This is a genomic window from Actinacidiphila rubida (assembly GCF_900110255.1).
In the GTDB taxonomy this organism is placed as follows: domain Bacteria; phylum Actinomycetota; class Actinomycetes; order Streptomycetales; family Streptomycetaceae; genus Actinacidiphila; species Actinacidiphila rubida.
In genome coordinates, this window is sequence record NZ_FODD01000001.1 from 1 (window position 1) to 56,791 (window position 56,791).

Annotated in this window: 48 protein-coding genes and 1 pseudogene (1 of these 49 cut by a window edge); 27 read left to right on the plus strand and 22 right to left on the minus strand. The window is 74.8% G+C overall.

Going from position 1 to position 56,791, the window contains the following annotated elements; translation table 11 throughout:
• Positions 1-760: 760 nt before the first annotated feature.
• The 4 genes from BMW99_RS00005 to BMW99_RS00020 all read left to right on the plus strand — a co-directional run bounded on the left by BMW99_RS00005 (position 761) and on the right by BMW99_RS00020 (position 4,952).
• Positions 761-1,423, plus strand: a complete 663-nt coding sequence (locus BMW99_RS00005; protein WP_069466963.1) for a GAP family protein — start codon at positions 761-763, stop codon at positions 1,421-1,423.
• Positions 1,424-1,429: 6 nt separating this feature from the next.
• The gene (locus tag BMW99_RS00010) at positions 1,430-2,041 is read left to right on the plus strand and encodes a GOLPH3/VPS74 family protein (protein ID WP_069466964.1); all 612 of its coding nucleotides are present in this window, start codon (positions 1,430-1,432) and stop codon (positions 2,039-2,041) included.
• A 99-nt stretch (positions 2,042-2,140) separates the two neighbouring features.
• Positions 2,141-2,869: an SDR family oxidoreductase gene (locus BMW99_RS00015; protein ID WP_069466965.1), complete on the plus strand. Its 729-nt coding sequence runs from the start codon at positions 2,141-2,143 to the stop codon at positions 2,867-2,869.
• A 130-nt stretch (positions 2,870-2,999) separates the two neighbouring features.
• Positions 3,000-4,952, plus strand: coding sequence for an ATP-binding SpoIIE family protein phosphatase (locus BMW99_RS00020; RefSeq protein WP_069466356.1), 1,953 nt, complete (start codon positions 3,000-3,002; stop codon positions 4,950-4,952).
• A gap of 714 nt (positions 4,953-5,666) precedes the next feature.
• Here BMW99_RS00020 and BMW99_RS00025 read toward each other — a convergent pair.
• Entirely contained in the window at positions 5,667-7,262 is a 1,596-nt protein-coding gene (locus tag BMW99_RS00025; protein WP_177226042.1) for a N,N-dimethylformamidase beta subunit family domain-containing protein, read from the minus strand.
• A 191-nt stretch (positions 7,263-7,453) separates the two neighbouring features.
• Here BMW99_RS00025 and BMW99_RS00030 point away from each other — a divergent pair, with 191 nt between their 5' ends.
• Entirely contained in the window at positions 7,454-8,266 is an 813-nt protein-coding gene (locus BMW99_RS00030) for a GOLPH3/VPS74 family protein (protein WP_069467382.1), read from the plus strand.
• A 271-nt stretch (positions 8,267-8,537) separates the two neighbouring features.
• Here the strand turns inward: BMW99_RS00030 and BMW99_RS00035 are convergent, their stop codons facing one another.
• On the minus strand, positions 8,538-9,428 hold the full coding sequence (locus tag BMW99_RS00035; RefSeq protein ID WP_075016005.1) for a helix-turn-helix domain-containing protein: 891 nt from the start codon (positions 9,426-9,428) through the stop codon (positions 8,538-8,540).
• A 256-nt stretch (positions 9,429-9,684) separates the two neighbouring features.
• Here BMW99_RS00035 and BMW99_RS00040 point away from each other — a divergent pair, with 256 nt between their 5' ends.
• Entirely contained in the window at positions 9,685-11,457 is a 1,773-nt protein-coding gene (locus tag BMW99_RS00040) for a RecQ family ATP-dependent DNA helicase (RefSeq protein ID WP_075016006.1), read from the plus strand.
• Positions 11,458-11,772: 315 nt separating this feature from the next.
• Here the strand turns inward: BMW99_RS00040 and BMW99_RS00045 are convergent, their stop codons facing one another.
• Positions 11,773-14,406 carry an alpha-L-rhamnosidase-related protein gene (locus BMW99_RS00045; RefSeq protein ID WP_075016007.1) on the minus strand — a complete coding sequence of 878 codons (2,634 nt, stop codon included), beginning with the start codon at positions 14,404-14,406 and terminating at the stop codon, positions 11,773-11,775.
• Between the two features lie 343 nt (positions 14,407-14,749).
• On the opposite strand from BMW99_RS00045, the gene BMW99_RS00050 reads away from it, so the two are divergent.
• A complete protein-coding gene (locus BMW99_RS00050) occupies positions 14,750-14,929 on the plus strand; it encodes a DUF4236 domain-containing protein (protein ID WP_075016008.1) in 180 nt (59 codons plus the stop codon).
• Between the two features lie 673 nt (positions 14,930-15,602).
• Here the strand turns inward: BMW99_RS00050 and BMW99_RS00055 are convergent.
• On the minus strand, positions 15,603-17,273 hold the full coding sequence (locus BMW99_RS00055; RefSeq protein WP_069466298.1) for an alkaline phosphatase family protein: 1,671 nt from the start codon (positions 17,271-17,273) through the stop codon (positions 15,603-15,605).
• A 484-nt stretch (positions 17,274-17,757) separates the two neighbouring features.
• On the opposite strand from BMW99_RS00055, the gene BMW99_RS00060 reads away from it, so the two are divergent.
• Entirely contained in the window at positions 17,758-19,026 is a 1,269-nt protein-coding gene (locus tag BMW99_RS00060) for a chloride channel protein (protein WP_245791108.1), read from the plus strand.
• A 189-nt stretch (positions 19,027-19,215) separates the two neighbouring features.
• The gene (locus BMW99_RS00065; protein ID WP_107485310.1) at positions 19,216-20,619 is read left to right on the plus strand and encodes a serine hydrolase domain-containing protein; all 1,404 of its coding nucleotides are present in this window, start codon (positions 19,216-19,218) and stop codon (positions 20,617-20,619) included.
• Between the two features lie 81 nt (positions 20,620-20,700).
• On the opposite strand, the gene BMW99_RS00070 is transcribed toward BMW99_RS00065, so the two are convergent.
• The 3 genes from BMW99_RS00070 to ligD all read right to left on the minus strand — a co-directional run bounded on the left by BMW99_RS00070 (position 20,701) and on the right by ligD (position 22,642).
• Complete coding sequence (locus tag BMW99_RS00070) at positions 20,701-20,958, minus strand: hypothetical protein (protein WP_143080506.1); 258 nt, start codon at positions 20,956-20,958, stop codon at positions 20,701-20,703.
• A 139-nt stretch (positions 20,959-21,097) separates the two neighbouring features.
• On the minus strand, positions 21,098-21,550 hold the full coding sequence (locus tag BMW99_RS00080; RefSeq protein WP_075016010.1) for a GNAT family N-acetyltransferase: 453 nt from the start codon (positions 21,548-21,550) through the stop codon (positions 21,098-21,100).
• Positions 21,551-21,619: 69 nt separating this feature from the next.
• Complete coding sequence (ligD, locus tag BMW99_RS00085; RefSeq protein WP_075016090.1) at positions 21,620-22,642, minus strand: non-homologous end-joining DNA ligase; 1,023 nt, start codon at positions 22,640-22,642, stop codon at positions 21,620-21,622.
• A 405-nt stretch (positions 22,643-23,047) separates the two neighbouring features.
• Here ligD and BMW99_RS00090 point away from each other — a divergent pair, with 405 nt between their 5' ends.
• The 3 genes from BMW99_RS00090 (at position 23,048) to BMW99_RS00100 (ending at position 25,724) form a co-directional block, all read left to right on the plus strand.
• Complete coding sequence (locus BMW99_RS00090) at positions 23,048-24,346, plus strand: MFS transporter (RefSeq protein WP_245791109.1); 1,299 nt, start codon at positions 23,048-23,050, stop codon at positions 24,344-24,346.
• A gap of 58 nt (positions 24,347-24,404) precedes the next feature.
• Positions 24,405-25,052, plus strand: a complete 648-nt coding sequence (locus BMW99_RS00095) for a TetR/AcrR family transcriptional regulator (RefSeq protein ID WP_079138204.1) — start codon at positions 24,405-24,407, stop codon at positions 25,050-25,052.
• Between the two features lie 162 nt (positions 25,053-25,214).
• The gene (locus BMW99_RS00100; RefSeq protein ID WP_069462206.1) at positions 25,215-25,724 is read left to right on the plus strand and encodes an SPW repeat protein; all 510 of its coding nucleotides are present in this window, start codon (positions 25,215-25,217) and stop codon (positions 25,722-25,724) included.
• 95 nt (positions 25,725-25,819) lie between these two features.
• On the opposite strand, the gene BMW99_RS00105 is transcribed toward BMW99_RS00100, so the two are convergent.
• The 3 genes from BMW99_RS00105 to BMW99_RS00115 form a co-directional block, all read right to left on the minus strand.
• A complete protein-coding gene (locus BMW99_RS00105; protein WP_075016091.1) occupies positions 25,820-26,533 on the minus strand; it encodes a response regulator in 714 nt (237 codons plus the stop codon).
• Positions 26,530-27,744 (minus strand): sensor histidine kinase, encoded by a 1,215-nt coding sequence (locus BMW99_RS00110; RefSeq protein ID WP_075016011.1) that lies wholly within the window; start codon positions 27,742-27,744, stop codon positions 26,530-26,532. The genes BMW99_RS00105 and BMW99_RS00110 overlap by 4 nt, the downstream gene beginning before the upstream one ends.
• 374 nt (positions 27,745-28,118) lie before the next feature.
• On the minus strand, positions 28,119-28,940 hold the full coding sequence (locus BMW99_RS00115) for a hypothetical protein (RefSeq protein WP_075016012.1): 822 nt from the start codon (positions 28,938-28,940) through the stop codon (positions 28,119-28,121).
• Positions 28,941-29,223: 283 nt separating this feature from the next.
• Between BMW99_RS00115 and BMW99_RS00120 the strand changes: the two genes are divergently transcribed.
• Positions 29,224-29,745, plus strand: coding sequence for a hypothetical protein (locus BMW99_RS00120; protein WP_069467426.1), 522 nt, complete (start codon positions 29,224-29,226; stop codon positions 29,743-29,745).
• 191 nt (positions 29,746-29,936) lie between these two features.
• Positions 29,937-30,821 carry a sigma-70 family RNA polymerase sigma factor gene (locus BMW99_RS00125; RefSeq protein ID WP_069467427.1) on the plus strand — a complete coding sequence of 295 codons (885 nt, stop codon included), beginning with the start codon at positions 29,937-29,939 and terminating at the stop codon, positions 30,819-30,821.
• A gap of 109 nt (positions 30,822-30,930) precedes the next feature.
• On the opposite strand, the gene BMW99_RS00130 is transcribed toward BMW99_RS00125, so the two are convergent.
• Positions 30,931-31,371 carry a MarR family winged helix-turn-helix transcriptional regulator gene (locus tag BMW99_RS00130; RefSeq protein ID WP_176735761.1) on the minus strand — a complete coding sequence of 147 codons (441 nt, stop codon included), beginning with the start codon at positions 31,369-31,371 and terminating at the stop codon, positions 30,931-30,933.
• Between the two features lie 49 nt (positions 31,372-31,420).
• On the opposite strand from BMW99_RS00130, the gene BMW99_RS00135 reads away from it, so the two are divergent.
• From BMW99_RS00135 to BMW99_RS00155, 5 genes are all read left to right on the plus strand, one after another.
• Positions 31,421-32,191, plus strand: a complete 771-nt coding sequence (locus BMW99_RS00135) for a dienelactone hydrolase family protein (protein WP_075016013.1) — start codon at positions 31,421-31,423, stop codon at positions 32,189-32,191.
• Between the two features lie 5 nt (positions 32,192-32,196).
• Positions 32,197-32,463: a DUF6295 family protein gene (locus BMW99_RS00140; protein WP_069465378.1), complete on the plus strand. Its 267-nt coding sequence runs from the start codon at positions 32,197-32,199 to the stop codon at positions 32,461-32,463.
• A gap of 166 nt (positions 32,464-32,629) precedes the next feature.
• On the plus strand, positions 32,630-33,376 hold the full coding sequence (locus tag BMW99_RS00145; RefSeq protein ID WP_069465377.1) for a hypothetical protein: 747 nt from the start codon (positions 32,630-32,632) through the stop codon (positions 33,374-33,376).
• Between the two features lie 163 nt (positions 33,377-33,539).
• Positions 33,540-33,815: a Sec-independent protein translocase subunit TatA gene (tatA, locus tag BMW99_RS00150; protein WP_069465376.1), complete on the plus strand. Its 276-nt coding sequence runs from the start codon at positions 33,540-33,542 to the stop codon at positions 33,813-33,815.
• 156 nt (positions 33,816-33,971) lie between these two features.
• Positions 33,972-35,009, plus strand: coding sequence for a PucR family transcriptional regulator (locus BMW99_RS00155; protein WP_245791125.1), 1,038 nt, complete (start codon positions 33,972-33,974; stop codon positions 35,007-35,009).
• 25 nt (positions 35,010-35,034) lie between these two features.
• Here the strand turns inward: BMW99_RS00155 and BMW99_RS00160 are convergent, their stop codons facing one another.
• Positions 35,035-35,538: a MarR family winged helix-turn-helix transcriptional regulator gene (locus BMW99_RS00160; protein ID WP_069465375.1), complete on the minus strand. Its 504-nt coding sequence runs from the start codon at positions 35,536-35,538 to the stop codon at positions 35,035-35,037.
• A 107-nt stretch (positions 35,539-35,645) separates the two neighbouring features.
• Between BMW99_RS00160 and BMW99_RS00165 the strand changes: the two genes are divergently transcribed.
• From BMW99_RS00165 to BMW99_RS00180, 4 genes are all read left to right on the plus strand, one after another.
• Complete coding sequence (locus tag BMW99_RS00165) at positions 35,646-36,197, plus strand: YceI family protein (RefSeq protein WP_069465374.1); 552 nt, start codon at positions 35,646-35,648, stop codon at positions 36,195-36,197.
• Positions 36,198-36,392: 195 nt separating this feature from the next.
• Positions 36,393-37,100, plus strand: coding sequence for a hypothetical protein (locus BMW99_RS00170; protein ID WP_069465373.1), 708 nt, complete (start codon positions 36,393-36,395; stop codon positions 37,098-37,100).
• A gap of 156 nt (positions 37,101-37,256) precedes the next feature.
• The gene (locus BMW99_RS00175; protein WP_107451653.1) at positions 37,257-39,260 is read left to right on the plus strand and encodes a flotillin family protein; all 2,004 of its coding nucleotides are present in this window, start codon (positions 37,257-37,259) and stop codon (positions 39,258-39,260) included.
• Between the two features lie 103 nt (positions 39,261-39,363).
• Positions 39,364-44,343 carry a DNA repair ATPase gene (locus BMW99_RS00180; protein ID WP_177226043.1) on the plus strand — a complete coding sequence of 1,660 codons (4,980 nt, stop codon included), beginning with the start codon at positions 39,364-39,366 and terminating at the stop codon, positions 44,341-44,343.
• A gap of 112 nt (positions 44,344-44,455) precedes the next feature.
• Here the strand turns inward: BMW99_RS00180 and BMW99_RS00185 are convergent, their stop codons facing one another.
• The 4 genes from BMW99_RS00185 to BMW99_RS00200 form a co-directional block, all read right to left on the minus strand.
• Positions 44,456-45,556, minus strand: coding sequence for a winged helix-turn-helix domain-containing protein (locus BMW99_RS00185; protein ID WP_245791110.1), 1,101 nt, complete (start codon positions 45,554-45,556; stop codon positions 44,456-44,458).
• A 174-nt stretch (positions 45,557-45,730) separates the two neighbouring features.
• Positions 45,731-46,138 (minus strand): rodlin, encoded by a 408-nt coding sequence (locus BMW99_RS00190; RefSeq protein WP_069465519.1) that lies wholly within the window; start codon positions 46,136-46,138, stop codon positions 45,731-45,733.
• Positions 46,139-46,213: 75 nt separating this feature from the next.
• Positions 46,214-46,867, minus strand: a complete 654-nt coding sequence (locus BMW99_RS00195) for a phosphatase PAP2 family protein (RefSeq protein WP_069465518.1) — start codon at positions 46,865-46,867, stop codon at positions 46,214-46,216.
• Positions 46,864-47,631 (minus strand): DedA family protein, encoded by a 768-nt coding sequence (locus BMW99_RS00200; protein ID WP_079138733.1) that lies wholly within the window; start codon positions 47,629-47,631, stop codon positions 46,864-46,866. Before BMW99_RS00200 ends, BMW99_RS00195 begins: the two co-directional genes overlap by 4 nt.
• Before the next feature lie 117 nt (positions 47,632-47,748).
• Between BMW99_RS00200 and BMW99_RS00205 the strand changes: the two are divergent.
• The 4 genes and pseudogenes from BMW99_RS00205 to BMW99_RS00220 form a co-directional block, all read left to right on the plus strand.
• Positions 47,749-48,123 (plus strand): annotated as a pseudogene (locus BMW99_RS00205) (BlaI/MecI/CopY family transcriptional regulator); the annotation flags it as partial.
• Positions 48,124-48,299: 176 nt separating this feature from the next.
• Positions 48,300-49,223: a M56 family metallopeptidase gene (locus tag BMW99_RS00210; protein WP_075016016.1), complete on the plus strand. Its 924-nt coding sequence runs from the start codon at positions 48,300-48,302 to the stop codon at positions 49,221-49,223.
• On the plus strand, positions 49,220-50,263 hold the full coding sequence (locus tag BMW99_RS00215) for a DUF2786 domain-containing protein (protein ID WP_075016017.1): 1,044 nt from the start codon (positions 49,220-49,222) through the stop codon (positions 50,261-50,263). The genes BMW99_RS00210 and BMW99_RS00215 overlap by 4 nt, the downstream gene beginning before the upstream one ends.
• 537 nt (positions 50,264-50,800) lie before the next feature.
• Positions 50,801-52,045: an NAD(P)/FAD-dependent oxidoreductase gene (locus BMW99_RS00220; RefSeq protein WP_075016018.1), complete on the plus strand. Its 1,245-nt coding sequence runs from the start codon at positions 50,801-50,803 to the stop codon at positions 52,043-52,045.
• 59 nt (positions 52,046-52,104) lie between these two features.
• On the opposite strand, the gene BMW99_RS00225 is transcribed toward BMW99_RS00220, so the two are convergent.
• From BMW99_RS00225 to BMW99_RS00250, 6 genes are all read right to left on the minus strand, one after another.
• A complete protein-coding gene (locus BMW99_RS00225) occupies positions 52,105-53,145 on the minus strand; it encodes a rod shape-determining protein (RefSeq protein WP_075016093.1) in 1,041 nt (346 codons plus the stop codon).
• 23 nt (positions 53,146-53,168) lie between these two features.
• Entirely contained in the window at positions 53,169-53,705 is a 537-nt protein-coding gene (locus tag BMW99_RS00230) for a DUF7144 family membrane protein (protein WP_075016019.1), read from the minus strand.
• 200 nt (positions 53,706-53,905) lie between these two features.
• Positions 53,906-54,121 (minus strand): dodecin, encoded by a 216-nt coding sequence (locus BMW99_RS00235; protein WP_075016020.1) that lies wholly within the window; start codon positions 54,119-54,121, stop codon positions 53,906-53,908.
• A gap of 56 nt (positions 54,122-54,177) precedes the next feature.
• The gene (locus BMW99_RS00240; RefSeq protein ID WP_069462430.1) at positions 54,178-55,578 is read right to left on the minus strand and encodes a glutamate decarboxylase; all 1,401 of its coding nucleotides are present in this window, start codon (positions 55,576-55,578) and stop codon (positions 54,178-54,180) included.
• A gap of 171 nt (positions 55,579-55,749) precedes the next feature.
• Positions 55,750-56,124, minus strand: coding sequence for a YbjQ family protein (locus BMW99_RS00245; protein ID WP_069462431.1), 375 nt, complete (start codon positions 56,122-56,124; stop codon positions 55,750-55,752).
• A 41-nt stretch (positions 56,125-56,165) separates the two neighbouring features.
• On the minus strand, positions 56,166-56,791 hold the 3' end of the coding sequence (locus tag BMW99_RS00250) for an ABC transporter ATP-binding protein (RefSeq protein WP_069462432.1). The gene runs 775 nt beyond the window's last position; 626 of the gene's 1,401 nt are visible here — the last part of the coding sequence; its start codon lies off the right edge, out of view; the stop codon is at positions 56,166-56,168.

Consider the following 56,791-nt stretch of genomic DNA (forward strand, 5'->3'; position numbering starts at 1 on the left):
TTGCTCGCGCAGTTCCTCGCGCCCCTGGCGGTGCAGGTTCGTGGGTGGGGTCAGGGGCCACTCCGGGAGTGTCTCCTCGAACTGTGCGTGCACCGTTCTTCCGTGCCCTTACCCGGGTGGATGCACAGTTCTGCGGGGACACACCCGGATCGTCCCCTTCCGGCCGGTCCCCGTCTGCGGGAGGGCGTTGGCCGTGTCCCATGTCCCCCGCCGCACGGTGGATCAGCGGGAGGGGGTGGGGAGGAAGTGCTCCCCGCAGAGAAATGTGCGCGGCCCCCGGGCAACAACACGGACGAACCCGTATGCACATTTCCGAGGAGACGCTTCCGGACCGCCCCCGACCCCCGTACCGACGGCGCGCATATCAGGGGCGCGAGGAACTGCGCGAACAACCACGACGGCGCGGCACACGGCGACGCACCGCAAGGGGCAGGACGAGCCCCGCAGGGGCGCGGGGTCCCCCAGCCTTCGGCCGGGAGGTGCCCCCAACGCGAGCAACCCACCACCGGCCGGTGGACGGCGACGCACCGCAAGGGGCAGGACGAGCCCCGCAGGGGCGCGAGGTCCCCCAGCCTTCGGCCGGGAGGTGCCCCCAACGCGAGCAACCCACCACCGGCCGGTGGACGGCGACGCACCGCAAGGGGCAGGAGGGAACCCAACCCCGCAAACCCCGGGCGCACGCCCGGATGCGCGCTGCGCGCGGACGACGGAAGGTGGCCCCATGGACCGTCACCGGACGCCCGAAGCATGAGCCCCGGCCATGCTCCTCGAGCTCTTCCTCATCGGCCTGGCGATCACCCTGGGCCCGGTGCACAACACCGCGTTCATCCTGTTGCTGTCCTCGCAGCGGGGCGTGCGCAACGGCCTGGCGTTCATCCTGGCGTGGCTGGCCACACTCGTCGCGCTGATCGCGGTGGTGGTGCTGCTGACCGGCGGGAAACCGCCCAAGCACCACACCGCGCCGTCCACCGCCGCGCTGGCGGTGAAGCTGGCCCTGGGCACCGGCATGGTCCTGTTCGCCGAGCACCGGCGGCGCCGGCGCAGGTCCGGTGCCGTCCGCACCCGCCCCCGCAAGACCCCGAAGTGGCAGGCCCGCCTCGACCGCGTCACGCCCGCGACGGCTGCCGCCCTCGGCCTGCTGCTGCTGCCCTGGGGCGCGACCGCGGCGGGCGCCGCCACCGTCGTCAACGCACACGTCTCCTCGGCCGCCTCGTATACGGCTTTGGTGGGCTACTGTCTGCTCGCCACGTCGAGCCTGCTGGCGATGGAGCTGTACGCGACGTGGAGCCCGGAGGCCGCGAAGAGGCGGCTGAACGCGCTGCGCGAGTGGATCAACGGCCACCAGGAGCAGGTGCTGGTGACGCTGGCGCTCTTCCTGGGCCTTTTCCTGATGGCCAGAAGCATCTACGGACTCGTCGGTTGAGGTGACATGACCACCCCGAGGGACCTGCTGATCGTTGCGATGGACATGCCGTCCGGCCGGACGATAGAGCGCGGCGACCTGTCGCTGGCGCTGGCCGGCGCCGAAGCCGTCGACCTGCTCGCGGCGGGCGCGATACGCCTGGCGGACGAGCGGATGGTGCCCGGGCGGGCGTGCGCGCTGGGCGATGCCCTGCTCGACGCGGCCGCCGCGTCCGTGGCCGAGAGCCCGCCCGACGAGCCGGTCGGCGAATGGCTGTGGCGCCGGGGCCGGGGGCTGGCCGGCGCCTACCTGGACGCGATGGAGGCCGCCGGGCTGCTCACCCGGGAGGCCCGGCGGCGCTGGCTGGTCAGGTCCACGAGCCTGCTGCTCGTCGACTCCGCGGCCCGTTCCCGCGCCCGCCACCGCAACGCCGCCGACGAACCGGTGCTGGCCGGGCTGGCCGCCACGATCGGCCTCACCCCGCCGCACCGCGACGGCGTGCCGCCGATCACCGACAGCGCGGCGGCGGCCGTCCTGGCGGCGGTGACCGAGGCCGTCACCGAGCTGTCCGAGGAGCGCCTGCGGCGCGACCGCCGCCTCGCGGACGCCGCCGCCGACAACGTCCGCCGCGGCTACTGACCGCGGCCCGCGGGCGTCCACCGAACGGCCCGGCCCCAGGGGCCGGGTGGGATCGGCTGTCCCTGGCAGGGCGCGCGCCCTCGCGGAACCATCGAGGACATGAACGATTCCACCGCGCATTCCACGGCTCTGGTCACCGGAGCCAACAAGGGCATCGGCAGGGAGATCGCCCGGCAGCTGGCGGCCGCCGGCCTGACCGTCCTGGTCGGCTCACGCGACCCCGGGCGGGGGCGGCAGGCCGTCGAGGAGATCGGCGGCCGGGCCCGGCTACTGGAGCTGGACGTCACCGACCCCGGCAGCGTCGCCGCCGCGGCATCGCAGGTCGAGCACCTGGACGTGCTGGTCAACAACGCGGGGATCATGGTCGACGGCCGGACGCCGCCCGAGGCCGACACCGCCTCGTTCCGGCGGACGTACGAGACGAACCTGTTCGGCGTCCTGGAGGTCACCAACGCGTTCCTGCCCGCGCTGCGCCGTTCGGCGGCACCCCGCATCGTCAACATCTCCAGCGGCACCGGCTCGCTGACCTGGAGCGCCGACCCGGGGCACCAGTTCGCCGTGGCCAACGGCTCCGGCGCCGCCTACCGCTCCTCGAAGGCCGCGCTCAACGCGCTCACCCTCTTCTACGCCCAGAGCCTGGCCGGCGACGGCTTCAAGGTGAACGCGCTGGCCCCCGGTCTGCGCCGCACCGACCTCAACGAGCGGGCCGCCGCGGCCGAGGGCGACCCCGCCGAGGCGGCGGCCGGCGCCGTCCGGCTGGCCCTGCTGCCGGACGACGGCCCCACCGGCGGGTTCTTCTCCTGGGACGGCACGGTGGCCGCCTGGTGACGGCCGTCCCGGCCGGTCCCGCGCCCCGCGAGGCCCCCACCTGGAACTCCTCGGCATGCGCCCCCGGCGGTCTCGACGGAGCATGGGTACCGAGACCGGACGGGACGACACGCGGGGCGAGAGGGCGCCGATGGGAAGCGGAGCGCAGGGAGGGGCGCGGGGCGAGCCGTCCGAGACCGCGGAACTGCGGCAGATCGACGCACTGAACCGGATCGAGCCGCCCGCGCGCGCCGGCCAGGCGAACGGCCGGGACGCGCAGCACCCCCCGAACGGCGACCTGCCCGGACGGGACGGCTCGCCAGCCAACGGCGCGGGGGCGTCCCGCTGGCGGGACGCCCTCCTGCTGGAGGCCGGGCACGCCCTCGCCGAGGCCGACTCCCTCTCCGACGCGCTCAAGGAGGTCGCCCGCCTCTACACCCCCGACCTGGCGCTGGACGGCGTCGTGGTGTTCGGGGTCACCGACAAGTTCCTCAACATCCTCGGCCAGAGCGGGTACCCCCGCAACGACGCCGAAGGCGCGTTCCGGATGCCGATGACGACCCGGTTCCCGGCCACCGAGGTCGCGCGCTCCGGGCGGCCGGTCTACCTGTCCTCGCCGCAGGAGTACCGCGAGCGCTTCCCGGCCACGTGGCCGCTGGCGGCCCGGCACGGCCGCACGTCCTGGGCGTTCCTGCCGCTGGTGGTGTCCGGCCGGATCACCGGCGTGTGCCTGCTGGCGTTCCGCACGCCCATGGCGTTCACCCCCGACGAGCGGGGCCTGCTCGTGCTCGTCGCCCGGCTCGTCGCGCAGGCCCTGGAGCGGACCCGCACCAGCACCGCCGAGCTGGCCCTGTCCCGCGGGCTGCGGCGCAGCATGGGCTCCTCGGAACCCGCCGTGCCCGGCATCAGCGTCGCGACCCGGTACGTGCCGACCGGCGGCGGCCTCGTCGTGGGCGGCGACTGGTACGACATCATCAACCTCCCCGACAATCGGCTGGCCCTCGTCATCGGCGACGTCCAGGGCCACGACGTGCACGCCGCCGGCCTCATGGCACAGCTGCGCACCGCCGTCCACGCCTACGCCGCCGAGGGCCACGGGCCCGACGCGGTGCTCGCCCGGACCTCCCGCTTCCTCGGCGCCCTCGACGACGACCGGTACGCCACCTGCCTGTACATCGAGGCGGAGCCGCAGAACGGCATGCTGCACATCGCCCGCGCCGGGCACCCGCACCCCGTGCTCCGGCTGCCCGACGGCACCTGCATGATCAAGCACGTCAGCGGCGGACTGCCGCTGGGCCTCATGCCCGACGACCACGACTACCCGGTGACCGACCTCGAACTGCAGCCCGGCGAGGTCATGATGCTGTGCACCGACGGCCTGATCGAGACCGGCGGCCACGACATGTTCACCGGCTGGGTCCGCGTCCGCGACGCGATGGAGCCGGGCCCCGGCGAGGACCTCGAAGGCATGGCCGACCGCCTCATCCACGCCGTGCACGACCCGGTGGCCCAGTACCAGGACGACGACAGCGCCGAGGACCGCGTCCAGGCCGAGGCCGCCGAGGCGGGCGAGTCGGAGCTGCACGACGGCATCGGCGGGCGGCGCGTGCACCTCGCCCCGCGCAACGAGGACGACATCGCCCTGCTCCTGCTCCGCCGTGACACCGATGTCCGGCGGCCCGTGATCCCCGAGCGGCGGCTGGTCCTGACGATCGGCCAGGACCAGGGCGAGGGCCTGTCGGAGGCCCGCGCCGAGGTCGGCGCGCTCCTGCACGACTGGGCCCAGCCGGACCAGGTCGACACCGCGATCCTGCTGGCGTCCGAACTCGTCGGCAACGTGCTGGTCCACACGGACCAGGCGGCGGTGCTGTCCGCGACGGTCACCGGCGAGCCGGGGCACCGCACCCTCAAGGTCGAGGTCTCCGACCGTGGCGACGAGTTGCCCCACCAGCGGGCGCCCGGTGAACTCGCGTCCTCCGGGCGCGGCTTGATGATGCTCGACATTCTCTGTGAGCAGTGGAGTGTGCGGCCCGAGTCCGAGGGCAAAACCGTCTGGTTCTCCCTCTCCGAGGACGCGGCCGCGGCGCAGCCGCCCCTCCCCTGAAAACGGGGTGCCCCCGGGGCTTGCGGGGTTCGGCATCCGGGGTGCCCCGCGCTGCGCGCTGCCGTCTGCGGGTCTCGTCGTGGCTTGTCGCGCTGGGGGCACCTCCCGGCCGAAGGCTGGGGGACCCCGCGCCCCTTCGGCTTCCGGGGTGCCCCCGGGCCGCCGTGCCCGTCGCACGGTTCGTCGTGGTTGCTCGCGCAGTTCCTCGCGCCCCTGATATGCGTGCCCTTTGTCCGTGGGGTCGGGGGCGCTCCGGAAGCGTCTCCTCGGAAATGTGCATACGGGTACCTCCATCGACGCACCCGGGGGCCGCGCACATTTCGCTGCGGGGAGCACTTCCTCCCCACCCCCTCCCGCTGATCCACCGTGCGGCGGGGGACATGGGGCACGGCCAAGGTCTTCCCGCAGACGGGGACGGGCCGGAAGGGGACGATCCGGGTGTGTCCCCGCAGAGCTTTGCAAGGCCCCGGCCCACCTCTTCGGAAAAAGCCGCCATGCAAAGGTCGAGGAGACACTCCCGGAGTGGCCCCTGACCCCACCCACGAACCTGCACCGCCAGGGGCGCGAGGAACTGCGCGAGCAACCGGCCACCGGCCAGGTGACGGCGACGGCGAGCAAGGGGCTGGACGGGCCCCGCAGGGGGCGCGGGGAACTGCGCGAACAACCACGACGGCGCGGCACAGGTCGAGTAAGCCCCGGGGGCACCCCGTCGGCTCAGGCCGGATAGACGTCGCGGACGTTGTCCTGGGGTGCGGGCAGCGCCCGCCCCGCGGGCCCGCGGGCGAACGCCCGCAGCACGTTCTCCGTGGCCCGCGCCACGAACGCCCCGGTGGCCGCGACCATCCCATGGTCGCGGCCGTCGTCCCCGCCGCCCGCCATCAGCGCCTCGATCCACCGCATCGTGCCGGCCGCGAAGACACCGGCCCCGCTCGGGACGGTGTAGTACGCCGCGTCGGAGTGGCTGCTGCGCCCGGCGCAGACCAGGGGCGAGTGCCCGACGATCTCGATCGGCGCGTGCGGGGGCGTGGGGTCGCCGGGGCGGACCCGGTCGTACTCGACGCCGACCAGGTGGGGGAACGCCTGGCCCTTGCGGACGCCGGTGCCGGCGAACACCCAGTGGTCGGGGCGTTCGACGACGAACGGCGCGTCCGTGGGGAAGCCCTCGTAGATGACGCCCGTCAGGGAGGACTCGGGGTCGGCGCCGGGTCCGGACCGGAAGTCCGTGGTCGCCATGGTGGGGTGCTTCTCCAGGTAGGGGTCGACGTGGAAGTCCGTCTTGTAGCAGACGACGGTGCGGGGCCGCCCGTCCCGGCCCGCGCCGGAACCCGGTTCCAGCCGCACCCGGCGGTAGCAGGTGTTGGCGCCGAGGAACGCCAGGTTCGTGCCGGCGTCGCGCGCGGTGGTGACGTGCGCGCGCTGTTCCGGCGTCCAGTACTCGTCGTGCCCGAGGACGACGGCCGCGTGCGCGCCGTGCAGCACGGACGGGTCGAGGTGGACGTCGATGCCGGTCGTGTAGGCCAACGGGATGCCGAGGCGTTCGGCGAGGACGACGAGCGCGCGCTCGTAGACGAGGAACTTCTCCGCGCCGCTGTGGTCGTAGGGCCGGTCGAAGCTGACGGTGAAGGAGCGGTGTGCGTAGCTGCCGTCCCGGCCTTCGTAGAGGCTGTAGCCGCCCCACTGGTTGTACGCCTGCCAGGTGGCGGGCGCGTGCATCAGGAGGGTGCGGCCGGCCGCGCCGGTGGAGCGGACGACGAGCGGGACGTACCGCTGGTGGCCGTTGTCGTCGTCGAGGCGCAGCAGGTACGCGCCTTCGGGCCAGCCGTGGGTGGGCACCCGCAGGCTGCGGCGCCAGCCGGAGGCGTCGACGGTCCGGGTGGGCACGATCAGGCGCGCCCGGTCCTGGCGCTGCCCCTGGACGTGGTCGGAGCGCCACACCAGCCGGGCCTGGGCGCCGCCGTACCAGCCCACGCGGAACGCGGAGACGTGGAAGCCGGGCGCGGTGGTGGAGACGTACAGCCCGAACTCGTCGCCGGGCAGGACGCTGACCTGGTCCGCGTACCCCTCGATCGCGTCGGACGGCCCGAGCGAGCGGATCCGCCAGTCCTGGTCGCCGGCCGCGACGGTCGCGGGGACGGTCGGCGTGCTCGGCGTGCTGTGCGTACCGCCCGAGCCGGTGTCGCAGCCGGCGAGCCCGGCCGCGGCCAGCGTCGCCGCGCCCGCGGCGGCCGCGCCCAGGAAGTGCCGCCGGTCCAGGCCGCGGCCGTCGTCGCCGTGCTCGCCGCCCGCGTCCGGGCCGCCGCCGTCACCCATCGCGCTCCCGCCTTCCGCTCTCCCCCAGCATCGTCGTGCGACTCGCGTCACGGCACGACCCGGGGACGCCCGAAAGGCGGGCGCGGGGCCGCCACTCGCGGTGCGCGGGGAGCCGGCTGTAGCCGAGTTGTGGCGGAATGGGGACGTACGCGGGCGGTACGGGAGGAGGGGGGCGCGCCTAACCTCGGGGTATGGGTACGGGGGACGAACTGGTGCTGGTGGCGGTGGAGCCGGGGAAGCGGCGGCTCCGCGGCGGGGAGCGGCTGCGGTTCGCGCTGCGGGCCGCGGAGCTGGTGGATCTGCTGGCGCTCGGGCGGATCGCGATGGGGGAGCGGGCGATCGAGGTGGTCGACCGCACGCGGGTGGAGGACCGCCGGCTCGGGAACGTGCTGCACAGCCTGGGGACGACGGTTCCGGCGCCGGACCTGAAGGGGTGGCTGCGGGCCACGCCGAGGTCGCTGACGTACGAGTACCTGTCGCGGCTGGAGGACCGCAAGCTGGTGCGGGTGCGCAGGTGGCGGGACCGCGGGGGGCGCAGCCATCACGACATCCTCTTCGTGGACGTGGCGCGGCGGCGGGAGGTGCTGGCCCGGCTGGACGGGGAGGACGGCGATCCGGCGCTCGCCTCGCTGGTGCAGGCGGTGGGTCTGGCGCACGTCGCCTATCCGGGGCTGCGCGGCCGGGCGGCCCGGCGGCGGCTCGCCGCCCGCGCGGACGCCGGCCCGGCCGGCAGCGCAGCCCCGGCGGTCAGGGACGCGGCGAGGGCCGTGCACGAGCAGGAGGCGGCGATCCTGGCCGCGGGCCTGGACACCTTCTCGCGCCGGGTGGTCGGCGAACTCGCGGACCTCTACAGCGACTTCCGTACCGGAGGCGTCGGCCTCGGCCACGACCTCGACTCCCGGGGCTGGTCCGGCGGCGACCTCGGCGGTCATCACGGCGGCCATCACGGCGGGCACGACGGCGGTGGGCACCACGGCGGCGGGGACGGCCACGGCGGCTGGTGACGCGCCGGAGCCGTCCCCGGCACGCCCGGACACGGAGGGGGGCGGTCCGGTCCGATCCCCTGCCCCGGGCCGGGCCGCCCCTGCGGGACTGACCCGCAACGGGGGCGGTCCGGTCCGATCCCCTGCTTCGGGCCGGGCCGTCTCCGCGGGGAGCGGCCAGCTACGGGTTGCCTCCGTGGGGACGACTCTCCCAGCACGCCGGGCGCCGCGTATTGGAGAAATGCGCTCCCGGGCGAGGAAAGGCGGCCGGCCACCGGCAGGCCAGCGCCGGTCAGCGCACGAGCGCGCTCGTCACCCGGCCCGGCATCCGGTCCACCGGACGCCCGGACGTGCTGCGGCGGGCCAGGAACTCCCTGGGGGTGCAGCCCGTCATCGCCTTGAAGTCCCGGTGCAGATGGGCCTGGTCGTAGAAGCCGCACGCCGCGGCCGCGGCGGACGGCGCCGCGCCACCGGTCAGCATCCGCAGCGCCCGCTGGATGCGCAGCACCCGCGACGCGGTCTTCGGCGACAGCCCGATCTGCTGGCGGAAGCGCAGTTCGATGTGGCGGGTGCTCCAGCCCGTCGCCTCACTGAGGCGGTCCAGCGGCACGAGCCCGTCCGAGCGGACCAACTGCGACCAGGCCCAGACCACTTGGGGAGCAGGCGCCCGGCCCTCCGCGCGCCGCCGACCCAACAGGGCGTCCACACGCGCGAACCGGTCCGCCCACCGCGGTGCCTCCGCGAGCTGTTCCGCCAACTCGCGGCTCTGCGGCCCCAGCAGGTCCGACAGCGGCAGCATCCGCCCGCGCAGCTGCGCCATGTCGTCGCCCAGCACCGAGTACGCCATCCACGGCGCCAGATGGATCTCGACACCCTCCACCCGCCCGCCGTGCTCGCCCATCGTCGCCTCGCAGCGCGGGCCGTTGACCAGCGACGTGTACGACGGGACGGACGACGGCGAACCGGGCGCGGCGCCGGTGTCCAGCGAGCCGACCCGGACCTGCCCGCGGATGTTCACCACCATGGTGATCATCCCGCTGGCGATCTCGATCCTGCGCTGCGGACGGATCAGGTCGAGCCTGAAGCCTCGGTAGCTCAGCACACCCGGTCCCAGCCGGCGGCTCGGCGCCGCCGTCACCGTCTGCCAGGAGCCGTCCTCGGTCGTTCCCTGCGAGCCACGCATCCGCTGCCCCTCGTCCACCCCCCACGGTGCCGTCCGGTCGCCTCCGACCGTACCCACCGCACCCGCTTGGTGCGAGCGCCGTCCCCACCCGGCCCGCGCCGCGGGAGGCACGCGGACGGGAGCGCCGGAGGGCTCGGCGGAGGGTTCGGTGGACGGCGGTTCGGCGGGGGCGTGGTGTTCCGGGGCGATATCCGGTGGAGTCTGGGTAGCCGCCCAGGGCGTACGTACGTTCGCAGTCCCGCTCCCGAGGAGAAGCATGTTCGCACTCACGTCCCGCCGCCTGCGCGGGACCGCCCGCCGCGTGTTCGGCTGGGAGCGGCTGCGGCCGGCCCAACTGGTCGCCATGAAGGGCGTGATGAAGGGGCGGGACGTGCTCGCCGTGATGCCGACGGGGGCGGGCAAGTCGGCGATCTACCAGGTCCCGGCCGCGCTGCTGGACGGACCGGTGGTGGTGGTCTCGCCGCTGATCGCCCTGCAGCGCGACCAGATGCAGAGCCTGCTCGGCACCGACACGCTCCGCGCCGCGGCGGTCAACTCCGCCCAGCGGCGCAGCGACACGGACGCCGCGTGGGACCGGATCAGCGCCTCCTCCGTCGACGTGGTCTTCCTCGCTCCGGAGCAGCTCGCCAAGGACGACGTCGTCGAACGGCTCGCCCTCGTGCGGCCGCGCCTGCTCGTGGTCGACGAGGCGCACTGCGTCTCCTCCTGGGGCCACGACTTCCGTCCCGACTACCTCAGGCTGGGGTACGCCCGGGAGCGCCTGGGCCGCCCGCCGGTACTGGCGCTGACCGCGAACGCCGCCGCGCCCGTGCGCCGCGACATCGCAGAACGGCTGGGCATGCGGGACCCGTTGGAGATCGTGGCCGGCTTCGACCGGCCCAACATCCACCTGGAGGTGAAGGCGTTCCAGGACGAGGCGGCCAAGGACCGCTTCGTGCTGGAACGGGCGGCCGCGGAGGAGAAGCCGGGCATCGTCTACGCGGCGACGCGGCGTGCGGCCGACGCCCTCGCCGACGAGCTCTCCGGCCTCGGGCTGTCGGTCGCGAGCTACCACGCGGGCTGCGCGGCGGCCCGGCGCAGCGACGTCCAGGACCGTTTCCTGGCAGGCGAGTTGGACGTCGTGGTGGCGACCTCCGCGTTCGGCATGGGCATCGACAAGGCGAACGTGCGGTTCGTCCTGCACGCGTCCGTCCCCGGATCCCTCGACGCGTACTACCAGGAGATCGGGCGGGCCGGGCGGGACGGGGCGCCGTCCCGGGCGATCCTGGCCTACCGCGCCAAGGACCTGGGGTTGCAGCGGTTCTTCGCCGCGGGATCGCCGGACGCCGACGCGCTGCGGCGGGTCGCCGAGCGGCTGCGGGACGCCGGGGGTGCCGTCGGCGCGACGAAGCTGCGGGCCGCGTGCGACCTGAGCGCGACCCGCCTGTCCGCCGTGCTGAACCTCCTGGAGGAGACGGGTGCGGTCCGCACCGGACGCACCGGCAGCCGCTGGACCGGCTCCGTCGAAGCCACGGGAGGCGGCCCGGGGGGCGCGGACGTCGACGCGGTGGTGGAGGAGGCGCTGGCGGTCGACGCCACGCACCGCAGCCTGGAGAAGTCCCGGGTCGAGATGATGCGCGGCTACGCCGAGACCCTGGACTGCCGGCGCCGGTACCTCCTCGGCTACTTCGGGGAGGCCGCGCCCGCCACGTGCGGGACGTGTGACGTCTGCACCGGCCGGGCGGCCGATCCGCGCGCCGCGGACACCGCCCCGCCCGCCGCCCGCCCGCGGGAGACCGCGGGCCCCCACCGGCGCGGCCTCCGCTCCCGGGCCGCCGCCCGGCCCGGCCCGAAGTCGCGTCCCGGCGGCGGCCACCCCTACCCGCCGGGCGCCCGCGTGCGCCACGAGCGCTGGGGGGAGGGCGAGGTGATGAGCGACGCCGAGGGCAGGCTCACCGTGCTCTTCGACTCCGTCGGGTACCGCACGCTGTCGCTGGCCGTCGTCACCGACAAGCAGCTCCTCGCCGCGCTCCCCGCCGCCAGGCGCTGACTTCCGCTTGCGGAACGGGAGTTGTCCCCGCCGCCCGGGACCGCGACCGGCGTCCCGCGTGGGCCAGGGATCGCGCGCGCACCGCGGCGCTCACCGGCCGCCGCGGTGCGGGCGGTTGCGGCGCGAACCGGGGCTCCGCGTCCGCGACGCCGGGAGGGTGCCTCCGGGCCCGGCCTCGGCTTTCCGCCTGCGTTCACAGCGCGTTGGGCGTCGCGGGCCGCACGCCTCGGACGCGGACGGGAGAAAGGGGCGCGGCCGGATGACCGCCGGCCGCGCCCCGTGCGGGCCCGCGCCCCCATGACGCGGGCCCGCGGTCTACTCGGCCGGGCGCACCTGCACGAGGTGCGTGCCCGGCGTGATCACGTCCAGCACGATGTAGCCGGCCTCGGAACGGGCCTGGTAGGCCTTGGCCTTGACGCCGTTCCAGGCCAGGTTCCGGTCGACGTGGACGGTCACGGCCCGGCCGCCGGTCGGGACGGCCACCGTGCCCGTCGTGCCGTGCGGCGCGCCCACGGTGAGGGTGAACGTGCCGTCCGCGCCCTGCTGCCAGTCCGCCTGGACCGGGCCGTGCGGGCTCGGGGCCTGGCCGCGGGCCCAGGCGACGGAGCCCGGGTGCGGGCGGACCGTCCAGGTGGCGAAGCCCGGCGACGTCGGCTGGATGCCGAGGAGTTCGTTGGTCAGGGCCGGCACGACACCGGTCGACCAGCCGTGGGCCATGCTGGTGTAGGACCCCTCGTAGAGCGAGCCGTCGGGGCCGATGCCCTCCCACGCCGTGATGCCCGGGTCGTGCGCGTCCATCCAGCCGTAGGTGCGGCGGATCTGGTCCAGCGCGGAGTCCGCGCGGCCGGTCTCGAAACGTGCGACGAGTTCGGGGTAGGACGTGAACGCGTAGACGCGCTGCGAGGCGTCGCCGAAGATCGTGTCGTTGTCCATGAACGCGTTGCCGTACGGCCGGACGGTCGTCGCGTCCAGGTGCGCGAGCGCGGACGCGGCGCGGGTGGCGTCGGCGACGCCCGCGGTGATGGCGATGGAGTTGCCGTCCTGCGCGTGCCGGGCGGGGCCGCTGCCGGAGTCCAGGTAGGCGCCCGCGGCGGCGTCCCACAGATACGCGTTGATCGCGTTCGCGACGGTCCGCGCGCGGGTCGTCCAGCGGTCGGCGTCGGCGCCCTTGCCCAGCGAACGGGCCATGGACGCGGCGTCGTTGAGCGCCTGCACGTAGTTGGCGTTGTAGTACGTGACACGGCCGGTGCGGCCGAGGAACGCGTAGTCGCCGTACCCGGACGTGCCGTTGAGGCCCTTGCTCAGCAGGCCGTCGGAGTCGGTCACCGACGGGTACCAGGAGTCGAGGACCTTCACCAGCTGCGGGTAGTAGTGGGCCGCGTAGTCCAGGTCGCCGGTGTAGAGGACGTAGTCCCAGCTGCACGTCACCCACCAGAGCGGGTAGTCGAAGAGCGGCAGGGTGTAGCCGTTGATGGAGGCGGGCGGGATCCAGCCGTCGCCGCGCTGGTGGTCGGCGAGGTCGGCGAGGACGTTGCGGGCGGCGGCCGCCGCGTCGTCGTGCGTCAGGTACAGGGTGCGGCCGGAGACGGCCAGGTCGCCGACGTACGGGTCGCGGTCGCGCTTGGCGCCGTCGTGCAGCACCAGCTTGCCCTCCAGGCCCGCGGTCGCGGCCCCGCGCGGGTCGATGTCGGTGGCCCGGAAGGTGTCGGTGACCAGCTCGTTGGTGTACGCCGAGCCGTACCAGTAGCGGTTGAGGTCGTCGTCGGAGCACAGGAACCAGCCGCGGTAGGTGTCGGCGGTGCCGACGTACGCGGTGAAGTCCAGCCACACCGCGTCGATGGCGACTTCGCCGTACGGCTGGGCGGCGGGCGCGTCGCCGGGCAGCGCGTCGAGGCTGATCTGCAGGTAGCGGAAGCCGTGCAGGCCGTCGGCGTACACCTTGGTGCCGCTCTGGTAGCCCTTGGTGTCCTGCCAGTCGGCGCCGCCGGCCGGCACGGCGAACTGGTCGGTGCCGCCGCCGGGCGCCCCCGACTGGTCGGAGCGCGTGAAGTCGCTGCGGTCGCTGAGGTATTGGAGCGTCTCGGAGAACGCCAGCCGCACACCGGGGTTGTTGGCGGACGCGGACGCGAACGTCACGTGCGGGTACCCGACGACGACCTTGCCGAAGTCGATGACGACCCGCGGGATGTCGTCGGCGGCGAGGACCGCGGGGTAGACCTCGTTGACGCGGGTGAAGTCGCCCTTGCCCGTGCTCTCGTCCGCGGTGACCGTGATGCGGACGCTCGTGGTGCTGACATCGTTGTCGAACGCCACGGCGCGCCGGACGGCGGTGTTGCCCGTCACCGTGGCGGCGGTGTGCCACGCGCCGCCGTCCCACGTCTCGACCGTGAACGCGGTGGGGAAGCCGTCCACGTTGGACAGCAGGGTGATACCGGGCAGCGTCACCGCGGACGGCGTGGTGATGGTGAGGACGTCCGGGTACGCGCCGATCGTGTCGTCGTTCCAGAACGTGTCGGTGCTGCCGTCGATGGCGTTGGCGGCGTCGTAGGTGCGCGGGTTGCCGTCGTTGCCGTTGTTGGGCGCGTGCGAGGACGACGCGGTCGCGGTGGTGCCGGCCGGCCAGCGCGGCGGGGTGGCGGGCTGGGGCCGCTTGAGCGTGGTGACGCCGCCGCCGGGCGCCAGCAGCGCGTCCGCCGCGGTGACGTCGCCGGTCGTGCGCTGGACGCGGACCGGCCGCACGGTGCGGCCGCTCGGGCCCTGGAGGTAGCCCTGCCAGCCGTCGGCCGGGATCGCCGCGGGAGACGCCGCCGCGGCGGACCCGGCCGAGCCCAGGGTCAGCCCGGCCGCGGCCAGGGCGGCGCTGCCCAGCCCGGCCAGCAGGACGGTCCGGCGCTGGGGGCCGCCGGCGGGCGGGGTGGACGGGTCGTGGGACGCGGGGGTGTGCGGCATCTGCGGCTCCCTGGGATGAGGTGCACGGGCGGGCCGGTCGCGGCGCTGATCGGGCGGGTGACCTGCACATCGGCGTGAAACGATTCAATTCCACGCTGCGGGGAGAGAGTACAAGGGGGCCGGGGTCGCGTCCATACCTCGCGCACACAGTGCGAACGGGAGGGTCCGGGCGGGGTTCCCGTACTGAATCGATCGCGCGACGGCGCGCGCCGGCTCGATGACAGGGCGCGCTGTCGCGCGCGCCGGCTCGATGACGGGGCGTCAACTCGTCCTCCGCGCCCGCGGGTCCGGACTGATGCGGCGGGGCGGGGGCAGACGGTCCGGCAGAGACGAGGAGGCCGCCATGCCAGTGACGTTCCGCAAGTCCTTCCGCATCTTCCCCGGGGTGCGGCTCAACGTGAACCGCAAGTCGCTGTCGCTCACGCTCGGGCGCAAGGGTGTGCATCGGACGTGGTCGACGACGGGTAGGCGGACGACGTCCGCGGATCTGCCGGGGCCGTTGGGGTATCGGCACACCGAGTGATCGCCGGCGCGGGGCTTGCGGGGTTCGGGTTCCGTCCTGCCCCTTGCGGTGCGTCGCCGTCCACCGGCCGGTGGGTGGTTGCTCGCGCAGTTCCCCGCGCCCCTGATATGCGTGCCCTTTGTCCGTGGGGTCGGGGGCGCTCCGGAAGCGTCTCCTCGGAAATGTGCATACGGGTACCTCCACCGACTTGCCCGGGGGCCGCGCACATTTCTCTGCGGGGAGCACTTCCTCCCCACCCCCTCCCGCTTACCCACCGTGCGGCGGGGGACATAGGGACACGGCCAAGCTCTGTCCTCCCGCAGACGGGGACGGGCCGGAAGGGGACGATCCGGGTGTGTCCCCGCAGAACTGTGCATCCACCCGCCCAGCCGAACGAAAGGACGGTGCACGCACAGTTCGAGGAGACACACCCGGAGTGGCCCCTGACCCCACCCACGAACCTGCACCGCCAGGGGCGCGAGGAACTGCGCGACAAGCCACGACGAGACCGGCAGACGGCAGCGCGCAGCGCGGGGCACCCCGGAGGCCGAAGGGGCGCGGGGAACTGCGCGAACAACCACGACGGCGCGGCACTCGCCGGATCAAGCCCCGGGGGCACCCCGTTGGCGCGACAAGCCACGACGAGACCCGCACACGGGGGAGGCGAGAAAAGGCGCTCGCCTCCCCGCAGGGGCTAGTGCAACGGAAGCGTCGGGGTGTGGTCGGTGCGGACCGCGTCCAGGGCGTGGGGGTTGAGGCCGAGGAGGGTGAGGATCGTGGGGGCGATCTGTGCCGTGCGGACGGGGGTGCCCGCGGTCGCGGGCACGGCCCCGGCGCCGGAGACGATCAGCGGGACGTCGAGATCGTCGGCGTGGGCGCCGCCGTGCTCGGCGATCTTCTTGGTGCCGCCGGTGTAGACGACGCCTTCCTGGGTGACGCCGAAGATGTCGGGGACGCGGGCGTCGCCCGGCTTGACGCCGAAGTAGCGGGCCGCGGCCGCGCCCGCGTAGACGCGGTCGAGGCCGCCGCGGGTGAACGCCTTGGGCTTGGCGTCGATGTCGGTGCCGGTGCCGCTCTGCGCGAGCAGGTACGCCGAGGCGAAGGACGTCGCCTCGGGGGAGCGGTCGGTGAGCCACAGCAGCATCGCGTCGTCGTCCACCGCGTGCGCGACCAGGTCGCCGGCGCCCGGGTGCCGCTGCTTCCAGGCGGCGTTGAGACCGTCCAGCAGCGGGCCGTCGTCGACGCGGGTGAGTGCCCGCGGGTCGGTCGGGGACTGGCCGTGCTTGGCGGACAGGATCACGGTGGTGCTGCCGGACAGGTGCTCCTTGGCGATCTCCGTAACCAGTGCGCCGACCTGGCCGTCGATCCAGTCCAGGTTGTGCTGCAGCAGCGGGCCGGGCACGCCGGGCGCGGTGTAGCCGCCCTTGAGGCCGTCGGAGGAGGGCAGCTTCTGCGCGGTGGACACCGACTGGAAGTTGAGGCCGAAGACGGCGGGCGTGCCGACCTTGTGGGTGCGGCTGTGGTCGTAGCCGTCGATCTCGTTGAGGACGGCCTGCACCTTGTAGCCGTCGTACTGCTCGGTCGCCTTGTTGTCGGTGGTCCAGTCGGAGCCGGCCGCGTACCCGGTGGCGTCGGAGTTGATCTCCGGGGTGAACAGGTCCTGGATGCCGTCGCCCGAGGGGCCGTTGAGGATCTCGTAGGCCGCGTGCTTGTCCGACCAGGCGGTGCGCAGTCCGGCCTTGTGCGCCACGTCGAAGACCGTGTTCACCTTCAGGTAGGAGTGCGGGTACACCGGCGTGCAGGTCTTCGGGTCGACGGGGAGCTTCGTCGGGTCGAGGAGGGTGGCCGGGTGGCCGGTCATCGACAGGATGCTGCCGGGCAGGCCGGCCAGGCCCTGGCCGGCGTCGAGGGACGCCTTGTTCCGGTCGAGGTCCTCGGTGAGGTCGACCTCGGCGCCGGGCTTGGCGGTCGCGCAGTCGGTGGTGCCGGCCGGGAGCAGCGCGCTGTTGTACGTGTCGTCGTAGTAGACGCCGGTGGTGCCCGGGCCGCCGCCGGTGAGCTGGGCGACCATGCCGGGGAAACTGTCGGACGGCGTGGTGGTCCGCGCGTGCGTGAACTGGGTGCCGCCGTGCACCAGCCGGGCCAGTGCGGACTGCGGGTGCCCCGCGACGTACCAGGCCAGGTCGGACTGGTGCAGCCCGTCGACGGAGATCAGCAGGACGTGCTGGGCGGCGGCCCGGTGCGGCTGGTGCGCGGCGCCGTGGCCGGACACCGGCGAGGCCTGCGCCTGGGCCAGAACGGCCGTTCCCAGCAGTCCGGTTGAGGCGAGCACGGCGGCGAGGCGGAGCGAACGGCGGCGGTTCACAGGGGGGTCCTCCAGGTGCGGGCTTGGCGGGCGGGGCAACGTTTCCGCGCCATGGGTAGTGGCGCCCGGTGTACTGCGGGCGGCCGGGACGTGAACGCACAGTCGTCGCACAGGTGTTCAGAGCAAGCTCACAGGTTCCTTGCCGAAGTCTTGGCGCCCGGTTGGGAGAACGCCGGGGGTCGCGGGGGTGGCGCGGGTGCCCGATGGGCCGCCCGGCGCGCGCCCGCCCGGGTGACCCAACGGAGCGGTTCGCGGCGGCGCGCGGGGCGCGGCGGAACGGCCGGCGGGCGCCGCGTGGGTAGGGTCGCGCTGCCCGCGGTGGCGGGCCGGCCGTCGTCCCAGCGGCCGCCGTGAGGGGAGCACCGCCATCGCCCAGCCCGCGAACCCGCCCGCGAAGCCGTCGGGGAAACCGTCAGGGAAGCAGCCCGGCGAGGCCGACGAGCTGCGGGAGCTGCTGAGCCGGCCCGCCTACCTCAAGGGCCTGGTGTTCTGCGGGCTCATCGGCATCCCCGTCTCCCTGATCGCGTTCTGGTTCCTGGCCGGGATCCACCAGCTGGAGAACCTCGTGTGGACGACGTGGCCGCACGACCTCGGGCACGCCGACCCGCCGTGGTGGTGGGCGCTGCCCATGTCCGTGGTGCCGGCGGTGGGCGTGGCCCTGGTGGTGGTGTTCCTCCCCGGCCGCGGCGGCCACATCCCCGTGATGGGTCTGAGCGCGGGCGGCCCGACCGTGCCCGCGCTGCCCGGCGTCGTGCTGGCCGCCGCCTGCTGCCTGCCGTGGGGTGTGGTGCTGGGCCCCGAGTCGCCGCTGATCGCGCTCGGCGGCGGGCTGGCCCTGCTCTTCCGGGACCTCGTGCGGGCACCGGCCAACCAGGCGAGCAACGCGTTGATGGCCGCCGCCGGTTCGGCCGCCGCCATCTCGGCGATCTTCGGCAATCCGCTGGTCGCCGGGATCCTCCTGATGGAGGTCTCCGGTGTCGGCGGCCCGCAGCTGATCGCGGTGATCCTGCCCGCGCTCCTGGCGGCCGGCATCGGCTCGATCGTGTTCACCGGCTTCGGCCACTGGACGGGACTGCAGGTCGGCAGCCTGAACCTCGGCCTGCCCAACCCGCCGCGGCTGGACACCGGGGACGTGGCCTGGTCGGTGCTGATGGCCGTCGCCGTCGGGGTGGTCGTGCACTACGTGATGATGCTCGGGCGGCACGTCGCGATCCTGGTCGCCGGCCGGACGGCACTGGTGACCGCCGGGTGCGCGGTCGCGATGGCGGGCTGCGTGACGCTGTACGCGCTGTCGACCGGCCGCTCACCGGCCGAGGCGGCGCTGTCCGGGCAGTCGGCGCTGGCCGAACTCGCCAAGGACCCGCACTCCTGGCCGGTCGGCGCGCTGGTCGCGGTGCTGGCGTTCAAGGGCCTGGCGTACGCCCTGTGCCTGGGCAGCCTGCGCGGTGGCCCGATCTTCCCCTCGTTGTTCCTGGGCGGCGCCGCCGGGGTGCTGCTGGCGCCGCTGCCCGGGTTCGGGGTGGTGCCGGCGATGGCCGCGGGGATGGCGGCGACGTGCACGGCGGCGCTCCGGCTGCCGGTCAGTTCCGTGGTGCTGGTCGGCCTCCTCGTGGGCCACACGGATTCCCTCCCGGTGATCATCCTGGCCGGAGTGGTGGCCTTCGTGACCACGGAACTGCTGCCCCAGGGGCCGAAGGTGCCGCCGCTCCCGCCGCTGCGCGGGCCGCTCGCCGGCCGGTGGCCGGCCGTCTGACCGGCCGCGGAGCGCGGACGGGTGACGCGCCGGGGGCCCCGCGGGGCGGGCGCGGGTGGCGTGCTCGCGACCGGCGTGTCGGCGGACACGCCCACCGGAAGCCGAAGCGTGACAAGTGATGCATATCAGATGTTATGACATGCCTGACCTTCCCCCTTGGCGAACTGGATGTCAGGTATGAATCCGCGTATGCCCTTCCGCCGGACGGCACGCACCACGCCGCCGGCCCTCGCGACCACCGTCGCGACGCCCCTGTCCCCCACGACCCCCGCGGCCCCCGCATCGTCGGGCCCCGAGTCCGCACCCGCGTCCCTGCCACGGCCCAGGATCGGCCGCGGCCGTGTCTGGAAAGCGGCGCTGCTCGCCTCGCTGCTGCCGCTGACGGCCGCGGCGCCGGCGCTCGCCGGCCCGAGCATCGCGCACCCCGCCCCGGACCCGAACAAGACCGGGCTGGTGGAGAAGAAGCTCGTCCCCGACCTCGTCGGCACGATGCAGAAGCTCCGTATCCCCGGCGCGATCGTCTCGGTGACCATGCAGAAGTGGGGCACCACCACCGCCGCGCTCGGCACCGACTACCTCGGCAGCGGCCTGCAGATGGACGCCGCCGAGCACCTGCGCATCGGTGACGTCACCCGGACGTTCACCGGCACGGTGATCCTGCAGCTGGCCGGCGAGCACCGGATCGGCCTCGACGAGCCGGTCGCCCGCCTCGTCTCCGGCGTTCCGAACGGCCGCCTCATCACCGTCCGCCAGCTGCTGCGGATGACCAGCGGGCTCTACGACTACGCCGAGGACCCGGCCCTCAACAAGGCCCTCGACCAGCACCCCGACGCGCGGTTCACGCCGCACGACGTGCTGGCCGTCGCCTTCCGGCACCAGCCGTACTTCGCGCCGGGCAAGGGCTTCCACGACTCGGCGACCGACACGGTGCTGCTCGGCATGATCGCCGAGCGCGTCACCCGGCAGCCGCTGCAGACCCTGTTCCAGCAGCGGATCTTCCGCCCGCTGGGCATGAAGGACACCCGGATCGACAACGGCGTCACGTTGCCCGACCCGCACGCCCGCGGCTACCAGTTCGGCACCAACACCGACGCGCTGACCGCGCCGGTGCTCAGCGGCAAGGACGCGGCCTGGGCGGACTTCTCGGCGGGCAAGCCCACCGACGTCACCACGTCCAACGCCTCCTGGGCCTGGGCGGCCGGGGCCGCGACCTCCACCGTGGCCGACCTCAACCGCTGGGCGCCCGCGCTGGCCACCGGCAAGCTGCTGACCCCGCAGATGCGCAAGGAGCAGATGCTGCTCATGCCGACGTCGGTGAAGGCGGCCCGCACCGCCTCGCCGTCGGCGGCCAAGCCCACCGCGATGCTGGGTTCCGCCGCGTACGGCGCGACCTCGTACGGCCTGGCGCTGGCGGACTACGCCGGCTTCCTGGGCCACGCGGGCCGCGTCCCCGGCTACTCCAGCATCGTCACGTACGACCCGAAGAGGCAGGCCACGGTCGTGATCATGGTCAACTCCAGCCGGTCGCCGGACGGGAGCGTGCCGGCCAACGAGCTGATGAAGCGCGTCCTCGCGGACGTCTTCGACGGCTGAGACCGCGGTTTCGCGGCACCCCCACCGCCGGCGTCGGCAGCACCGTGCGTGCTGCCGGCACCGGCGGTGCCGCGTGCCGGCTCAGCCGTCCTTGCTGTACCGCCCCGGTGGCTTGCCGCGGCCGGAGGACGACACCGCGCCCCAGCCGGCCCCGCCGCTCGCCCCGCCGCCGGCCCCGCTTCCCTCGTCCGCCGTGGCCACCCATCCGATGGTTCCGCCGCTCTCCTGCGCCTCGACGAGGAACGAACCTTCGCCCAGCTCTTCGATGCCCGGCAGCAACGCCATCGCGGCGTCGCGCAGTTGGGGTTCCGTCGCCGGTGGCGAGCACCAGCGCCTCACGGCCGGGCACGTCGGCCAGCAGCGTCCCGTCCACCACGCGCAGGCCCGCGATGCGGGTCAGCGGCACCTCGCCCGCGCCGTCGAGGGCGCGCACCCTCACTTCCGCCATGAGGACCAGGCTTCCCGGACCCGGTGATCGTCAATCCGCCGTCGCCATCGCATAGGTGAGGAAGGGGGTGCGGGTGGCGTGACGGTCGTAGGCGGAGCGCGCGCGGTAGTTGTCCTCGGCCGTGCGCCACCGGACGTGCGGCCAGCCCTCGGCCGCGCCGACGCGCCGGATCTCGCCGAGGAGCGCGTCGACGGCGCCGCCGCCCCGGTGCGCGGGGTCGACGTAGATGTCGTCGAGGAAGCCCCGCTCGCCCTGCAGGGGCGACTCCTCGACGCGGAAGTGCGCGAGGCCGACGACGCGGCCGTCTCCGGTGCGGGCGAGCAGGCAGCGCGGGGTGCGCGCGGGGTCGTGGATCCAGCGCCACGCCCGGTCGAACTCCTCGTCGGAGAGTGTGACGTCGTAGAACGCGGCGTATCCGCCGAACAGTTCGCGCCAGCGGTCGTGGTCCTCGGGCCGCGCGGGCGCGACGGTGACGGTGTCCATGGCCAGGACGCTAGCCAGTACGTTGCACTAGCGTCAATTCATTTCTGCACTAGTGCAGACCAATGGACCCTAGGTGCCGGGGCGTTCGCGGGTGACGCCGTGCGGGGGCTTGTCGTCGCGCAGGCCCAGGTAGCGGGGGTGGCGCAGGAGGCCGTCGCGGGTCCACTCGGTGAAGGCGATCTGGGCGACGAGCCGGGGCTCGACCCAGGTGGCCGTGCGGTCGGCGGGGGCGGGGGTGAACGGCGAGGTGGGACGGCGCAGTTCGGCGAGGCGGGCGCCCAGGGCGCGCAGGGTGCGCTCGGTGAAACCGGTGCCGGCCTTGCCTGCGTAGCGCAGAGTGCCCCCAGTCCCAGTCCCAGTCCCGGCCCCGTTGTCGTAGTAGCCGAGCAGCAGCGCGCCGAACTCGGCGCGGGAGCCGGCGGGACGGGTGAAGCCGCCGATCACGAATTCCTGGCCGAGGGAGCATTTGAGCTTGAGCCAGTCGCGCGAACGGCGCGGCTGGTACGGGGCGTCGGCGCGCTTGGCGATCAGGCCCTCCCATCCCTTGGCGCACGCCTCGTCCAGGTCGCCGTTGTTGCGGTGCGCGGTGAAGCGCAGCGGGCCGTGGAAGGCGACGGCCGCACGCAGCAGGGACTTGCGGGCGCGCAGCGGCAGCCGGGTGGTGTCCCAGCCGTCGAGCGCGAGCAGGTCGAACAGGTAGTAGGTGATCGCCACCGGGCTGGCCCGCACCGCGCGGGGGTCGGTCAGTCCCATCCGCTGCTGGAGCAGCTCGAAGTCGGTGCGGCCGCCGCGCAGCGCCACGACCTCGCCGTCCACCGCGAGGCCCGGCCACTCCTGGGCCGCCAGTGCCGCCACCACCTCGGGATAGGTGGAGTCGATGGACCGGCCGGTGCGGGACCGCAGGTGCGTTCCGTCCGCGTCGCTCGCCGCCAGCACGCGGACGCCGTCCAGCTTGCGCTCGAACAGCCAGCGCTCGTCGAAGGCCCGGCGCTCGGACAGGGTGGCCAGCATGGGCGGGACCGGCGGGCCCGCACCGGCCGGGCGCAGCAGTGCCCGCTGGGCGGCCGGCAACCGGTCCAGGGGTGAGTGCACCGCTGACGCCACTGATGCCTCCTCGTCACCGCGCTTGCCACCGCGCTCGCCGCCGTGCCGCCCGCCTCCGCGCCGGCGGGCGGCACCGACACCCTCCGGGTCCCCTTCCGCCGCGCGGGCAAACGGCGCCCCTTGGGTGATGCCGGGGGATGCCGGTCGGCGCCTGGGGCGGCGGTTGGCGCCCGGGGACGCCGGTCGCCGCCCGGGGACCTCTCCGCCGGGCCCCGCCAGCTCCTTAGACAGAGTTGTCTGGATCACATTCACCAGGCCCGATGATCGGGCGATCCCTGGTCGGGGAGGGGGTGCTGAGCTGGGTGGATCGCAGACCATTTGACTTAGTCAGACAGGTCTGTCTAATCTGTCGTTCGTCAGTAGACAGGTCTGTCCATTCAGGGAGCCGCAGCCGTGACCACCCCCGCGACCGTCCAGCAGCAGCAGGCCGCCGCTCGCGACACCGCCTCCGCCCGTGCGGGCACCGGGGCGGCCGTCGGGCGCCGACGAGGACTGGGACCCACGTCGTCCCTCGTCCTGATCTCCTCGCTCCTCATCACCTTCCTCGCCGCCTCCAGCGCGCCGACCCCGCTCTACGCCGTCTACCAGGGCGAGTGGGGCTTCTCCCCGATCACCACCACCGTGGTCTTCGGCGTCTACGCGCTGGCCGTGCTGGGCGCGCTGCTGGTCTTCGGCAAGATCTCCGACCACATCGGACGCCGCTCGGTGCTCATGGCCGGACTGGTCGGCCAGGCCGTCTCGATGCTGGTGTTCACCAACGCCCACAGCGTCGCCGCACTGCTGGCCGCACGCGTCATCCAGGGAGTGGCCACCGGTGCCGCGTTCGGCGCGATGGGCGCCGCCCTGCTGGACATCGACCGCGTCAAGGGCGCCTTCGCCAACTCCTTCGCGCCGCCGCTGGGCACCGCGTCCGGTGCTCTGGTCTCGGGCGTCATCGTGCAGTTCCTGCCCGCTCCGACGCACCTGGTCTACTACGTGCTGCTCGGCGTCTTCGCCCTGCAGGCCGTCGGTGTGGCCCTGATGCCGGAGACGGTCACCCGCAAGCCCGGTGCGCTCGCCAGCATGAAGCCCGAGATCAAGCTGCCGCGGGTCATCCGCAGGCCCGTCGCGATCGCCGCGCCGGTGCTCTTCGCGGTGTGGGCGCTGGCCGGCTTCTACGGGTCGCTGGGCCCGGCGATCACCCGCGACCTGGTCCACTCCGACTCCGTGGTCTACGGCGGGCTCGGCCTGTTCGTGCTGGCCGCCTCGGCCGCCGTGTCGGCCCTCGTGCTGCGCAACACCCCCACCCGCACCGTGATGACCTCCGGCATCGCCGCCCTCGTGGTGGGCGTCGGCCTGACCCTGCTGTCCGTCGGTTCCGGCGGTGGCGGCACGGCCGCGGTGATCGGCTTCTTCGCCGGTACGGCCATCGCCGGCTTCGGCTTCGGCTCCGGCTTCCAGGGCGGCATCCGCATGGTGGTCCCGCTGGTCGAGCCGCACGAGCGGGCCGGCGTGCTGTCCCTGCTGTACGTCGTGTCGTACCTCGGCATGGGCGTGCCCGCGGTCCTCGGCGGCGTGCTCGTGGTGCACGGCGGCGGGCTGCTGGACACCGTCCGCGAGTACGGTGCCGCGGTGATCGTGCTGGCCGGCGCGGCGCTCGCCGGGCTGCTGCTGAGCGGCCGCAAGGTGCCGCAGGCGGTCCGGGAGAGCTGATCCCGGACCGGATCGGCCGGCGCTAGAATAGACAGACCTGTCTGAAAGGGTGACCGCGATGGCGACCAAGGCTCCGGAGACACAGGCGGCGAAGCGGCCGGCCAGGCAGCCGGCCAGGCCGTCCGCGCGCGAACGCCTGCTGGCCTCGGCCAACGAGCTGTTCTACCGGGAGGGCGTGCAGACCGTCGGCATCGACCGGATCATCGAGCACGCCGGCGTCGCGAAGGCCTCGCTGTACAACACCTTCGGCAACAAGGAGGGCCTCGTCCGGGCGTACCTGGCCTTCCGGGGGAACCGCAACCGCGACCGCATCACCCGCGCGCTGACCCGGTTCAGGACCCCGCGGGAGCGGCTGCTGGGCGTCTTCGAGGCCCAGGGCGAGATCATCACGGACCCGGACTACAACGGCTGCGCGTTCGTCTCGGCGAGCGCCGAGGCCGGTGCGGACAGCGCGATCGCCGACGAGGCCGACGAGTACCGCGGCTGGGTGCGCGCACTGTTCACCGGACTCGCCGCGGAGGCGGGCGCCACCGACCCCGACCTGCTCGGCCGCCAGTTGCACCTGCTGTACGACGGTGCGAACCTCTCCGCCCGCATGGACCGCGATCCGACCGCCTCCAGCACGGCCCGTGCCGCCGCGGCGGCGCTCCTCGACGCGGCGCTGCCGCCCGCCGCGGACGGTCCCCGGCACCCCGCGCGCCCCTGACCTGAGGCGACTCCTGCTGAGGCGACCCTAAGAAGAGTTTGTCCCCGGGTGGCCGTAATGACCGGATAAGTTCTACGCTGAGTGAGGATGCGGACGCTTCGGGAACGGAGACCCGGAGCAGATCCGGTGGCAAGACAAGCACACGCGAAGGAGGTGGCTTTGATGGCCACCGATTCGACTCACTCGGCGGGCTCCGGGCGGTCCGGCGCGGCCGCTGCCCCGTCGGACTCCCACATTGAGAGTCATCCGGACATCGTCTCCCTGCGCAACCGCTACGAGACGGTGAACGAATCACCGGTGTCCGGCCTGGTCGAGGGCCTCTGCCTGCTGAGCGGCCTGTACCTGGCGATCTCGCCGTGGGTGGTGGGGTTCGACAACTTCACCGCACTGAAGGTGAGCAACCTGATCACCGGTCTCGCGCTGGCCGTGCTCGCACTGGGTTACGGCTCGGCGCTGGAGAGGACCCACAACCTCGGTTGGGTCGCCTGCGCGATCGGCGTGTGGACGATCATCGCCCCGTGGTGCGTGGTGGGCAACGCGAGCGTCTGGAAGGTGATTCTGAGCAACGCGATCGTCGGAGGCGTCATCTGCATGGTCGGTCTCGCGACCATGGGATTCGGGCCACTGGCCAAGCGGCGGGCCAAGGGATCACGGCGGGCCACCACCGTCTGACGCCGTCCCGTCATCGCTCCACCACAAGCGGGCGGCCCCGGAGTTCCGGGGCCGCCCGCACGCGTGCGCGGGCCGTGTCGGTCGAGTCGGTCGGGTCAGTCGAGGCCGTGCTGCCGGGCGTACAGGGCCGCGGCCGCCCGGTCCCGCGAACCGGTCTTCGCGAACACCCGGTTGATGTGCGTCTTGACGGTGTTGGCGCTCAGGAACAGCTCGGCGGCGATCTCGCCGTTGTTCCGGCCGCGTGCGATCAGCGTGAGGATCTCCGCCTCACGCGGCGTCAGCCCGTCCGGCAGGTCACCGGCCGCCCGCTGTCCCGCCGCGTCGCCGCCCGGCCGGCCGTCGCGCCCGGGTTCCCGGTCCGCCTCCCGGCCCCCGCCGCCGGCCGCCGCCAGCAGCGTCGCCTGCACCTGCGGGTCGAGCACGGTCAGCCCGGCCGCCGCACTGTGCAGGGTGCGCGCGATGTGCCGCCGGTCGGCGTCCTTCGTCAGGTAGCTGCGCGCGCCCGCGCGCAGCGTGTCCAGTACCGAGCGGTCGTCCGCGTACGTGGTGAGGACGACGACCGCGACCTCCGGATGCTCGGCGGTCAGCCGGCGGGTGGCCTCGGTGCCGTCCATCACCGGCATGTGCAGGTCCAGCAGGATCGCGTCGGGGCGGTGCTCGGCGACCATCGCCAGCGCTTCCCGGCCGTCCGCGGCCGAGGCGACGACCTCGATGTCGGGCAGCAGGTTCAGCATCAGTACCAGGCCCTCGCGCACGGCCGCCTGGTCGTCCGCGACGACCACCCGCAGCGGCTCCTCGGGCGCGCTCACCTCGGCACCCGGGCCGTCACGGTCCAACGCCCCACGCCGGCGCCGCCGTTGGCGACGCCGCCCGCGCCGTCGGTGCCGGCCGTGCCGTCCCCGGTGTCCGCCACCGGGCCGGCGGTCAGCGTGCCGCCGAGCAGCAGCAGACGCTCCCGCATGCCCGTCAGGCCGTAGCCGCTGTTCAGGGTCGCGAAGTCACCGGATCCCGAAGGGCCCAGCGGATTGCCGACGGTCAGCGTCACGTCGTCGTCCCCGTAGGCCAGACGCACGTCCACGGGCCGGTGCGGCGCGTGCTTCGCCGCGTTCACCAGGGACTCCTGGGCGGTGCGCACCAGGGCCAGGTCGTGCTCGGCCGGGATGTCCCCCCGCCGTCCCGTCACCGCGACGGTCACCGCGGCGCCGTGCCGTTCCTCGTGGGCCGCGGCCATCCGCGCCAACTCCTCGTCCAGCGGCGGGGTGTCGGCCCGCAGCGCGTGCACCGCCCGCCTCGTCTCGGCCAGTCCGTCCGAGGCTATCCGCTGCGCCTTCGCGAGCACGCCGTCGGCCTGCCCGACCGTCGCCGGTTCGGGGCCCTCCGCGAGCAGCGCGCGGGCGGCCTGGATCTGGATACCGAGCGCGCCCAGCGAGTGCGCCAGCACGTCGTGGATCTCGCGGGCGATCCTGGCCCGCTCGTCGAGCACCGCGACCCGCCGCTGCTCCACGCGCAGCCGCTCGACCTGTTGGACCATCGCCGCGGACTGCTCGGCCTGCACGCGCAGGGACCGCCGGTTGTGGCCCGCCAGCAGGCCGACGAGCAGCAGCAGCGAGTAGCCGATGGCGCCGGCGCGGTCCAGGCCGCCCGCCAAAGTGCCGACGGCGACGGCGAGCACGCCCGCGCCCAGGACCGTCCAGCCGCGCGCCAGCCGGGTCCAGCCGCCGGCCTCCACGGTCGCCATGCAGCTGAGCGCCACCATCTCGCCGGCGTTCTGGACGGTGCAGCCCGCACCGGCGGAGACGGCCACCACGCCCACCACCGCGGGCAGCAGCAGCGGGTGCCGCCGCGCCGGGCCGGGGAAGACGTCGAGGACCGCCCACCCGCCGATGGCCGCGACGCCCAGCGCGTACGCGGCGACCACGAACGGGAACGCCACGGGTCCGTGCGGCGGCTGGGCGAACACCGAGATGCCGACGAGCACGACCGCGGCCGTCCGGACCATCCACATCGCCGTACGCAGCACGGGCTCACCATAGCCCCGCGGCGTGCGGTCCCCGCGGGCCGGAACAGCATCGGCGCCGGCGCCGGCGCCTGCGGCGGGCGGTTCGGGGGTGTGGGGCCCGTGCCGGGGGTCGGAGGTGGCGGCCTGGCCGGACGCGTCTGCGCCTCGGGCGGCCGCTTGGGGTGTGCGAGACCCGTGCCCGGGAGCGGCGGGCGCAGCGTGGCCGGGGGCGCCCTCCGCGGTGCCGGCCGCGGCCGCGTCCCGTGCGGGCCCCGCTTCCGCGGCCCTGCGCCCGGCCGCCGCGCTGCCCGCGCCCCCGGTTGCCGCCGCGGGGCCGGGCGCGGGGGGCCCGCCGGGGTGGGGGGACGCGTGCCTGGTGGCGCGCATGGCCGGGGTCACCTCCGCCGTCCGTCGAAGCCGCGGCCGCCCCGGCCGGGGCCGCGCCGCGACGGGCGCCGGACGCCGGGCTCGGGAACCGTCCCGAAGCTGTGCCCGTAGTCCTCGTCGTAACCCCGCGCGGAACCGCGTCCGTCGCCCTGCCCGTGGGCCCGCACGGCTTCGCTCTCGTAGGCGTGGCCGTAGCCCTGGCCGGGGGCGCCCTCCGCGCCGTGCCCGCCATGCCCGCGCCCGGCGTGGCGCCCGAAGCCGTCGCTGCCACCGGCGCGACCACCGCCGCCGGCCGTCCGGCCGCTGCCCGCACGGGCGGTGCCGGGCCACGCGCGCATCCGGTCGGCGAGGAAGACCCGGCCGTCCTTCTCGGGCGCGAAGGGGATGCCGGAGCCGACCGCGCGCAGGGTGATCACCCCGGCCTGGCCGAGCCGGTTGAGGCCGAGCATCAGCACGATCGGCGCGCTGGACGCCGCCAGGTGCGCGCCGGCCGCCCCGGCCAGCACGGTCAGGCCGACGCGGGCGCCGACGAGCGCAGCCCACCACCACAGGCCGCGGAGCGGCACCCGGCCCCACAGCCCGCCGTCGCGGTGCTCCAGCCGCATCGTGGCGCCCTGGCCGGCGCCGACGGCGACGGCGGCCACCGCGCCGACGGCGAGGAACGCCACGTCGGCGGGCGTGACGGCGCCGTGGCCGCCGAGCCGGGTGACGCCCACGACGGCGAGTACCGCCGGGAGCAGCAGCACCCGGCGGCCGCGCAGCGGCTCGCCCAGGAGCTGGCGTCCGATGACGAACACGGCGACGGCGATGACGGCCAGGATGTCGATCACGGTGGCGCTCCCTCGGGTCGGGCGGTGGCTTCACCGACGACGTTAGGAACGGCGGCGAGCACCGGCGTCACACCGCGGGGTGACCGCGGGGGTGACCTTCGGGGTGAGGCCGGGGGGTGACGGGCGGCATCCCCTCACCCGCGCTTCTCACCCCGCTTCTCGCCCCGTGGGGTGGCGCCCCGGCAGGGGGTCCGCGGCCAGTCTCGAAGGCGTCAGGGCCCGGCCGGAGCGGCCGGCCGGGCCGCGCAGAGAGCGCAGACACCGCACAGGCAAGGGACCCGCCATGTCGTCCGTCGAGCAAGCCCTGCTGATCAACGCGATCGTCCTGGTCGCCGTCCTGGAGGCGGACCTCGGCCCGCACCGCAAGATCAACGCGTTCCGCGTCGTACGGCCGCTGCTGATGGCCGCCGGGATCGTGCCGCTCTACCTGAAGGCCGTGACCACGCACGGCGCGGGCCTGGGCCTGGAGCTGACCGGGCTGCTGGCCGGCGTGGTGTGCGGGGCGATCGCCGCCGCCCTGGTCCGCGTCTACCGCAGCCCCAGGACCGGCCGGCCGGTGAGCGCCGCCGGGTTCGGCTACGCGGCGCTGTGGGTGACCGTCATCGGCGCCCGGGCCGCGTTCTCCTACGGGTCCGTCCACTGGTTCGGGCCGCAGCTCGGGCAGTGGATGGCGGACCAGCGGGTCACGGCCGACGCGCTGACCGACGCGCTGCTGGTCATGGCCGTCGCGATGACCCTCACCCGCACGGTGGCCCTGGGAGCCCGCGCGGCGCGGATGCCGCGCCCGGTGGCGGCCGCCGCCTGACCCGGCCCCCGCGCCTGACCCGGCCCCCGCGCCTGATCTTCCCGCGCGGCTGACCGGCCCGCGCGCCTGGCCGACAATGCCTGTGGGGGCGGGTCGTGTGACCCGCCCCGCACGGGCCCGCCGTCACGTCCGGCCCGTTCCCTCCGTCGAACCGGTGACGGCACCCGCACCACCCGAAGGGGACGCACGCCATGAGCGACCTGCTCACCGAGGAGTTCGAACGCCACCGCGGCCAGCTGCGTGCGGTCGGCTACCGCATGCTCGGCTCGCTCAGCGAGGCCGACGACGCCGTGCAGGAGGCGTGGCTGCGGCTGAACCGCACCGACGCGGCCGCCATCCACAACCTGGGCGGCTGGCTGACGACGGTCACCGCGCGGGTGTGCCTGGACATGCTGCGGTCGCGCACCTCGCGGCGCGAGGAGCCGCTGGACACCCACGTCCCCGACCCGGTGGTGACGGGCGTGGAGGGCGCGGACCCCGAGCAGCAGGCGCTGCTCGCCGACTCCGTGGGGATGGCGCTGCTGGTGGTCCTGGACACCCTGGCGCCCGCCGAACGCCTCGCGTTCGTGCTGCACGACATGTTCGCCGTGCCCTTCGACGACATCGCGCCGATCGTGGACCGCACGCCGGCCGCGGCCCGGCAGCTGGCCAGCCGGGCCCGCCGCCGCGTCCAGGGCGTGGACCTCGACCCGGAAACGGACGTGAGCCGGCAGCGGGAGGTCGTGGACGCGTTCGTGTCCGCCTCCCGCGGCGGCGACTTCGAGGCGCTGCTCGCCGTCCTCGACCCGGACGTGGTGCTGCGCGCCGACGTGGGCGCCGCCCTGGTGGGCGTCTCGCACGAGATCCGCGGCGCCGCGAAGGTCGCCGGACAGGCGCTGCTGTTCCGCGGCGGAAGCGTCGCCGAGGCCCTGGACAGCCGGACGGTGCTGGTCAACGGCACGGTCGGCCGGTTGAACCGGCTCGACGGCAAGGCGGTGTCGCTGCTCGCCTTCACCGTGCGCGGCGGCCGCATCACCCGCATCGACATCCTCGGCGACCCGGACCGCCTGGCCACGCTGGACCTCCCGCCCGTGTGACCCGCCACCCGTGCGACGCGCCGAGCTGAACCCGCCTCCGGGGTGAACGCCGGACCGGCGTGACCCCGCCGCGCCGCGCCCCGCAGCGCCCGGCAACCGCCGCGGCGGCTCAGACGCGGCGGGTGATCCGTTCCAGCAGCGGCAACGCGGCGGCCAGTTGGCGCTGCTCGTCCTCGCTGAGCTCCTCGGTGATCGCCGCGGTCAGCCGGCGGGCCCGCTCGGCGCGCGCCCCGGTCAGCCCCTCGCGCCCGGCCGGGGTCAGCGACACGACGATGCGCCGGCCGTCGGCGGGGTCCTGGGCGCGGTCGACCAGGCCGCGCTCCTGCAGCCGGTTGACGAGGGTGCACATCGACTGCGGCCTGATGCCCTCCCCGGCGGCCAGTTCCGACGCGGTGGCCGGACCCTCGCGGTCCAGCCGGACCAGCGCGGAGGTCTGCGACAGCGTCAGCTCGTCGTCGGGGCGGAACCGCCGCAGGCGGCGCACCAGGGGTCCGAGTGCGGCGCGCAGGTCGGCGGCGATCCGGGCCGGTTCGGCCGTCGTGGCGTCCATGACCCTCAGCATAAACTGAACAGTTCAGGCTTATGGTAGAGATGGCGCCATGACCCAACTCCCCACCGGAGCCTCCGCGTCCGGTTCGCTCACGGCCACCACGATCACGATCCAGGGCCACGGCGGCGACGAGATCGAGGCCTACGTGGCCATGCCCGAGGGCGACGCCCGGCGCGGCGGCGTCGTCGTCATCCACCACCTGCCGGGCTACGACCGGCCCACCAAGGAGATCGTGCGGCGCTTCGCCGAACTCGGCTACGACGCGATCTGCCCGAACCTGTACTCGCGCGAGGCGCCCGGTGCCTCGCCCGACGACGCGGCCGCGGTCGCCCGCGCCAACGGCGGCGTTCCCGACGAGCGGCTGGTCGGCGACGTGTCCGGTGCGGTGGACTACCTGCGCGCGCTGCCCACCTCCAACGGCCGGGCCGGCGTGATCGGCTACTGCTCCGGCGGCCGGCAGACCGTGCTCTCCGCGTGCCACATCGACGTCGACGCGGCCGTCGACTGCTACGGCGCGTTCGTCACCGGCACGATCCCGCCCGACCTGCCGCTGAAGGTCACCACGCTGCACGACCAGCTCCCCGAGCTGCGGGCCCCGCTGCTCGGCCTGTTCGGCGCGGAGGACAGCCACCCCAGCCCCGAGCAGGTCGCCGAGCTGGAGCGGATCCTCACCGATCTCGGCAAGGACTTCGCGTTCCACTCCTACGACGGCGCCGGGCACGCCTTCTTCGCCGTCAACCGGCCCAGCTACAACGTGGTCGCGGCCAACGACGGCTGGGAGCGCATCGAGTCCTTCTTCGCCCGCCACCTCGGGGGCTGACCGGCATGTGCACCTATCTCACCGTCAAGGACGACGTCGAGGGCAGCGCCAAGGGCCCGGGCGGCTCGTGGTTCCGGGTCTCCGACGTGACCGTGTACTACGACCACCCCGTCCACGCCATGGCCGAGCACACGCTGAACATCGACTTCAGCGCCCCGGCGGGCGGGCCGGGCGCCCGGGTCGCCCTCGAACTGACCGCGGAGTCGGCCCGTGCGCTGGTCGCCGCGGTGCAGCGGGCGCTGGACGCGGTGCCGCAGGAGATGCTGAGCTGACCGGCCGCTGAGGGTCCGGGGCTCCGCCCGCGCGGCCGTGCCGCCGGGACCGCCCGCGCACCCGGCGCCCGGAGACAGGCGCGTTCCGTCCTTGTCTCCGGGCGTGTACGCGGGATGTCAGCCGGATGTGGGCGCCGTGTCGGCGTGGCGCGGGACAGTGCTGCCCATGGGGATGACGCAGACGCGGCGGGCGGCCCGGATCGAGCCGCGGACAACGACGGCGGCGCGGACGGCCAAGGCGACGGCTGACGCGGCCGCCGACGCCACGGCCGACGCGGCGGCCACGGCGGCGCCGCACGGGCCGGGCGCCGCCGCGGGCGGTGAGGGAGCCGGGGGCACGCGGCGCGGCGCGGCCGCCGCCTTCGTGCGGTTCGTGCTCTGCGGGGGCGGGGTGAGCCTGCTGTCCAGCGGCGTCCTGCTGGCCCTCGGCGGGCGCATGCCGTTCGCGGTCGCCAACGCCCTCGTCACCGTCGCCGGCACCCTGCTGGCCACCGAGCTGCACCACCGCTTCACCTTCGGCACCGCCGGCCCGGGTGGAGCCGGGGGCGGCACGCCCGGCGTCCCGGGCGTCGCCGGTGGCCTCGGCGTCGGGGACGATCGCGGCATTCGGCGCGTTCAGGGCGTCTGGGACAGCCGGGCCGGGTGGCGGATTCACGCCAAGTCCGCGGTCACCCTGGCGGCCGCCTACCTCGTGACGACCGCCGCCGTGATCGCCCTGGGCGCCGTCCACCCGCGTCCCGGCCCGCTCCTCGCGCAGGCCGTGTACCTCGCGGCCGCGGGCCTGGCGGGCGCCGGGCGCTTCCTGGTCCTGCGGTTCATCGTCTTCGCGGGGTTCGCCCGGAAGGCCGACACCGGCCGTCCGGCCGCCCCCGGAACCGCGCTGCGCCGCGGCGAGGTGACCGTCGCCGCGTAAGTGGCGCACGTCACACGGGAGGTGCCGTCAGGGGGGAGGGGCTTCCCGTTCACGAGCTTTTTGCGCATGCTTTGAGTACCCGATTGCCGACCCGAGCGGCTTTCGGGTGACAATGCGACAGTCGAAGCTGTAGTAGTCGGCCCATCAAAGAAGCGAGGATCCCATGTTGCGAAACGGGCTGGAGCCGTGGCACCTGATCGTGGTGGCGATTCTCGTCATCCTGCTGTTCGGGTCCAAGAAGCTCCCGGATGCCGCCCGCGGTCTCGGTAAGTCGATGCGCATCCTCAAGTCCGAGGCGAAGGCCATGAAGACGGACGACGCGACGCCCGCGAGCGGCGCGCCGACCTCTTCGCCGGCCCCGACCCCGGAGGCCATCACCCCCACCGACGTGGTGACGGTGAACGAGGCCGCGCAGGAGAAGGCGACCACCGCCAAGTAACCCCCTGCGGCCCGGCCCCCGCTTCCGTCCTCCGGCAGTCTTGATACGTTCTCGACGTCCGGACACCGGAAGGGAAGCGGGGGTTCTGTGGTTGCGTCGGTGGTGGGGGCTGCCGGTGCGGTGCCCCCCGAGTTCGTCGCCGGGTTCCCGGAGATCCTGGCGGACGTGTCCGCCAGCTGTCGCACCCTCAGCCGCAGTGAGCGGGAGGGCCGCAGGGTCCTCGGCGAGCAGGCCGCGGACGCCGGTTACGGCCTGCGCGACCTGACCGCGGTGCATCTCGCGGCGGCCCGCCGCGCCTGGGCCACGCTGCCCGGCGTCACCGGCGCCCGCGACACGGCGGAGCTGCGGAAGACCGGCACGGCCGTGCTGGCCGCGCTGGAGGCCGGCATAGCCGCCCTGAGCGAGGGCCACGAGCGTGCCCAGCGGCACGCGGTCCGGCGGGCCGAGGCGGCCCGCCGCGCCTTCGTCGACGACCTGCTGTACGGGCGCTCCGACCCCGGCCGCATCGCCGAGCAGGCCGAGGGCTTCGGGCTGCGGCTGGCCGACCGCCACGTGGTGGCCGTGGCCGCGCCGCCCGACGGCGAGACGTACGACGAGGCGCATCCGCTGCTGCGGCGGGTCGAGCGCGAACTCGCCGGGCGGTTCGGCGACCACGACGCGCTGATCGCCCCCAAGGACGGACGCCTGGTGTGCGTCGCGCCCACCACCCAGCAGCACACGCTGGACGCCTTCGTCACGCTCTGCTCGGTCCACCGGGTGGCCGTCAGTCGCCCGCACAGCGGGGCCGTGGGCGTCGTCCGCAGCTACGAGGAGGCGCTCAGCGCCCTGGACCTGGCCGCGCGGCTCGGGCTCGGCGCCAAGGTCCTCAGCGCGGCCGATCTGCTGGTCTTCCCGGTGCTGCTGCGCGACCGGGCGGCCATGGCGGACCTCATCACGTCGGTGCTGGGGCCCCTGGAGCACGCGCGCGGCGGGGCCGAGCCGCTGCTCGCCACGATCAGCGCCTACGCGGAGGCCGGATACGTCAACGCGGAGGCCGCGCGCCGCCTCGATCTGAGTGTCCGCGCGCTGTCCTACCGCCTGGAGCGGATCGCCGCCCTCACCGGCTTCGACCCGGACGACTCCCTCCAGCGCTACACGCTGGAGACCGCCGCGCTCGGCGCGCGGCTCCTGGGCTGGCCGACGTCCCCGGTCTGAGGGCGCGGCCGGCGGCGCCGCCGGGTCAGCAGGGCTCCTCGTCGCACACGTCCTCGGCGCGGGCCTCCTCGCACTCCTGCCGCAGCCCGGCGCTGATCGCCCGGCCGATGTCGCGCAGCGCGTCGAGCTGCTCCGGTGTGAGGACGTCGAACAGCTTCTCGCGCACCGCCGTGACGTGGCCGGGCGCGGCCGCGGCCAGCGCGGTGAACCCCTCGTCGGTCAGCTCGCACACCCAGCCGCGGCGGTCCCCGTCGGCCGGCCGCCGGACCACCCAGCCGTTCTTCTCCAGTGCCGACACGGCGTGGGAGAGGCGGCTGCGCGAGGACAGCGACGCCTCCGCCAGCTCGCTCATCCGCAGCCGCCGCCCGTCCGCCTCGCTGAGCCGGACGAGAATCTCGTAGTAGGCCATGGGCATGCCGGAGTCACGGCGCATCTGCCGGTCGATGTAGGCCGAGAACTCGACGTTCGCGGTCATGTACGCCCGCCAGGTCTGCTGCTCGGTCTCCGTCAACCACCGCACGTCACTCATACCCCCAGCATAGCTGGTGGTTGAACTCTCAATCTAGGTGGGTTATGTTCGGTGACTGAGGGCGCCATCCTCTGCCCCTTACCGTCCGGCCTCCCTAGGAGCCCCCCATGACCTCGCAGACCGACGTGATCGACGGCTACGTCGCCGGCACCTGGACCATCGACACCGTGCACTCCGACGTGTCCTTCTACGTCCGCCACCTGGGCGTTTCCAAGGTCCGCGGCAGTTTCGAGACCTTCGAGGGCACCATCGTGACCGCGGAGAACCCCCTGGACTCCACGGTGAACACGGTCATCAAGACCACCTCGGTGAACACCAAGAACGAGATGCGGGACAACCACGTCCGCAGCGCGGACTTCCTGGACTCCGAGCAGTTCCCGGAGATGACCTTCACCTCCACCGCCATCCGCCCCAAGACCTCCGAGCTGTTCGAGGTCGACGGCGAGCTGTCGCTGAAGGGCGTCACCAAGACCGTCACCCTCCAGCTGGAGCTGAACGGCTTCGGCACCCACTACGAGGGCCACGCCATCGCGGGCTTCTCGGCCGCCACCGAGATCAACCGGAGCGACTTCGGTGTGACCGGCGGCGCGGCCGGTGCGGCCGTCAGCGAGAAGATCCGCATCGCGCTGGAGATCGAGGCCACGCAGAAGCAGGACTGACCCTCCCGGGTACTCCTCCAGGCCGCCGGCCGCCGTCCGCCCCGTGTGGACGGCGGCCGGCGGCTTTTCGGTTGCGGCACGGTTCGGGACGTCAGGAGCCGGTCAAGACTGCCGGGAACCGGCAATGCCGGACCCACCCCCGACCTGCCACGATCTGTCCGGCGATCGGAGATCCACGGGGGAGGCGCATCGGGAATGGGGGAGTTCACCGGTGTCGTCCTGGGCTTTCCGACCGTGCTGTGGGGAGGGGCGCTCGTGGTCGTGGTGGCCTACTGGGGTCTCGTGCTGGTCGGCGGCGCCGGCCTGCACGGACCCGGCCACCACGGCCACGTCGCGGTTCACCACGGCGGGACGTCGCACCCTGCCGGGGCCGCGCCTCGCGCCGCGATGCGGGGATCGCTGGTGGCGGCCGCGGGACTGGACGGCGTGCCCGTCACCGTCGTGCTGTCGCTGCTGGTCACCTTCGCGTGGTGCCTGAGCCTGATCGGCTCCACCGCGCTGGACGGCGCCGGCGTCCACGGCGTGCTCCGCACCATCGGCGACCTCGTGCTCCTGGCCGCGGCGCTCGCCGGCTCCTGGTCGCTCACATGGCTGCTGGTCCGGCCGCTGCGGCGCCTGTTCCCCGAGCAGCGCCCGCCGTCCCGCGAGGACTTCGTCGGGCTGCTGTGCACGGTCCGCACCGGCCGCGTCACGGGCGCCTTCGGGCAGGCCGAGGTGGCCGCGGCCGACGGGTCCACCGCCGTGGTCCAGGTGCGGCAGACCGGCGGCGAACGGTTCGCCGCCGGCTCCACGGGCCTGCTCTACGCGTACGAGCCGGACGGGGAGTTCTTCTGGGTCGCGCCGTTCGACGACCCGATGGGCGCCCCGCCGACGCGGCCCCCCGGCGGATCCGCCGTCACCTGATCCGCGGCGCCGCGCGAATCCCGCGCCCTCCCGCGACGCCCACGCCGTCCCGGGCCGTCCCACGCCTTCCTGCCCCTATCCCCGACGTCCCGCGCTGTCCGGGGACGTCACTCACCGTCACGCAACTCCACACTTCCGCATCGAGGTTGATCCGTCATGGATGCCACCGCCCTGGGGATCGGCGTCACTCTCGCCGTCCTCGCCCTCATCGCACTCGGGGTCCTGCTCACCGTCGGCCGGCTCTTCCGCAAGGTCGAGCAGGGGCAGGCGCTGATCGTCTCCAAGACCCGGCAGGTGGACGTCACCTTCACCGGCGCCGTCGTCCTGCCGGTGCTGCACAACGCCGAGTTGATGGACATCTCGGTGAAGACCATCGAGATCCAGCGGACCGGCCGCGAGGGCCTGATCTGCCAGGACAACATCCGCGCGGACATCCATCTGACGTTCTTCGTGCGGGTCAACAAGACCGTCGAGGACGTCGTGAAGGTCGCGCAGGCCATCGGCACCCAGCGGGCCAGCCACCAGGAGACGCTGCAGGCGCTGTTCAGCGCGAAGTTCTCCGAGGCGCTCAAGACGGTCGGCAAGCAACTGGACTTCGTCGACCTCTACACCCACCGCGAGCACTTCCGCGACCAGATCATCCAGGTCATCGGCACCGACCTCAACGGCTACCACCTGGAGGACTGCGCGATCGACTTCCTGGAGCAGACGCCGGTCACCCAGCTCGACCCGGCCAACATCCTGGACGCGCAGGGCATCCGGAAGATCACCGAACTGACGGTGATCGAGCACGTGCGGACCAACGAGTCGCAGCGCACCGAGCAGAAGGAGATCACCCGGCAGAACGTCGAGGCGCGGGAGACCATCCTGGAGCTGGAACGCCGCCAGGCCGAGGCGGAGATCAAGCAGCGCCGCGAGGTGGAGACGCTGCGGGCCCGCGAGGAGGCCGTCACCGCGAGGGTCCAGGAGGAGGAACGCCTGGGCTCCCAGGGCGCGTTCATCCGCACCGAGGAAGCCCTCGGGGTGCAGCGGGAGAACCAGGCGCGCGAGGTGTCCGTCGCGCAGAAGAACCGCGAGCGGGTCATCGCGGTGGAGAACGAGCGGATCGAGAAGGACCGCGTCCTGGAGGTCATCGCGCGCGAGCGGGAGACCGAACTGGCCCGCATCTCCAAGGACAAGGAGGTCGAGGCCGAGCGCCGCGAGGTCGCCGACGTGGTGCGCGAACGCATCGCCGTGGACCGCACGGTCGCCGAACAGGAGGAGTCCATCAAGCAGTTGCGGCTCGTCCAGGAGGCCGAGCGGGAGCGGCAAGCCCTCGTCATCACCGCGGAGGCGCAGGCCCAGGAGCGGCTGGTCAAGGACATCAAGGCGGCGGAGGCCGCCGAGCAGGCCGCGCAGCACAAGGCCCGCGAGGCGCTGACCATCGCCGAGGCCCGCAAGCAGGCCGCGGACCTGGACGCCGCGGCGAAGATCCGGCTGGCCGAGGGCATGCGGGCGGAGGCGGCCGCCGCCGGGCTGGCCGAGGTCGAGGTGCAGGAACGCAGCGCCGAGGCGATCGCCAAGGTGGGCGCCGCGGAGGCGTCCGCGACCGCCGCGCGGCTGACCGCGGAGGCCGAGGGCGCCCGGCTGCTGTCGCTCGCCACGGCCGAGGGCACCACCGCGCAGGCCGCCGCTGAGGCGGCCATGATCGGCGGGAAGCTCAAGGCGGAGGCGGCCGGCCTGACCGAGAAGGCGGCGGCGATGGCGGCGCTGGACGACGCCTCGCGCGGCCACGAGGAGTACCGGCTGCGGCTCGCCGCGGAGAAGGAGATCCGGCTGGCCGGCCTCGACACGCAGCGGCAGATCGCCGAGGCACAGGCCACCGTGCTGGCCGGCGGCCTGGAGAAGGCCGACATCAGCATCGTCGGCGGCGAGGACGTGTTCGTCGACCGGCTGCTCGCCGCGGTGAGCGCGGGCCGCGCGGTCGACGGCTTCGTGTCCGCGTCCGACACCGTGCAGAGCGCGGCCGCGCCCTGGCTCGACGGCTCCGGCCGCTTCACCGAGGACGCCACCCGCGTCCTCGCCCAACTCGGCGCCAACACCGGCAACCTGAACGCCCTGCTGGCCCGTCTGGCCACCCCCGCCGAGGCGGCGGTCGCCAACGGGTCCGCGAAGCAGTGACCGCGACGCGGGCCGCGGCGAGCCCGCGCGGCCCGGCGGATGCGGGCGACGCCGTGGCCACGGGGTCACGGGGTGCGGTGAGGGAGGCGTCAGGGTGGGCGCGGTGAGGTCGGAGGACGCGGTGGCGGTGGCGGACGGGGGCGGCGAGCCCGGGCCGGAGGGCGCGGGCGCCGGGGGTTCGCGCGGGCCCGCGGGCGCCGCGGCGGCGTCCGGGGCGGGCCCCGCGGGGGGCGGGGACGCCGTGGTGCTGGCGGTGCGGCTGGCGGCGGCGGGGCGGGAGCTGCGGGAGCGGGCCGAGGCGCTGGAGGCGTGCCGCCAGGAGGTGTTCGGCGGGGGCGAGCTGCGGCTGGAGGGGGCCGAGGCGGTGCCGACCGCCCGCCCGGCCCTCCCGGCCGACATCGCGCCCGTCGCCGGCCGCGTGCTGTTCGCCGCCAACCCGGCGGAGGTGGCCGGGCCCGGCGACGTCTTCCAGGTGCTGGCCGCGGCCGGTGGCGCCGGGCCGGTGCCGGGGCTGCTGGACGACCCGGAGTTCCTGCGGGACTTCCGCGAGCTGTACCGCTACTACCGCGACACCCGCCTGCTGCGGCTGCGCGTCGACGAGGACCGGCTGCTCGCCGTGTTCCGCACCGGCGCCGAGCCGCCCGACGTCCGCGTGCTGTCGTGGAAGGCCGCCCGCGACGGCTCGTACCGCTACCAGGGCGCGGCCCGCGAGGTGCCGCCGGGCGGCGCGGCGCACGGGATCGTCTGGGCACCCGTCGGCCGTGCCCACCACGTGCCCGGCCGCCACCCGCACATCGCGCTCACCGCGGACGGCGGCGGCCGCGTCACCCTGGACACCACCGGCGGCACGCTGCGGATCGCCACCGGCGAACCGGGCGGCGAGACGGTCCACGAGGAACCCGTCGCGGACGCGCTGCAGTCGCTGGCCGACGCGGAGGCCGCCTACGCCGTCGCGGGCCCGCTGGTGCTGCTGCGGGTGCGGCCGTACCGGGAGGACGCCGACCGGCACTACGTCGTCAACACCCGTACCGCCCGCGTCGACCGGGCCGACGCGCTGGCCCGCAGTCCGCTGCTGCTGCCCGACGGCCAGGGCGTGGTGTTCCCCGGCGGGTACGCGCTCGCCGACGGCGGGCTGCGCACCTTCGACCTCGGCCCCGAAGTCGCCGCCGAGGAGCTGGAGTTCGAGCGGCTGGTGCGCTCACCGGGCGGGGAGGACGTGCTGTACGTCTTCCACGCCGCGGCCGACTGGCGGCGCCTGCTGCTGCCGTACCGGACGCTGCGGCAGGAGGCCGCCGCGCCCCTGCACGTCCAGGGCTGCGCGCTGTTCGAGGACGGCACGCTGCTCACCCTGCGGCCCGCCGACGGCGGCGAGCCCGGCCGCGTGCACACCGTGCAGCGCTGGCGCACCCCCTACTTGGCGGACACCGCGGCGGTGCCCACCGGCGACGGGCCGTTGCAGCGGATCGGCAACGCCGACCTGGTCCGGGCCGTCGCCGACGCCCTCGCGCTGGCCCGCGGCGCCTGCGAGCCCGCGCCCACCGCGGCGGTCCACGAGGCGCTGGCGGCCGCGGCCGACCGCCTCCTGGACCGCCACCACTGGCTGACGGCGCCCCCCGCCGGCGCGGAAGACGGGACGGCGGGCGGCGAGGACGGCGAGGACGGGGCGGGCGGCGGCGCGCCGGCCCGCGCGCTGGCCGCGCCCCTGCTGCGGGTGCGCGACACCGCCCGGCGGATGGCCGCCGCGCACGCCCGCGTCAGGGAGCTGACCGCGCGCGCCGCGCAGGCCGTGGCAGAGGCGGAGGCGCGGATCGCCGCGCTGGGCCGCCGGGTGCGCGGCGAGGCCGCGGCGGACGCCGGTGAGTGGGTGGAGCGGCTCACCGAACTCCGCCGCACGCAGGGCAGGTTGGCATCCCTGCGCGAGGTCGGGTACGTCGACGGGGAGCGGCTGGACGCCCTCGACGCCGCCCTGACCGGGCACTTGGCCCTCGCGGCCGAGCGGGCGGCCGCCTGCCTGGCCGAGGAGCACGCCTTCGACGGCTACCGGCGGCAGGCCGCCGAGAGCGTCGAAGCGGCCGGCGCGATCGCCACCGCCGCGGACGCCGGCCCGATCGCGGCCCGCCTGGCCGGGCAGGCCGCCGGACTGGCGACCGTCACCGAGACGGTGGCCGGGCTCGGCCTGGCCGACGCGACCGTGCGCACCCGCATCCTCGACCTCGCCTCCGCGGTGTTCGCCGAGGTCAACCGGGCCCGCGCGCTGCTGGAGGCACGGCAGCGCGAGCTGACCGCCGCCGAGTCGGCGGCCGAGTTCGCCGCGCAGAGCGCGCTGCTCGCCCAGGAGGTGAACGGCGCGCTGGCCGCCGCGGGCACCCCGGAGGCGTGCGACGACCAGCTGGGCCGCCTGCTGGTCAGGGTGGAGAACCTCGCCACCCGGTTCACCGCCGACCCGCTGCGGCTGGCCGCCCTCGACGCGCGGCGCGAGGAGATCCAGCAGGCGTTCTCCGGCCGCCGCCAGGCACTCGCCGACGAACGAGCGCTGCGGGTACGGCAGCTGGCCGATTCGGCGGCGCGCATCCTGGAGGGGGTGCGGCGCCGGGCCGCCGCCCTGGACTCCCTCGACGACGTCAACGCGTGCTTCGCCGCCGACCCGATGGCCGCCGAACACCGGCGCATCGCGGCCGAACTGCGGGAGCGCGGAGAGGCGGCGCGGGCCGCGGAGCTCGACGCGGCGCTTGCCGCTGCCCGCGAGGACACGGGCCGCGCGCTGCGCGACCGCCTCGACCTGTACGAGGACGGCGGCGCCGTACTGCGCCTGGGCCGCCACCGCTTCCCCGTCAACCCGCAGCCGTTCACCCTGGCGCTCGTCCCGCACGGCGACGGGCTGGCGTTCACCGTCACCGGCACCGACTACCTCGCGCCCGTCACCGACCCGGACTTCGCCGGCACGCGCCGCTTCTGGGACCGCCCGCTGCCCTCGGAATCACCCGGCCTGTACCGGGCGGAGTACCTCGCGGGCTGCCTGCTGCTGGACGCCCTGGCGGCCCGGCGACCGCTCCCGCCGGACCGGGACGCGGCCGCGGCGCTGGTACGGGAGGCCGTCGCGGCGCTGCCCGGCGAGGGGTACGAGCGGGGCGTGCACGACCACGACGCCGCCCTCGTCCTGGCGGAGTTGTCCCGGCTGGCCGCGGGGGCGGGGCTGCTCCGGTACCCGGCCGACGTGCGCGCCGCCGCCCAGGTGTTCTGGACCTGCGGCGCGCCCGCTCCGGCCCGCGCGGCCTGGACCACCCGCGCCCGCTCCCTCAGCCGCGCGGCCGCGGCCTTCGGCGGCGGTCCTGCGCTCGGCGAGCTGGCCGCGGAACTCGGCGATGCCGCAGGGGAGTTCCTGCGGGGCCTGCGGATCGGCCCGCTCGCCCCGGCGGTCGCCCGCGGCGCCGATCCGCACGCTGCCGCGCTGCTCGGGGAGTACCTGGTGGCCGAACTCGGCGACGAGCGGCCGGGGTTCGTGGAAGGCGCCGGCGGCAGGCGGCTGCGCGCCGCCCTCGTCGCGGCGCTCGGCGGGCCCGACGCAGTGCCGTACAAGGAGTTCACCGCCGACCTGGAGGCGCTGGGCGGTGACCCGGCGGCCCGCTGGCAGCTCGCCCAGGCCTGGCTGGCCGGGCTCGGCGGCGCGGACGGCGACGGCGGCGACAGCAGCGGCGACGGCGGCGACAGCGGCGCCGACCGGGCGGAGGCCGCCGCCGCCCTGGTGTGCGGCGAGAGCGCCGACCGCTACCCCGTGGACGCCCCCGTGCGCGCCCGCGTGGCGGGCCTGCTCGGCGCGCACCCGCGCACCGAGGGCCGCCGCCTGGACGTCCGCCTCGACGAACTCCTGTCCCGGGTGCGGCGGTTCCGGGACGAGGAGGTCCCCGCGTACGCGGCCTACCAGCGGCGCAGGACGGCCGTCCTGGACGCCGAGCGCCGTCGCCTGGACCTGGACGCCCACCGGCCGCGCCCGCTGACCGGGTTCGTCCGCAACCGGCTGCTGGACGAGGTGTACCTGCCGCTCGTCGGCGACAGCCTGGCCCGGCAGTTCGGCCCGTCGGGCGGCCTGCTGATGCTGATGTCCCCGCCCGGCTACGGCAAGACGTCGCTGGTCGCGTACGTGGCCGCCCGGCTGGGCCTGGCACTGGTCCAGGTGTCGGGCCCCGCGCTCGGCACCGGCACCACGTCCCTGGATCCGGCGGCCGCCCCGGACGCGGCCGCGCGCCGCGAGGTCGAGAAGATCGACCTGGCGCTGCGGCTCGGCTCCAACGTCCTGCTGTACGTCGACGACATCCAGCACACCTCGCCCGAACTGCTCCAGAAGTTCATCCCGTTGTGCGACGCGCAGCGCCGCGTCGAGGGCCCGGACGGGACGTACGACCTGCGCGGGCGGCGGTTCGCGGTGTGCATGGCCGGCAACCCGTACACCGCCTCCGGCACCGTCTTCCGGGTGCCGGACATGCTCGCCAACCGGGCCGACGTGTGGAACCTCGGCGATGTGCTGGCGGGCCGCGAGGACCTGTTCGCGCTCAGCTACGTGGAGAACGCGCTGACCGCCAACCCCGTGCTCGCGCCGCTGGCCGGGCGCGAACGGTCCGACCTGGAACTGCTGGTGCGGATGGCCGAGGGCGACCCGGCGGCCCGACCGGACGCCCTGCGGCACCCGTACCCGCCGTCCGACCGCGCCGAGATCACCGCGGTGCTGCGCCATCTGCTGCGGGCCCGCCGCACGCTGCTCGCCGTCAACGCCGCGTACATCGCCTCGGCCGGGCAGGCCGCGCACACCCGCACCGAGCCGCCGTTCCTGCTGCAGGGCTCGTACCGCACCATGCGCGCCATCGCGGCGCGGATCCTGCCGGCCATGGACGAGCGCGAACTCGACGCCCTCGTCGGTGACCACTACCGGGCCGAGGCGCAGACCCTCGCGGCCGGCGCGGAGGCGTCGCTGCTCAAGCTCGCCGAGCTGCGCGGCGCCCTGAGCGCCGAACAGGCCGCCCGCTGGGCGCAGGTGAAGCGGGACGCACGCGGGGAGGCGAGCCGGGACGCTGCTGGAGGCGTGCCCTGAGGGGACAGTGCGGGCGGGAACGGCCCAGGTGGTGGAGGCCGTTGGTGGCGTGGCCCGCAGTCGCGGCAACGGCGCCGGGGAGAGCGGCCGTTGGCGGCTTGGGGAAGTCCGTTCAGCGCGGCTCGTGGGCGTGGGTGTCGGTGTCGCGGGTGTCGCGGGGGTCGCGGGACCCGGGGTCCCCCGGTCTCGCGAGCGGCAGGCTTCCGGCCAGCCGCCGGCCGAGCGGGGTGGCGGCGTGCACGACCGTGGCGCCGTGGCGGGTGCTGGCCACCAGGCCGCAGTCGCGCAGCACCGCGGCGTGCCGGCTGGCCGACGGCACCGACACCCCGAGGTGCTGCGCGAGTTCGGTGGTGGACAGCGGTGCGCGCAGCGCGTGCAGCGCCTCCGCCCTTGTGCGGCCCAGGAGTTCGGCCGCCCGGCCGGGTTCCGCCGCGGGCCGGGGCTCGTGCCGGGCCACCGGATAGACCAGCACCGGCGGCAGTTCGGGGTCGATGAGGGTGACCGGCATGCCCCAGCAGAAGTACGCCGGGACGAGCGTCAGCCCGCGCCCCTCCAGATGCAGGTCGCGGTCGTCCGGGTAGTCGGTCTCCAGCACCGGCGCGGACCAGCGCAGGGGCGGCGGCAGGCCGCGCAGCAGCGCCTCGACCCCGCCGTGCAGCAGGTCGTGGGCGCGCACCGCCTGGTCGCCGTGCACGGCGTCCTCGATCACGCGCTGCTGGGGGACGAGCACGCTGTCGCCGTACGCCCGCATGGCGTCGGCCACCGCGGCCAGCCGCCGGGGCCGCCCGCCGGCCAGCTCCCTGACCCAGGACGGCGGCCGCCGGTCGCGGAAGACCCCGGACAGGTCGGAGAGCAGCACGTCGCGGGGCGTCGTCCGCACCGCGTCCAGGGCGGGCGGGAAGCCGGAGGTGTGGCGCGGGGTGAGGAAGTCGGGGAAGTCGCCGACCGGGCCGACCAGCGTGGTCAGCAGGCGCGTCGGGCGGCTGAGCCCGGGGGCGGTCAGCGAGGTGCGGGCGTCGCTGCGCCAGGCACGCAGGGACGGGGGCACCCGCGGGCTCTGCAGCACCGCCAGGCTCAGCACGAGCTCCCACAGCATGTCCGGGCCCCGCACGAGGGTGACCCGGGCCAGGTCGTCCGCGCTGAAGTGGATCCGCAACGCCACGTCGAACTCCCGCCGCACGCCCGCTGCCCCGGTGTTTTCGCTGCGGCTCAATGTAGTGGCCGCACGGGCGCGGCGGGCCCGATCCTGGGGGTCCGCCGATGTCCCGGCGGGAGGCACCGCACCAACGGGGGTGTGAAGGCGGCGGACCGGTCGGTACGCCGCCTTCGCCGACCGGCGGTCCGGCGCCGCGGAAGCGGCGGCGGCCCGGCCGTGCGCGAGGTGCGGTCAGCCGTTGCCGACGCCGTTGCCGGACAGCAGCGCGTCGTCGCTGAGGATGTGCGACAGCGGCTCGTCGCCCTCGATCTGGCTGGAGTTCTCCGCGCACTGCTGGTTCTCCGGCGAGGACAGCACGTTGACGTCCTGGGCGGTCACCGGGATCAGGCCGATCAGCGAGCCGACGTCGGCGTGGCCGGCCAGGGCGACGCACGGCTTGTTCAGCGAGCCCTGGATCAGGCCGATCTGCGGGCTCTCGGTGCCACCGGTCGTGGTGTTGCCCAGCGACTCGGTGGAGCCGTTGCCGTTGACCGTGGTCGTGCCGCGGCCGTCGGTCGGGGCGGCGAGGGCGGTTCCGGCGGTGCCGGTGACCATCGCCGCGGCGAGCCCGCAGACAGCCAGGACGGTACGGATGCGCATGACGCTCCTATCGGTATGAATGTCGGAAAAGCAACATTCCGACCGTCGCATCCGCCGTGCCGGCCGCGGCCCATTTCACCTGAGTGGTGGCGCGCCGCCCGCTGTGCCGCCCGCTGTGCCGCCCGCCGGGGCCCCGGCCGGGTCCCGGCCGAGCGCCGGTCCCAGCAGGCGCGTGCCGCGCATCCGCTCCACCGCAGGGGCGGCCCGCCGGGCGGCCAGCGCCGCCGGCCACGCCACGGCGGCGCCCACGACCAGGGCGGCCAGCACGTCGTGCGGGTAGTGCACGCCGATCCACACCCGCGAGGCCGCCATCAGCACCGCGACGGGCACCGCCACCAGGCCGAGCCTGCGGTTGGCGACCAGCAGCGCCACCGCGCACGCGGTGGCGATGGCGGTGTGGTTGCTCGGGAAGGACCAGTCGCCGAGCCCCGGGCACGGCTCGACGGTGGCGACGTGGATCGTCTGGCACGGCCGCTGCTCGTCGAACAGCGACTTCACCGCGTCGTTGACCAGGAACACCAGCAGGACGACCAGGGGTGCGGCGAGCGCGGTCGCCATCCGGGCCGCGTCGCCGGGCCGGGCCCGCCACCACGCCAGCAGCATGAGCACGGCGAACAGGCCCAGCCCGTAGTCGCTGAAGAACCGGACGGCGTCGTCAAGGGGTACCGGGGTCTGCTGCGCCAGGTGGGTCACCCATCGGTAGAGGCCGGCGTCGAAGTGCGCGGTCACCTGCCCTCCGGGGGCCGGCGGTGCGCGCCGCCCGCGGCCGCGGCCGGGCCGGACGTCTCACCGGAAGCCTCGCCGGACGACTTACCGGCCGACCCGCCGGCCGACGGCGCGTGCGAGCCGGCCGCCGTGCGTCCGCGGCGTCCGCGCCGGACCTCCAGGACGAGGGGGATCAGCGAGAGGACGACGATCACCGCGATGATGGGCAGCAGGTAGGTGTCGACGTGCGGGATCGACGAGCCGAGCGCGTAGCCGCCGAGGACCAGGCCGATCGACCAGACCAGGCCGCCGGCGACCTGCCACACCGTGAACGTGCGGGCGGGTACGCCCAGCGCGCCCGCCAGCGGGTTGAGCACCGTGCGGACCACCGGGATGAAGCGCGCCAGCACCACGGCCTTCGCGTGGCCGTAGCGCTCCAGCATCTCCGACGCCCGGGCCGCGCCCTCGTGCAGCTTCCTGTTCCTGGTTCTGGCCAGCAGCGCGGGTCCGCCGCGCCGCCCGATCACGTAGCCTGTCTGCGCGCCGAGCAGGGCGCCGGCCGCGGCGGCGATCAGCACCTGCCACAGCGACAGGTGCACCGAGTGGGACGATCCGGACACGCAGAGCAGTCCCGCGGTGAACAGCAGCGAGTCACCGGGCAGGAAGAAGCCGACGAGCAGACCGGTCTCGGCGAACATCACGACGGCGATGCCGAGGGCCCCGAAGGACGACAGCAGGGACGTGGCGTCCAGCACGTTCACGGCCTGGTTCAGCTCGGGCAGGGGCATGACGGTGGGGCCCTCCCATAATGGGTCCGGAGGCGCGTTGCCGCGCCTTAACCGTCTACAGTCGTGTAGTCGGTCTACCGAACTGTAGACGAACGAGCGGGAAGGGGCGATCGAGCGATGTCGGACGCCACCGCGGGACGCCGTCCGGCGGGCGAACTGGAGGCGAGCGTGCTCGCCGCCCTGTGGGCGGCCCGCGGGCGCGCCCTCACCCCGGCCGACGTGCAGCGCGAGCTGGGCACGTCCCTGGGCTCCTCACTGGCCCGCACCACGGTCACCACGATCCTGGCCCGGCTCTTCGAGAAGGGCAGCGTCAGCCGCACCCGTTCGGGACGCGGTTACGCCTACCTGCCCGTCCAGGACTCGCCGGGCCTGGCCGCCCGGCGGATGCGCACCGAGCTCGACAAGTCCGCCGACGACGACCGCGGCACCGTACTGGCCCGGTTCGTCTCCGAGCTCGCCCCCGACGACGAGGCGCTGCTGCGTTCCCTGCTCGCGCATGCGGGCGAGTCCGTCGCGGCCGGCGGCACCATATCGGTGGAACCGGCGGAGTTGCTGGAACCGGCGGACACCCCGGACCCGTCTGAGGGGGCGGAACTCCCGGGCGCGCGGACGCACCGCGCGGACCGGACGCACGACCGGACGCACCCGACGGACGGAGGTGCCGGCGGATGAACGTCGCCGTGTGGATCCCCCTGCTGCTGCCCCTGATCGCCGGGCCCGCCGCACGGCGGCTGGCCGACGCGCTGCCGCCGCGGGCCGCCGCGTTTCTGCTCGCCGGTTCCGCCGTCGTCCTCGCCGGCTGCAGCACCGCCGCCCTCGCGCTGCTGGCCGGCGCCGGCGCGCTGCAGCTGCCGCCGATCGCCGCGCTCGGCCACCTGCGGCTGCCGCTCGTCGGCGACGAGGTGACCGGACCCGCCGCCTGCCTGGCCGCCGCCGGGCTGACCGTGGTCTGCGCCGCCCTGGTGCGCACCGCCCGCAGGCACGCCCTGCTCACCGCGCAGGCCCGCCGCACCGCCACCCGCGACGGCAGCGCCGCGGGCGACCTGACCGTCCTCCAGGACCCCGGCCCCGACGCGTACGCGCTGCCCGGCCGCCCCGGCCGGATCGTCGTCACCACCGGCATGCTCAGCGTCCTCGACTCGGACGAGCGGGAGGCGCTGCTCGCCCACGAGCGCGCCCACCTGGCCGGCCGCCACCACCTGTTCCTCACCGCGATCGCGCTGTCCGCCGCCTGCCACCCCGGGCTGCGGATGCTGAGCGCGCCGCTGTCCTACGCGCTGGAGCGCTGGGCCGACGAGGCCGCCGCGGCCGCCGTCGGCGACCGCAGGCTCGCCGCCCGCGCGATCGGCCGCGCCGCCCTGGCCACCGGACCGCGGCCCCGCGCCGCCGCCGCGCTGTCCGCGACCGCGGGCCCGGTGCCGCGCCGGGTCGCCGCGCTGCTCACCGCCGCGCCCGTCCCGCCGTGGCGGGCCCGCGCGCCGCGCGTCATCGCCGCCGTGCTGGCCGCGTGCCTCGCGCTGTCCGCGGCCTGCGCCCTGGAAGCCGCGGACGACCTGCACGGGTCGATCGAGGTCGCCCAGGGCGAGTCGTGACCGGACCGACCGGGTTCGACACCGCGCTCGCCGCGGCGGTCGGCGGCGGCGGCCGCGAGCACGACGTCGACGCCGCCGCCTCCGTGCTGGCCGCCTCGGGCGCGGACGGGGACGCGGCGGCCGCGCGCGCCGCGGCACGCATCGTGCGGGAGAGCGCGGCGCGCGGCTGGACCGTGCCCGACCTGGTGCGGATGACCGGGCGCGAGCTCACCCCCCGCCACCAGCGGCTCGCCGAGGCGGTGCTGCCCGAGGGCCGCGGCCCGGCCGCCTTCGCCGCAGCCGAGCGCCTCGACCGCTTCTCGGCCGCCGCCGCGTTCGTCGAGGTCCTGTGCCTGTGCGCCCGGCTGCCGCGGCTGCCCGACCTGCCGCGCGCGCAGGCCGTCGCCGCGGCCGGTGACCGGCCCGCGTCCAAGATGCTCGGCCGCATCAGGGCGCTGCTGGCCAAGGCCGAGTCCACCGGGTTCCCCGAGGAGGCCGAGGCGCTGTCCGCCAAGGCCCAGCAGCTGATGGCCGCGCACAGCATCGACGAGGCGCTGCTCGGCGACGCCGGCGGCACCGGCGGGTACGGCCCCGGCGCCCGCCGGATCGGCGTGGACCGGCCGTACGAGGGCGCGAAGGCGCTGCTGCTGGACGCGGTGGCCGCGGCGAACCGCTGCGAGGCGGTGTGGGCGAGCGAGTTCGGGTTCTCCACGGTCGTGGGGCATGCCGCGGACCTCGACGCGGTCGAGCTGCTGTACACCTCGCTGCTGGTCCAGGCGGACCGGGCGCTCCACCGGGGCAGGTCCAGGTCGCGCGACTACCGCGAGAGCTTCCTCATCGCGTACGCCGCGGAGATCCGGGAACGGCTCGCCGCCGCGGCCGCCACCGAGGTCGCGGCCCGCCCCGACGAGGCGCTGCTGCCCGCGCTGGCCGCCCGCGACCTGGCCGTCCGCCGCACCCGCGAGCGCCTCTTCCCCACGACCTCCACGACGCGTCTCAAGGGCCGCGACTCCGAAGGCTGGCAAGCCGGCCGCACCACAGCCCGCACCGCCGACCTCTGAAGCCTCCCCCTGCGGGGAGCCCTTCGCCGTCCGCCCGCCCGTTCGTCGCCGGGACGTGTCCCGTTCCCGTCCTGCGGCCGGTGTCCGCTCGCCGATGACGGCGTTGCCCCTGCGGGGCGTGGCGGCGCTCGGCTCAGTCGGAGGTGGGATGCGTCCCGTTCCCGGGGTTCGGCTCCCGCTCCGGGGGGATGGCAGCGTTCCGCCGGACCGTCCGCCCGGCCGTTGGTCGCCGGGACGGCTCCCGTTCCCGGCCTGCGGGCGGTCCGCTGTCCGCATCGCTCGCCGATGACGGCGTACCCGGCTCCCGGGGAGCGCTGGCAGCGGTCCGCCCGTGGGCGGACCGTGGGCCGTGGCCCCCGCTCCGGGGCTTGGCGGCGGCCGGGGGGCGTCCCCCCGCAGCGGGGCTTGGCGGCGTGTGGGGGCCGGGGGTGGGCCGGGTAAGGCGAATGCGCGGCTTTGGCGTAGGGATCGGGGGGAATCGGGTACCCGAAGCGCGTGCGTCGCAGGGTGCGGCGGTGGTCGGACGGAGGGTGCGGGATGGGCGCGGTGGAAGGGGGCGTGGACGTCCTGGTCGTCGGTGCGGGGGTGGCCGGGCTGGCGTGCGCGCAGGACCTGGTGGCGGCCGGGGTCCGGGTGCGGGTGCTGGAGGCGTCCGACGGCGTCGGCGGGCGGATGCGGACCGACGTGCGGGACGGCTTCCGGCTCGACCGCGGCTTCCAGGTGGTCAACACCTCGTACCCGCAGATGAAGCGCCGCATGGACCTGCGGGCGCTGCGGCTGCGGCCGTTCACCCCCGCCGTGCTGCTGGCCACCCCGCGCGGCCGGGTGCGCTTCGCCGATCCGACGCGGGCGCCGCGGCAGGCCGCCGACCTGCTGCCGGGGCGGCTGGCGTCGATGCGCGACCTCGCCGGACTCGTCCTGATGACCGGGCGGGACCTGCTGACGCCGCCCAGCGGCCTCAAGCGCGCCCCGGACCGCACGACGCGGACCGCGCTGGCCGACGCGGCGATCGGCGAGGAGCTGGTGGAGACGCTGTTCCGGCCGTTCCTGTCCGGGGTCTTCCTGGAGGAGGAGCTGGAGACCTCCAGCCGGTTCTTCCACCTGGTGTGGCGCTCGATGCTGCGCGGCACGCTGTGCCTGCCCGAGGAGGGCGTCGCCGCGGTGCCCGAGCAGATGGCCGCCGCCCTGCCCGAGGGCACGGTGCGCCTCGGCACGCCCGTCGAGCGGCTCACCGAGGCCGGCGCCCTGACCGCCTACGGGGACGAGGTCCCCGCGTCCCTGGTCGTCGTCGCGGCCGGGCCCTCCGCGGCGACGGCGCTGCTGCACGGCCTCGACGTGCCGCCGACCCGCTCGGTGACGACGTACTACCACGCGGCCCCGGCCTCGCCGCTGGGCGAGCCCACGCTGCTCGTGGACACCGCCCGGCGGGTGCTGAACACCGTGGTGCTCAGCGAGGTCAGTCCGGCGTACGCGCCGCGCGGCCGGTCGCTGGTGGCCACGTCGGTGCTCGGGGCGGACGACCGGCCCGGCGCCGAGGCGGAGCTCCGCGCGGTGCTCGCGGAGCTGTACGGGACGGACACCGACCGCTGGGAGCCGGTGGCCGCCTACCCCGTCGCGGAGGCGCTGCCCGCGATGGTCCCGCCCTGGCCGCTGACCCGGACCAGCCGGCACTCCCTGGGCCGCTACGTCTGCGGCGACTACCGGGCCACCGGCTCGGTCCAGGGAGCGATGGCCTCGGGCGCCCGCGCCGCCCGCGAGGTCCTCGCCGACCTGCGCGTCTGACGGGCCGTGCCCGACCCGCGGCCCCCGGCGGACCGCGCCGCCGGGGGGCCGGCGGGCCGTCAGGGGGCCAGCGGGTCCTTGGGGGTGGGGCGGACCCGCGCCTCGATCATGGCGCCGAGGCCGCGGACGGCGACGGTGTCGGGGTGCGGCGCGATGTGCACCGGCATGTGGGTGGCCTGGCGGAGCATGAGGTCCAGGCCCGGCATGTGCGCGCTGCCGCCGGCCAGCATGATGCCGCGGTCGGCCAGGTCCGCCACCAGGTCGGGCGGGCTCTGCCGCAGCACGGACGTGATCGCGTCGAGCACCGCGGTCAGCGGCGTCCGCATCGCCGAACGGACTCTCTCCGTCTCGACGGTGACGGTCCGGGCCATGCCGGAGATGACGTCCCGCCCGTGCACCTCGGTCGTGGACGTGCCGCCGAGCATCTGGTGGAGCGGCCGCACCGACTGGCTCGGCAGCATCAACTCGTGCTGGGTGCGGAGGTGTTCGACCACCGCGCGGTCGATCGCGTCGCCGCCGACCGGCACGGTCTGGGCGGAGACGATCGCGCCGAGCGAGAGCACGGCCACGTGGGTGGTGCCGGCGCCGCACACCACGATCATGGTGGCCTCCGGCTGCTCGACGGGCAGCCCGCAGCCGACGGCGGCGGCGATGAGCGTGTCGACCAGTTCCACCTTGCGCGCGCCGAGCCCGTACATGGTCTCGACGGCGGCCCGCAGCGCGATCGGCTCGCTGCCGTGCGGCATGCACACCGCGGCCCGCATGACCGGCATCGGCATGCCGCGGACCATGGACATCCGCATCCAGCGGCGCCCCAGCTTGTCGCCGAGGACGTGCCGCAGCATCCGCTGGGCCATCGCGATGTCGACGACGACGCCGCTGGACACCGGCCGCACGACGCGGATGTGCTGCGGGGTGCGGCCGGCCATCGTCTCGGCGCGGGAGCCGACGGCGATCAGCGCGCCGCTGCGCACGTCGACCGCGGCCACGCTCGGCTCGTCCACGACGAGCCCGCTGTTGCGCAGGTAGACACGGGTGCGGGCGGCGCCGATGTCGACCGCGATGGAGCAGCGCTTGAGGTGTTCCAGGGTGGGCGTCAGCGGCCCTGACGCCAGGTGCGGGTTCACAGAAGGACACCTCCGGTGCGGCTGTCGGCCTGGTGGTAGGTGGCGAGCGCCCAGATGACGAAGATGTCGATGGCCACCATGACGATCGCCCAGATCGGCTGGTAGGGAAGGAACATGAAGTTCGCGATCATGTTCAGGCCGGCGATGAGGATGCCGGCCCAGCGCGCCCACTCCAGGCCGCGCAGCACGCCGTAGCCGACCAGGACGGCGACGACGCCCAGCACCAGCTGGATCCAGCCCCAGGACTGGACGTTGAACTTGTACGCGTACGTGCCCCGGGTCACCACGTAGATCGCGTCCTTGTTGATGCCGACGATGCCCTCGAGGATCGCCATCACGCCGCCGATCAGCAGCAGCAGACCGGCGAAGACCGTGCCGCCCGCCGCCCACGCGGCCCGCGCGTCGTCCTGCCGGGGGTGGCGGCCGCCGGGCGGGGTCGGCCCGCTGGACGGGCCGGAGGGCCTGGGACCGGTCGGACCCGGGGGTTTGGACCCGGGCGGGGGAGGTTGGGAGGGGGGGTCCTGATGGCTCATGCGGGGTCTCCCGGGGACTTCGTGGTCCGGTGCGAGGGCCGGTCCGTGGTCCGTGTGCGTGAGTGGTCGGCGAAGGTGACCTCAAAGGTTTTGACGGATGGTCGGATTTTGCGACCGTTGTTGCGCCGTCCGGGGAGCCGCCGTCCGGGGAAACGCCCCCGTCCGGCGTAGTACCGGCCCCGGGAACGCCGTTCGGACCGCTACTCGGCCTCCTCCAGGCGGAAGCCGACCTTCATCCCCACCTGGTAGTGCTCCACCTCGCCGTCCACGATGTGCCCGCGCACCTGGGTGATCTCGAACCAGTCGAGCCCGCGCAGGGTCTGCGCGGCCCGGCTGATGCCGTTGCGCACGGCGGCGTCCACGCCGTCGTGCGCGGTGCCGACGATCTCGGTGACGCGGTAGGTGTGCTCGGCCATGACGGGTCCTCTCGGGGTCGGTCCGGCGCGATCCGCGGATCCGCGCGGATCCTCGGTCAGTGGTGGAAGGCGGTGGCCACGTTCTCGGGGCGGCCCAGCGGGCGGGGCTGGGCGCACAGTTCCGGCAGCAGCCGCTCGACGTCGCCCATCAGCAGGCTGGCGAGGTCCTCGGAGAAGCCGTTGCGGCACACGAGGCGCAGCACGGCCAGGTCCTCGCGGTCCTTGGGATAGGTGTAGGCGGGCACCAGCCAGCCCTGCTCGCGCAGCCGCCGCGACATGTCGAAGACGTCGAAGTTCTTCACGTCGGGCGCGGTGGTGAGGGCGAACACCGGCAGCTGGTCCCCGCGGGTGATGAGCCGGAACTGGTCGTGGGCGTCGAACTGCCGGGCCAGCGACGTCGCCACGTCCCGGCAGCTCTGCTGGACCGCGCGGTAGCCGTCGAAGCCCAGCCGCAGGAACGAGTAGTACTGCGCGACGACCTGGGCGCCGGGCCGGGAGAAGTTCAGCGCGAAGGTGGGCATGTCGCCGCCGAGGTAGTTCACCCGGAACACCAGCTCCTCGGGCAGCTCCTCGTGGTCGCGCCACAGCGCCCAGCCGACGCCCGGGTACACCAGCCCGTACTTGTGTCCCGAGGTGTTGATGGAGGCGACGCGCGGCAGCCGGAAGTCCCAGACCAGGTCCGGGTCGAGGAACGGCGCGATCATCCCGCCGGAGGCGCCGTCGACGTGCACCGGGACGTGGTGGCCGGTGGCCCCCTCGTAGTCGTCGAGGGCGGCGCAGATCTCGGCGACCGGCTCGTAGGAGCCGTCGAAGGTCGAGCCGAGGATGGCGATGACGCCGATGGTGTTCTCGTCGACGAGCTCCAGCGCGGCCTCGGCGTCCAGGTGCAGCCGGTCGCCGCGCATCGGCGCCAGCCGCGGCTCGACCTCCCAGAACGTGCAGAACTTCTCCCAGCACACCTGCACGTTGGCGCCCATCACCAGGTTGGGCTTGGCGGTCGCCGGATAGCCGGGGTTGCGCTTGGCCCAGCGGCGCTTGAGCGCCATGCCGGCGAGCATGCACGCCTCGGACGAGCCGGTGGTGGAGCAGCCGATCGTCTTCTCGGGGTCCGGCGCGTTCCACAGGTCGGAGAGGATCGCCACGCAGCGCCGCTCCAGCTCGGCGGTACGCGGGTACTCGTCCTTGTCGATCATGTTCTTGTCGACGGACTCCGTCATCAGCAGGGTGGCCTGGGGCTCCATCCAGGTGGTGACGAACGTGGCCAGGTTCAGCCGGGCGTTGCCGTCGAGCATCAGCTCGTCGTGCACCAGCTGGTACGCCGCCTGCGGCGCCATCGGCCCCTGGGCCAGCCGGTGCTTGGGCGGCGCGGCCTCCATGCCGCCCACCGGGTCGGCCTCCCCGACGAACGGGTTGACGGCGACGTTGGGCGAGGCGCCGGAGCCCTTGTGGAGTGACATGACGGAAGACCTCCCGGCCGGATGTGGGCCGTTGCCGCGGTGGACAGGTGTACCAACCGTGACGATAAGGGCATTCCGCCCACCCCGCAGGGCGGTGGACGACGGGAACCCGCTCCGCTCGGGCGGGCAGGCGTGCGGTGCCCGAGGTGAAGGGGCGGTCGAGGTCCCGGCCTACGGGGCGTCAGCGGGGACCAGCACCACGGCGGTGCCGTACGCGCAGACCTCCGTGCCGACGTCCGCCGCCTCGGTGACGTCGAACCGCATCATGAGGACCGCGTTCGCGCCGCGGGCCTTGGCCTGCTCGACCAGGCGCTCCATGGCCTGGTTGCGGGTCTGCACCAGCGTCTTGGTCAGGCCCTTCAGCTCGCCGCCGACCATCGACTTCAGGCCGGCGCCGATCTGGCTGCCCAGGTGACGCGAACGCACGGTCAGGCCGAACACCTCGCCGATCACCCGGTCCACCCGGAAACCGGGGGCGTCGTTGGTCGTCACCACGAGGATGTCCGAGCCCTGGGCCTGCCCGCCGCCGTATTCGTCGATGCTCATGGCAGCAGACTGCCCGGGGCCCGGACATCGCACACCCGCTGCTAGTCCAGGCGCGGCTGCTCGTCGGGCGCCGGGCAGATCCGCCGGCCCTCGCGGTCGAAGACGTACAGGTGCGCCAGGTCGACCAGCAGCGGCACCCGGTCGCCGCGGCTGAGCCGGATGTCCGGGCCGGTGCGCACCACCAGGTCGCCGGTCTGCGTCTCCGGTGGCGACGCCGGACGGTCCATCACCGACACCGGGCCGCGGCCCGGCGCGTGGTCCGGACGCGGCGGCAGGCCGCCGGACGCGGGCGCGTCGCGTTCCAGCACGGTCGACTGGATGCGCCGGGCCGCCTTGTGGGCGAGCCGGCCGATCCCGCCGGGGCTGCCGGCCGCCCGGCGCGAGCCGGCCCGGCCGCCGTTCGCCGCCGGCCGCGGTGCCTCCAGCTCGGGCACGATCGCCGGGCGCGATCCGGTGTTCAGGTGCACCAGCGACTCGTGGCCCTGGTACTCGACGTGCTCGACGATGCCGCTGATCACGACCTCGCCGGCGTGCGCCTGGCTGGGCTGGGCGATGCGCACCGCCTCCGAGCGCAGCCCGACGATGATCGGGCGGCCCTGCTGGATGCGCAGCATCTGGTGGTCCAGGCTCAGCGGTTCCGGCAGCCCGAGCCGCTGGCGGCCGAAGT

Bases quoted from the DNA above. Each gene is read 5' to 3' on its own strand.
- BMW99_RS00210 (WP_075016016.1), top strand. From the start codon at position 48,300: ATGAACGTCGCCGTGTGGATCCCCCTGCTGCTGCCCCTGATCGCCGGG.
- BMW99_RS00230 (WP_075016019.1), bottom strand. From the start codon at position 53,705: ATGAGCCATCAGGACCCCCCCTCCCAACCTCCCCCGCCCGGGTCCAAA.
- BMW99_RS00035 (WP_075016005.1), bottom strand. From the start codon at position 9,428: ATGCGTGGCTCGCAGGGAACGACCGAGGACGGCTCCTGGCAGACGGTG.
- BMW99_RS00010 (WP_069466964.1), top strand. From the start codon at position 1,430: ATGACCACCCCGAGGGACCTGCTGATCGTTGCGATGGACATGCCGTCC.
- BMW99_RS00190 (WP_069465519.1), bottom strand. From the start codon at position 46,138: ATGCGCATCCGTACCGTCCTGGCTGTCTGCGGGCTCGCCGCGGCGATG.
- BMW99_RS00125 (WP_069467427.1), top strand. From the start codon at position 29,937: ATGAGCGACCTGCTCACCGAGGAGTTCGAACGCCACCGCGGCCAGCTG.
- BMW99_RS00015 (WP_069466965.1), top strand. From the start codon at position 2,141: ATGAACGATTCCACCGCGCATTCCACGGCTCTGGTCACCGGAGCCAAC.
- tatA (WP_069465376.1), top strand. From the start codon at position 33,540: ATGTTGCGAAACGGGCTGGAGCCGTGGCACCTGATCGTGGTGGCGATT.
- BMW99_RS00100 (WP_069462206.1), top strand. From the start codon at position 25,215: ATGGCCACCGATTCGACTCACTCGGCGGGCTCCGGGCGGTCCGGCGCG.
- BMW99_RS00065 (WP_107485310.1), top strand. From the start codon at position 19,216: ATGCCCTTCCGCCGGACGGCACGCACCACGCCGCCGGCCCTCGCGACC.
- BMW99_RS00130 (WP_176735761.1), bottom strand. From the start codon at position 31,371: ATGGACGCCACGACGGCCGAACCGGCCCGGATCGCCGCCGACCTGCGC.
- BMW99_RS00095 (WP_079138204.1), top strand. From the start codon at position 24,405: ATGGCGACCAAGGCTCCGGAGACACAGGCGGCGAAGCGGCCGGCCAGG.
- BMW99_RS00145 (WP_069465377.1), top strand. From the start codon at position 32,630: ATGGGGATGACGCAGACGCGGCGGGCGGCCCGGATCGAGCCGCGGACA.
- BMW99_RS00045 (WP_075016007.1), bottom strand. From the start codon at position 14,406: ATGCCGCACACCCCCGCGTCCCACGACCCGTCCACCCCGCCCGCCGGC.
- BMW99_RS00175 (WP_107451653.1), top strand. From the start codon at position 37,257: ATGGATGCCACCGCCCTGGGGATCGGCGTCACTCTCGCCGTCCTCGCC.
- BMW99_RS00020 (WP_069466356.1), top strand. From the start codon at position 3,000: ATGGGAAGCGGAGCGCAGGGAGGGGCGCGGGGCGAGCCGTCCGAGACC.
- BMW99_RS00240 (WP_069462430.1), bottom strand. From the start codon at position 55,578: ATGTCACTCCACAAGGGCTCCGGCGCCTCGCCCAACGTCGCCGTCAAC.
- BMW99_RS00025 (WP_177226042.1), bottom strand. From the start codon at position 7,262: ATGGGTGACGGCGGCGGCCCGGACGCGGGCGGCGAGCACGGCGACGAC.
- BMW99_RS00005 (WP_069466963.1), top strand. From the start codon at position 761: ATGCTCCTCGAGCTCTTCCTCATCGGCCTGGCGATCACCCTGGGCCCG.
- BMW99_RS00245 (WP_069462431.1), bottom strand. From the start codon at position 56,124: ATGAGCATCGACGAATACGGCGGCGGGCAGGCCCAGGGCTCGGACATC.
- BMW99_RS00165 (WP_069465374.1), top strand. From the start codon at position 35,646: ATGACCTCGCAGACCGACGTGATCGACGGCTACGTCGCCGGCACCTGG.
- BMW99_RS00120 (WP_069467426.1), top strand. From the start codon at position 29,224: ATGTCGTCCGTCGAGCAAGCCCTGCTGATCAACGCGATCGTCCTGGTC.
- BMW99_RS00050 (WP_075016008.1), top strand. From the start codon at position 14,750: ATGCCAGTGACGTTCCGCAAGTCCTTCCGCATCTTCCCCGGGGTGCGG.
- BMW99_RS00135 (WP_075016013.1), top strand. From the start codon at position 31,421: ATGACCCAACTCCCCACCGGAGCCTCCGCGTCCGGTTCGCTCACGGCC.
- BMW99_RS00200 (WP_079138733.1), bottom strand. From the start codon at position 47,631: ATGCCCCTGCCCGAGCTGAACCAGGCCGTGAACGTGCTGGACGCCACG.
- BMW99_RS00080 (WP_075016010.1), bottom strand. From the start codon at position 21,550: ATGGACACCGTCACCGTCGCGCCCGCGCGGCCCGAGGACCACGACCGC.
- BMW99_RS00140 (WP_069465378.1), top strand. From the start codon at position 32,197: ATGTGCACCTATCTCACCGTCAAGGACGACGTCGAGGGCAGCGCCAAG.
- BMW99_RS00030 (WP_069467382.1), top strand. From the start codon at position 7,454: ATGGGTACGGGGGACGAACTGGTGCTGGTGGCGGTGGAGCCGGGGAAG.
- BMW99_RS00220 (WP_075016018.1), top strand. From the start codon at position 50,801: ATGGGCGCGGTGGAAGGGGGCGTGGACGTCCTGGTCGTCGGTGCGGGG.
- BMW99_RS00040 (WP_075016006.1), top strand. From the start codon at position 9,685: ATGTTCGCACTCACGTCCCGCCGCCTGCGCGGGACCGCCCGCCGCGTG.
- BMW99_RS00170 (WP_069465373.1), top strand. From the start codon at position 36,393: ATGGGGGAGTTCACCGGTGTCGTCCTGGGCTTTCCGACCGTGCTGTGG.
- BMW99_RS00235 (WP_075016020.1), bottom strand. From the start codon at position 54,121: ATGGCCGAGCACACCTACCGCGTCACCGAGATCGTCGGCACCGCGCAC.
- BMW99_RS00160 (WP_069465375.1), bottom strand. From the start codon at position 35,538: ATGAGTGACGTGCGGTGGTTGACGGAGACCGAGCAGCAGACCTGGCGG.